This is a genomic window from Bradyrhizobium sp. 23 (assembly GCF_023073295.1).
Classification (GTDB): Bacteria; Pseudomonadota; Alphaproteobacteria; order Rhizobiales; family Xanthobacteraceae; genus Bradyrhizobium; species Bradyrhizobium canariense_D.
Map to the genome: position 1 here is coordinate 76,165 of NZ_JADPJF010000010.1, position 57,008 is coordinate 133,172.

Sequence of the window (57,008 nt, forward strand, 5' to 3'; positions counted from 1 at the left end):
AGGTCGAACGTGGCAATGGCGACCTCGTCGCGGTCTTCCGCGCACTACGTCATGTGCCGCGCGCGCAGGAGGCACTCTATCCGCTGGCCGTGCGGTTTCCGCCGGTCAGCAGTTTCTTCCTCAACGCCGCGAATCGCGAGAATGCCGACCTGTTGTCGCGGCTCGAAGCCGGCGCGGACGCGCACACCGGCATCATCCACGATCACAACGAGCCCGGCAGCCGCGGTGGCTTTTCGGTCTACGTGCCCGAATATTATACGCCCGATCGCGCCATGCCGCTGGTGATGGCGTTGCACGGCGGCAGCGGCAACGGCCGCGGTTTCCTGTGGAGCTGGCTGCGCGATGCCCGCAGTCTTGGTGCGATCCTGGTGGCGCCGACCGCGACCGGCCCAACCTGGGCGCTGATGGGTGACGATTCCGACACGCCCAACCTCATGCGCATTCTCGAAACCGTGCGCAGCCGCTGGACCATCGACGCCTCGCGCATGCTGCTCACCGGCATGAGCGACGGCGGCACCTTCTGCTATGTCACCGGCCTCGACGGCGCCTCGCCCTTCACGCATCTCGCGCCGGTGTCGGCGACCTTCCATCCGCTGAGGGTCGAAATGGCTGACGCTGCGCGTCTGCAGCGCCTGCCGATCTTCATCGCGCACGGCAAGCTCGACTGGATGTTTCCGGTGCAGACCGCGCGGCAGACGCAGGCGGCCCTCGCCGCCGCCGGCGCCGACGTCACCTATCGCGAGATCGACGACCTCAGCCACACCTATCCTCGCGAGATCAACGCGGAGCTGGTGCAGTGGCTGAATGGAGAATGAACAACCTCTCCTTCCCTGCGCCCTACTGCCGCGGAACAATCGATCCGGGCCGACGTTATCGCCCGTCATCGGAGATTTCGCCATGCGGATGTTTCTTGGAATGATTTTGGGCGCGCTGCTGCTTGCCTGCGGCGTGTATGTCTATGACTCCATGCAGACGTCGTCGGTTGCTCATGGCGAGGTCGCGACGACCAATCGCACCATCGTAAACTGGGATGTCGCCAAAGCCGATTGGGACGCGCTGCGCGATCGCGCGCTCAAGGACTGGGTCCGCATCTCCTCCAAGTAACGATGTGGTATCATGAATGAGGCGCCGTCGCGGGTCCGCGGCGGCGCCTTCGTATTGCGCGGTGAATATCGCTCGGCTCAGTTCATCTTGGCCTTGCGGGCGTCGGCGATGACCTGCTCGAACTCGTTCATGCTGAGCACGCCGGGCACGCGGTATTTGCCGACGATGAAGGACGGCGTGCCGCGGAAACCGAAGGCTTCGGCCTGCTCGTTGTTGCGCTTGAGCACGGCGTCGATGTCCTTGGCGTGATCGGCGAGATCGCGCTTCAACCGATCCATGTCGACGCCGGCCGCCGCGAGCAGTTCGTTGATGCGCGGCTCCGTCAGGCGCGAGCTGACGCCCATCATGGCGTCATGGGCCTGGTGGTATTTGTCCTGGAATTTCGCCGCCAGCGCGGTCCGCGCGGCCGTGACCGAAACCGGACCGAGAATCGGCCAGTCCTTCATCACCAGCCGGACCTTGCCGTCGTCCTGGATGACCTGACGCAACTCGGGCTCGAGCTTGCGGCAATAGGGGCAGTTATAGTCGGACCATTCGATGATGCTGATATTCCCGTCGGGATTGCCGGCCACGGGAACGTCGGGATCGCGCAGCACCTTGGCTTCGGTCAGCACCTCGTCTTCGTCGGTTGCCGCCCGCGCCGCGGTGATCCCACCGGCGACAAGGGCGCCCGCTCCAATCAGCGTCAGCGCCGCGCGCCGCGTCGGCACAAGGCTCTTATTCCTGAATCCAGCCATATCTCGTTCCATTTCGGTCCCATTTCCGTGGATACGGTCCGAGACTGGGAATTGTTACAGGTCATATAGAGTGTCGCGGCGCCGATGTCATCGCCACGCTATGCCGGTATCGGGGCCGGCGCTTGGGAAGCGGCAACGCGGGGCAGCATTGCCATCAGCGTGCCGGTCATCGTGGCGATCAACGTGACCTTGCCCTCGTGCTCGGCAAACGCCCTGGCCTCGCAAAAGGTCAGCGTGCGGCCGGGCTTGACCACCTCTGCCTTGAAGACGAAACGCTCGCCCCGTGCCGGCGCGAGCAGCGTAGTCTTGAACTCGACGGTGAGGATATCGGCCTCGCGCGGCATCAGGGTGAAGGCGGCGACACCACAGGCATTGTCGAGGCCTGCGGTAATGATGCCGGCGTGGACAAAGCCGTTCTGCTGTGTGAGGGCCGGCGAATGCAGCATGGCTAATTCAGCCTCGCCCGGCGCAAGGCGGACGATCACGATACCGAGCGTGTGCATCGCCGGCTGGCCGTCGAACATGGCGATGCCAGCCGCGCGATAGCCCGGGTTCTTCGGCTCATATGCAGCCATGGCTCAGGCCTCCGCCTTCTCGGCGAGGTGCCTCAAGGCCACCTCGCGGATGGCATCCGTGAACGGCACCGATTTGCGCTGGCTCCGGTCCATGTGCACGCCCGTGATCTCGCAGAACGCGGCGATCTCGCCGGTCTCGGCATTGGTCATGTCGTGCCGGAAGCGGATCGATTTGTCGCGGATCTCAAGCAGATGGCTGCGGATCTCGACGATGTCGCCGGCGCGCAGCTCGCGCTTATAGGTGATGTTCTGCTGCACGGCGGCCATGCCGCGGCCGGAGCCGCGCAGATAGCTCGGCGTCAGCCCGAGGCGAGCGAACAGATTCCAGTTGGCCTCGTCGAATTTGCCGACATACCACATGATGTTCATATGGCCGACGTGATCGCACTGCCATGGATAGACCGTGCCGCGATAGGTCGCCTCCTGCTCCATCGCAATTCTCCCTGGCCTTTTCTGCCTTTGATTGTCGATACGGTAGCGTATCAACCTCCTCCCGCGTTAGCAATACGGCACCGTATCAAGAATCGGCGAGGCTGCCTGCATGAGTGACGGCAAAGGCGATGTCTGGGTCGAGGCAGGGCTCACCGAGCTCGCCCGATCGGGAGTCGAGGGGGTTCGGGTCGAGGTGCTCGCCAAGAATCTGGGCGTCACCAAGGGCGGCTTCTACCGCCGCTTCGCCGACCGTGCCGCACTGCTCGGTGCCATGCTGGAACGCTGGCGCGAGGGGCGCTCAACGGCGATCGCGCAGCAAACGAGTCTCGATGGCCAAGAGCCCCGTGAACGGCTGCGGGCGGTGATCCAGCTCTATTCGGAGCGGCTCAATCCGGACGGGATGGCAATCGAGCTTGCGATCCGGCAATGGGCTCGCTCGGACGAGGGCGCCGCGGCAGCGGTGGCGAACGTGGACGCCGCGCGGCTGAAGCACGTCGCCGAACTCTATCGCGCGACCGGCCTCGATACCGAGGCAGCCGAAGCGCAGGCCTTCCTGTTCTACTGCTTCATCTTCGGCCAGAGCCTGCTGTTCGTCGAGCGCGGCCCGCGCAAGCGATCGCAGCTCGTGGCAAAATCGGCCGAGAAGCTCCTGGATTAAAGCAAGAGGCCGGAGCTTGGCTCCGGCCTCTGCGTCGTCTTGAAGCGTCAGGCGGCGCCCTTCAGCTTCTTGTTGCATTCGCTGTAATAGCCGCCGCCCTTCTCGATCCACTTCATGCCGCCATTGCCGTTGGTGGCCTTGTTGGCGTTGTACTGGTCGACGCAGGTGTGCAGGCGCCCCTTGCCGGGGGTCTCCTTGGCGTATTTCGGATCGACCGCGTTCGGATAGATCGCGGGGCCGGCCGGCAGGGTCGGGGCAGCAGCCGGGGCGGCCTCCTTCTTCGCCTGCTTCGGCTCGGCGGGAGCGGCGGGCGCAGCAGGAGCGGCCGCGGTCGGCGCAGCCGCTGGCGTCGCGTCCGCGCCGCACTGGGCCTTGCGGAAGTCATTCCACTTCGTGGTGCCGAGCGACCCGTCCTTCTTGGCGGCCTGGTATTTCGCGCTGCACTCCTGCGAGGTCAGCGCCTGCGCCGGCGCACTTGCCACCAGCGCGGCAAAGCCCGACAGCGCAACTGCACATAGCAACTTTGATTGAATGGTCATCCTTGGTCTCCTCCTTGATCTTCCCCCGAGGGAAGTGAACCGAGGATTGCTATCCTAGCGTGCCGCCCGCCCGCGACAAGGAAGCGATGGCTGCTGCCGCCAAAATATAGTGATCCTCCACGTTCCAATTATTCATGTCGCGTTCAGCAACGCCAGCCGACTTTCGCGCCCTTCGCAATTCCCGCAAGAAGAGTGCAGCACCATGACCCTCACATCTCGCCTCGCCGTCGTCGCTCTCGCCTCCCTGCTCGCCACCGGCACCGCCTTCGCGCAGACCGCCGCGCCGGCAGCAAAGACCGACACCAAAACCACAACCGCCGCCCCCATGGACAAGAAGGCACCGAAGGAGCACTCGGCCGAGTCGCTCGAATGCTCCAAGCAGGCCGACGCCAAGGGCCTGCACGGCAAGGAGCGCAAGAAATTCCGCTCCGAATGCATCAAGACCGCCAAGGCCGGCATGGCCGCGCCGGCTGCGGAGAAGAAGTAAATCCTTCCCCCCTGCTCGCGGCTTCGGCGAGAGGCGCGCGCATTGCGGTATGACGTGGCCGCAATTGTGCGCCTCTTGTTGATTTGCGATAAGGTGGTGTGAAGCAAATCACCGCCTCCCTGCCGTTCGAATGGCCGAGCCGTGCCAAGATGTTGAGCACGGTGGAAACGCTCGTCATTGGCACCGCCGGGGGCCTCGTGTTTCTGCTCGCGGGCCTTCCGGGGGGATTGATCTCGGGCTCCATGATCGCGGTAGGGATCGCCGCGATCGCCGGTCGCCAGCTGACGCTGCCGCCGATCCTGACCCAGACGGTGCTGGTGCTGCTCGGCATTTCGTTAGGATCAGTCGTCTCTCGCCACCTGCTTCAACAGGTCAGTGCCTATCCGCTCACCATCGGGCTGCTCGCGCTCGCGACCTTCTGCTCGACCTTCGGCTCCAGTTATTATCTCCAGCGCATTCACGGCTGGGACCGCACCTCGGCCTTCCTCGCCGGCAGCCCCGGCGCGCTGTCGCAGATCACGATTTTGGCGGTCGAGCGCGGCGCCGACCTGCCGGGCATCGCGGTGGTGCAGACCATGCGCGTCATCATCCTCACCGCGGCCCTGCCGATGGTGCTGGCGTTCGCCGGCGTCGCGCCCTCCGTCGCGCCATCGCTGACGACGACGATCGCCTCGCCGCTCGACCTCGTCGAGCTGGTCGCGGCCTCGCTGGCCGCGGCACTCCTCCTGCGGCTGATCAGGTTTCCGGCGAGCTGGATGTTCGGTGCGATGATCGGCTCAAGCGTGCTGCATGGCGCCGGTTGGGTCGAGGGCGGCCTGCCGGACTGGGTACGCGGCGTGGCGCTGGTCGGCATCGGCGCCCTGATCGGCAGCCGCTTCGCGCGGATGAGGATCAAGACGCTCGCCGGCCACATCAACGCGGCACTGGGCTCGTTTGCCATCGCCATCGCCGTTTCCGCGATCTTCGTCGGCATCGTGGCGCTCACCACGCAGGTGAAATTCTCCGACGTCGTGGTCGCCTACGCACCGGGCGCGATGGACGCCATGCTGGCGCTGGCCCTGACGCTGCACATCGATCCGATCTTCGTCGGCGCACATCACCTCTCGCGCTTCGTCTTCGTGACGATCGCGACGCCGGGCATTGTGCACCTGTTCGGCCGGACGCAGGACGATGTGGATGATTGAGCCTCAGCGCTTCACCGTCGCAACGAATCCCCACACGGCGATCGCAGCCATCAAGAGCGAGATCAGCACGTTGTAGCCGGCAAGCGAGAGGCCGAGGAAGCGCCACTGCACCTCGTCGCAGCGGACCACCTTCACGGTGTCGAGCCGCGACAGCAGGTCGGTGGCGCTGCCGAGATTGACGACGGGACCGGAGCAGTCGGTCGGTCCCTTCCAAAAGCCCCATTCGACGCCGGAATGATAGGTGCCGAGCCCGGCATTGGCGATGCTCGCGAGCGCAAGGATCGCCAGGCCCGCGAGCAGCAGCGGTCTCGGCGCACCGCCCCGCGCCGCGAGTGCGATGAGCAGGCCGAGCGGGATCACGAGGTAATAGGCGTAGCGCTGCTCCAGGCAGAGCGGACAGGGCACAATCCCGAGCACCAGCTGGAAGAACCAGGCGCCCGCGATGGTCGCGGCTGCCGTCAGCGCGACCGCGAGCGAAGCGGCCAGCGCAGGGGTCGTGGCCGCCGGTTTGAACGCAGGTATTGCGGCACTCTGGGTTGTCACGGCAGCCTCCTTTCGATGGGTCGCTTTCCAAGGCTGTAACCCCGGCTCATGCGGCTGTCGAGAACGGCCCGGATCACTTTGGCGCGGGTTGACCCCGCTTGGTCCATGGCTATAGTCCGCCGGCTTCGCGACGCCCGCCTAGGGCCGACCGAGGGCCCCTGTGGCGGAACTGGTAGACGCGCTCGACTCAAAATCGAGTTCCGCAAGGAGTGCTGGTTCGATTCCGGCCAGGGGCACCAACTAGGCTGTTCAAGCCCGTTCTAAATCGTCCGCAACCATCCGCAGTACTCCAAACCTGGCGTTGCTCGGTACGCGTCAGGCCCGACTTCCGGCTCGATCTTCAGATGGCCGAGATGTCCAGCTTCGAGCCATCGGTCAGACGCGACAGCCGGAACGGTGCGGGATCGACGCAAGGAGTGTCGTTGACGAGAAGCTGTGCGGCCAGATAGCCAAGGCCCGGGCCCAAACCGAAGCCGTGACCCGAGCAGCCCGCTGCGAGGACGAGGCCTTCCACCCGGTCCACCTTCGACACGACAGGCACTGCATCCGGCGTGCAATCGACGAAGCCGCCCCAAGCGCTACCGAGCTTTATTTCGCCGAGTTGGGGGAAGGTTTTCCGGACACTCGCCACCACTTGGCTCACCAGCCATTTCAAGGGCGGAGGATCCAGCACGCGATTCTGTTCGAAGATCCGATCGTCGTTGGTCAGCAGCGCCGTCATTGAATCCGGCCCCGAAACGAACGATTGGCCGACGCCAATCCTGACGTTCTTCAGGCGACGCAAGAACTGCGGCATGAATTCCCGGCTGTACCGGATAGCCTGGGGCGTGATTTCGAGGTTCGCCTTGCCGCTGATCGCAAGCGTATAGCTGCCGTCCAGTCGACGCGTGATCGTGCAGTAGGGTGTGGAGACCGCCTCGCCTATGTTGATTGTCGGGGTGGAACGCAGCGCGGTCTGACGGATGCTCGCTTGGGGAAAACTGATCCCGAGCGGCCGAAGGAAGCGCGAGGACCAGGCGCCGGCGGCGCAAAGCACCGCGCTGGTTCTGATATAGCCCTTCTCCGTGTGCACGCCTGCAATCTTGCCATTGGCCAAGTCGAGCGCCCGCGCGGCGCATCCCTGGTGGATCGTGGCGCCCAGAATTCTGGCCCCTTCGGCGATAGCCGGCGCGGCGAGCGCAGGTTCGGCCTTGCCGTCCCGAGCCGAATAGGTCCCGCCGACCCATTTGTCGCGCGCTTCGGGGACGCGCTCGGCCACCTCCGCCCGGCTCAGCACGCGGGTGTCGACGTCGTACTCCCTGGCGACCTCGCGCCACCTTTCCCAGCCGGCGAGCACAGCCTCGTCGTGGGTCGCATAGACGAGTCCGCAGCGCCGAAATCCGAGGTCCCGATTGATATCGCGCGTGAGCTCGTCCCACAGCCGCATAGAGATCACCGAGAGTGGCAGTTCGCGGCGATCGCGGTTCTGCTGCCGGCACCAACCCCAGTTTCGGCTCGATTGTTCACAGGCGACGTGACCCTTCTCGAGGAGCGCCACAGAGAGGCCGCGCTTCGCCAGGTAATAGGCGGCCGTAGCGCCGAGGATACCGCCGCCGACTATGACGACATCGGCCTCGGCCGGGAGACGCTCATCGCTGTGAATGCGCTCGACATGGGGCGACATGTTCCAACGAACCTCGGCTGCCAAGAACGCGGAAGCAAAATTCCGATCAACCCTTCATCGCATCAGGCGCCCGATAGAATGTGCTGAAATCATCTAGGACTTCGCAAGATGTTCGGGTTTTTGAGCGCTTGAGCGATACGAGCTGCTCAAGCGCGATCGTCCCAGTTCGGCGCAACGGCGGCGCGACCTGCTTGTCCACGGAGACTGGACCGCTTTTCGATGCCCCAGAAAAATGGACCCAGACCGTCGCGATTGGCTCGGCGACACCGGGACGAGTGATGTCCTGAACCACGAGCGTCGAGAAGGCACCAGCGCGGCGGCAAAGCCCATTTCGGCGCCCGAAGTCATCTTCCGCACTGTCTCGATCGTCTTCCATACGCCGACATAGCCGGGTTTCATCACAAAGCTGTCGCCGGCGCGGAAAATGCGAGGCTCCTTGCCTTCCTCGGTCAGCTCCACCACGCCGGAAAGGATGTGGCAGTACTCAAAGGTCTCGCCCTTGATCGAGCGGTTCTCGCCAGGCGTGGCTTCCCAGACTCCGGTCTTCACCGAGTCGGCGCGGGAGGAGTCCTGCTCCCAGGTCCTGAGGTCATCGAGGCCGGACCGGCGAAGGCCGGTCGACGGCGTCAAGCGTTTGCTCCGATCGCAGGCAGACGGTCTAGCCTTCGAGGTCGTGAGCGGTGCCGGCATCCATGGATGTGCCGGGTTCGAGCAGCACGACCTCGCAGACGTCGTCCAGCGCGACAGGGCAATGCTCTACCCCATGCGGGACCACGATGAACTCGCCTTGCTCGATGATCTCGTCCCGATCACGAAACTTCATCAGCAGGCGGCCTTTGTGCACCAGGAAGAGTTCGTCACCGCTCCTGTGAAAGCGCCAGGCGAACTCGCCCGCGAACTTGGCGAGCTTGATCTGCATGTCGTTAATCTGACCCGCGATCTTCGGAGACCAAGTCTCCTTGAGCTGCCCGAACGAGCTGGCCAGGTTCTTCTTGTGGAGCGGCGAGAGATGCCGGTTCAGAGCGGCCACGTCACGGATGATGGCCCCAAGCTGGCGAGCGACGTCCTTGTCGTCGGCCGGATACTTGCCGTCCAACGCGGCCGTGCCGATAGTGAAGCCGGCGGCTCCTGCGTCCTTCAGGATGGCGATCCGCTCAGGCGTATCAATCGAGCCGGCCACATAGACGGGCTTGGGCACCGCCGCGCACACCGCCTTGATGAGGGCCGGGACGTCTTCCTTGGAGCGATAGGCGAGCAGGTCGAGGCCATACACGCCCTCCCGCACGGCGAGCGCCTGGGCGCTCTCAACGATCTCCTCGATGCTCCCTTCGAGCACGCTCGGATGACCGGTGATGCGACCCGGGAAGGGGCAGTATTGAATGCCGGTGCCAGCAAGGATCGGCAACACGTCGTCAACATGTGTGCCGCCGAGCAAGACGTTGACGCCGATTTCAACCGCCGCTTTCGCCGAAACGATCTCACTTTGCCGGTCGAGTGAGACGACTTCGAGATAGGAGGTGGCGCCGTCTGCCTTGATGACCCGGTTGAGAACTTTGAGTCGATCAATCGGCAGGCCGATGTCCTTGAAACCGATGTGGCGAACGCCAAGCCTCAGGGCGGTCTTGAGTTGTTCAGAGGCGTCCCCGACGGTGCGATCGTTGCGCGTGAGCATGAAGATAAAGCGAAGGCCCATTAGACTACCCCTTCTTTGGTCTTAATTTGCGCGGCGACGAGCCTTCGCGCGTAAGCCAGCGCGGTCTCGAGACTGCCGGTGTCGGCGATGCCTCGACCCGCAATGTCGAATGCCGTGCCGTGATCAGGGCTTGTACGGACGAACGGCAGGCCGAGCGTGATGTTCACACCCTTTTCGAGGCCGAGATATTTCACCGGAATTAGGCCCTGATCGTGATATTGGGCCACGACCACATCGAAGCGGCCCTTGCGGGCCTGCATGTAGACAGTGTCCCCGGGCCAGGGGCCACTGGCGTCGATGCCCTCGGCGCGGGCCGCTTCGATCGCAGGCCGGATGATCTGGATTTCTTCGTCGCCGAAGAGACCACCTTCGCCGGCATGGGGGTTGAGCCCTGCCACTGCAATGCGCGGCGCCGCGATCCCGAGGGCCTTGCCGCCCTCATTTGCGAGCCGGATCGCCGACATCTGGGCATCGAAATCCGCTTGGTCGATGGCTTTGCGCAGCGACATGTGGATGGTGACGAGAACCGTGCGGATATCATCGTTGGCCAGCATCATCGCAACGCGCTCCGCACCACCATAGTCGGCGAGGATTTCGGTGTGCCCGGGATAGCGAATGCCCGCGCTTGCCATCGCTTCCTTGTTGATCGGTGCGGTGACGATGCCGCTGACCTTGCCGGCCTTGGCTGCCGCGACGGCGGCGACGATGGCATCGAAGGAAGCTTGGCCGGACATGGCGCTGACGCTCCCGAGCGGAGGCGGCGCGATGATTTGCGTCGCCTCGACGACTTCGATGGACCGCGGCTCAGAGCGCGCCTCTTCAGGTCGGGCGATACGCCTGACCGTCAGCTCGAGACCCAGACGATGGACGATATTCTCCATCACGACGTAGCTGCCGAATACGACCGTGCCTTCGCCGGCTTTGGCCAATGTCTTCGCCACGATCTCCGGGCCGATGCCGGAGGCATCGCCCATTGTGACGGCGAGGGGAGCGGATTGGGTCATGATACAACCAGTTCTGATACCGAGGTGCCAAGGCGGAGCCGCGTGATCGCACGACGCAGCGTATCGTCGTCGCCAAAGCCGCCTGCCTTCATGGCGATCAGCAGCTCTCGTCCATCTCCGAGGGACGTGCGGCCAAGCGGAAAGCCTGGCTCGAGCTCTTGCAGGATCTCGAACTCATAAATGTCCAGGCCGTCCAGAATCGCCTCCATGGTGTCCCCGCCTGTGGCGATCACCATATCGAAACGCTCGTCGGCCAGCCGTCGAGCCGCATTTTGAGCAATGTCGCGCAGGACGGATCCGGGATCATTCATCCGTTCGATCGGAGCCTGCAGCAGAGCGATTCCAGGCTCCATTGCGATGCAGTCGGCCTGACGATGGCTGCGCGGATTGGCGCTGCCGATCGCAACAAGAATGTCGCCACTAACCGCGGCGGTCACGTCCGACGCAACCGCAAGCGGCGCAAGACGCTTCGCCAGGGCAAGGGCCATGCCCGGAGAGCCCACCCATAGGATCGACTCCGGATCCGGCAGGGCCGCAACTTGTTTGTCGAGATCGGCCTGTGTTGCAGCATCAAGGATGACGACGCTTCCGATGGAGGCCGGAACGAGCTCAGCCAGCCGAGAATGTCGCGCCGGATGGACGGGGTCGCGACCGTATTCGGTCTCCGTTACAGGAATGCCGTCCACAAGCTGAACGCCGTCGACGGTTGTACGCCCAGCGCCAGGGAACGCAGGTGCAAAGACCAGCATCTTGCGGCCGCTTACGGTGAAGGCCGCTTCCATCTCGGCCGTCACGTGCCCGCGAAGAGTCGAGTCGACGGTCTTGTAGAGGACAACCCGCGAAGCGAGCTGCTCGGCAAGTTCTGACTGCCGCCGCGCCGCTTGCGAAACCGGCACTGATCTAGATCCGCTATCAACGGCGACAATCGTGGCCTCCTGGTGCGGCAGCCGGCGTCGGCCGACAACGGCTCGCAAACCGCGCTCGACAAACGGACCGGCCCCATCGGCGGCGCTGGTCAGGTCGTCGGCTAGGATACCGATTGTGTATTCGCCATTGGTTCGCATGGATCAATTATGCTAAGCAAATTCAACATAAAAAGCGATATTTTTTGCGCTACATTGGTGATATGAGATCACCAATGAGGCGATCAGAAATACCTTCATTGGACGACTTGCGTGCGTTCGAGACCGCTGCGCGGCTGGGGTCGGTTCGGCTTGCCGCGAACAGCCTTGCCTTGACCCATGGGGCTGTGAGTCGCCGTATCACCAAACTGTCGGAAGACCTTGGCTTCAAACTCTTCGAAAAAAGCGGACGTGGCTTGAGTCTCACTGCCTCTGGAGAAGTGCTCAACCTCACACTCGGCCGTTTCTTCACCGAGCTGGCGACAACCGTTGAGAGCTTGCGTGCTGCCAACGCACAGCAGAACTCCCTCGTTCTCTCATGCGAGCCTTCAGTCGCTATGCGCTGGCTTATTCCACGGCTTGCAAGCTTTCAGGCCGTCCATCCCGACATCGCTCTACATCTGTCAGTCGCCGGCGGCCCCGTCGAGTTTCGCCGCGATCGGATCGATCTGGCTATACGTCGGCTCGACTTTGCGCTCCCAGAGGCGTGGCACGTCCGGCGCCTTTTTCCTGAAAGGGTAGGACCGGTCATGAGCCCTCAGCTCGCAGCGGTGTTTGCCTCAGGAAACTACATCGCCCTAGGTTCGAAGACTCGGGCGGACGCTTGGTCGCGATGGCTTTCCACCCACCCGTCGGTGCGGCGCCCCGCGGAGATACGCTTCTACGATCACCACTTCCTCATCGTCGAAGCAGCATTGGCGGGATTGGGCGTTGCCCTCAGCCCGCGGGTCCTTGCAACGGACGACGTAGATAGAGGGCGGCTCATCGCACCTGCCGGTTTCGATCCGGACGAAAGCCACTATGGCCTCATCTGGGCGGGAGAAACTGAACTGTCTGGGAAAGCGAACTATCTTGCTTCATGGCTGCAGGAACAGTGCAATCTGATCTAATGATTCAACTTCGCGCTCCTCAAGGGCTCGGCGCTATCAGGCGTTGAACCCGACTTGAGAAGGTGTTCGTCGATTCGACGCGTGTGCGATCACCGCCGGAAACACTTCCGCGTCAGCGGAAGCCGATTCGCTTTCCGAGATGAATTTCATCGATAGAATCCGAGAACGGCCTTGGTCTCGAGATATTCTTCCATGCCCTCGCGGCCGTATTCCCTGCCGTTTCCGGAACGCTTGTATCCGCCAAAAGGTGCGTTCGGGTCCCAGTCGGGATAGTTGAGATGAACTTGACCAGACCGGATCTGCCCGGCGACCGCCTGCATCGTTTCAATATCCGTGCCCTGCACATGCGCGCCGAGGCCGTAGACGGTATCGTTGGCAATCTCGACCGCCTCGTCGACCCTATCGTAGGGAATGATCGACAGCACCGGGCCGAAGATCTCCTCCTGCGCAATTCTCATGTCGCGATTGACGTTCGAGAAGATGGTCGGCCGCGCATAGAGGCCGACCTGAAGGTCGTTGGGCCGCCCCGGCCCGCCAATGACAAGCTTGGCGCCTTCCTCCAGGCCGATGCCGATCATGGCCTGGATACGCTCGAACTGCGGCGGGTTGGCGATCGGACCATGGGTCGTGCTTTCCGCAAGCGGATCGCCGACCACCAATTCAGAAGCGGCCGCCGCCGCCAGGATCTCGACCTTTGCCATCTGTGAGCGGGACACAAGCATACGCGTCGGTGCGCTGCAGGATTGGCCGAGATTGCGGAAGGCGGCGGCGACACCGAGCGGAACAGCCCGGCTCAAATCCGCATCCGGCAAGATGATGTTCGGTGACTTGCCGCCGAGCTCCTGTGCGACGCGCTTGACGGTGGGCGCCGCTGCTTGCGCGACGAGAACGCCTGCCCGCGTCGAGCCGGTGATCGAGATCATGTCGACTTGCGGATGCGACGCCAGACCGGTCCCCACGACTGGACCTGTCCCGTTGACGAGGTTGAAGACGCCGGGCGGACAGCCGGCATCGTCCATCACCTTGGCGAACAACAGGGCACTCAGCGGCGAAAGTTCGCTCGGCTTCAACACCACCGTGCAGCCAGCTGCCAGCGCCGGAGCGACCTTGGCCGTAATCTGGTAGAGGGGCCAATTCCAGGGGGTGATAAGACCACAGACGCCGATTGCCTCGCGCATAATCGCGGTGCTGCCGCGCGTGGCGATGAACGGATAGGTCGCGAGATTGTCACGCGCGACGCGGATATGTTCGGCAGCGAGCGGCACCTGGGCGCGGCGCGCGTAAGTGATGGCGGCCCCCATCTCGCACGTGATGGCCTGCGCAAACAGCTCCAGTCTATCGAGAAGCAAACCGTGAACCCGGTCGAGCAGCGCCGCCCGCTCGGCAGCCGGCTTACGGGACCAGCCGGTAAAGGCTTTTCTCGCGGCTACGACCGCGCAGTCTACATCCTCGTCATCGCCGAGCGCGATTTCTGCGACCGGCTGCTCGATCGCCGGATTGACGACGATCGCCGTCGCCAACCCTGTCGGCTTCCGCCATTCTCCGTCGATGTAAAATTTGCCGAGGAAGCCGGCTTCCGTCAGGTGTCGAACGGCCGAGGTCATTGGAAGCGATCCTTGATCCGGTAATAGACGCCGACCAGCGGAAGCTGGGCATGCGCAAATCGCCGCCCGATTCTGTTTCAGATCTACCAGCCGCGCATCCGCGGCCACTGAGCTTCGATTGCGTCACTTCCCGCCGAGATGACATTGTAAAGTTCGTGCTGTGACGCCGTCGCGCAGGCATGATTGGGCAGAATCCTGACCTTCGCGCCGATCGGGATATGCGGGAGGGCTGCAGCCGATCTGGACCTTATGGCGAGGATGCCGTGCTCCTGGCTCGCCTGCGCGACGATCAGATTCGGATAGAGTTGGCCGGACAGATCGCAGACGAGACCGTAACCTTGGTCGACCCGCTGCGCCGCGGTGCCGCGATCACGTGACAGTGCCATCCAGCCCGCATCGACCAAAATCCATCCCTTCTCCGGCTTCGTGCCGATGACGGTGGCGAGAACCGAGATCGCGATGTCGTCGGTCGTGCAGACACCGACGCCGTGCATCACCAGATCGAAGAACATGTAGACGCCGGCCCGCATCTCCGTGACGCCGGTCAGGCCTTCGGCGAAATGGGCGGTCGGCGTCGAACCGACACTTACGACCGGGCATTCATGCCCCGCCGCCCGCAATGTCTCCGCGGCCGCCACGGCCACGGCCCTTTCGTTCTCTGCGGCCGCGACGAGGGCATCGGACGAGCAAAGGCTGTAGGATTCGCCGGCATGGGTGAGAATGCCGGCGAGCGTGACGCCGGCCTCGGCCAGGGCCGCCGCGACGGCGATGAGCTTGGGATCGGTGGCGGTCAGCCCGCCGCGATGGCCGTCGCAGTCGATCTCGATGAAGGCGGAGGGCGTCACGCCGGCGGCACGCGCTGCCGTGCCCAACATCGCCGCCTGTTCAGGCGAATCGAGCAGCACCTTAAGGTCAACGCCGGCTTTGCGGAGACGCATCGCCCTTTCAGCGGTGTGCGGTGCCACGCCGACGGCATATGTCACGTCACGGAAACCGTACTGCGCGAAGTACTCAGCCTCCGCCAAGGTGGAGACCGTGATCGGCCCCGGCCCGGAGGGATAGGCGCGCTGGGCAACCTCGATGGATTTCGCGGTTTTCATATGGGGGCGCAGCACGACGCCAGCCGCGGCCATACGAGAGGACAGACGGGCGAGATTGCGATCCAGCCGGTCTTTGTCGAGCAGGAGGGCCGGCGTCGCCAGTGCGCCGACCGTCGCGGTTATCTCGCGTGGCGCGGCGTTCTGGCTATCCGTCCGGCGCATATCGGGGCGTTGCATCTCAAGGTCTCCTAGCCGAACGACTGGTTGGCGACCGCGAACGTGCGCGCCGGCCCGGTCCATGGCATCTGCGTCCCCAAGACCATGGTGGTGGCGTCGCTGACCTTCTGCAGGCCGATGTTTCCAAGCCAGTCACCGAGTTGCGAGGAGGCGGAGGTGTCGATCCGGACGAAAACACTCCCGAGGGGCGCGAGCGCGGCCTCGATCAATGCGCGCGCATCGGTCGGGCTTTCGGCGATCACAGGGCCGATGACATGCCCGCGGCCGAAGAGACGGGAAATGGCGTAGCCGCGGGGTATGCCGTCACGCAGCAGGACATAGCCGCAACCGACCTCGATCAGCCGGTTCAGCATCTCGCGTCTCATCCAGCCGGTGGCCTCGTGATCGAGACCGACTATGGCCTCGAAGTCCGACGGAACCATCGCTCTGACGTTTCCGACCGGCGGCATGTCGCGGCCCTGGCCAGGAACGCCATGATGCTGGTGCAGCATGCCGATGCTGGCGAAGCCGCGGCGTGCGTAAAGCGCAAGGCCTTCGGCGGTCGAATTCAGCGTGACGATTCGTGGTCGTGCCGCCGCGAGCAGCGCGTCCATCAGCCGGGCCCCGTACCCCCGTCCCTGAACGGCTTTCGAGACGATGACCATTCCGGCGGAAGCATGGGTGTCGCCGTAAGGCCACCACAGCGCGGTCCCCACCACAGCACCCGCACTCGTCACCACGAAACCGCGGCCAAGCTGCAGCGCAAATTCCCAATCCTTGAGCAGATACGGCCAAGACATCTCCTGCGAGAGCTTCAAGGCACCTTTCAGATGCGCTCTCGCGAAAGGGACTAGGGCCACGTCTTCAATCTCGCGTTCTCCGGCTTGGGTAGCTTCGGTTGCCATGATGCGTCGACGTCTCATGCTTGGGTTAGCGGACTAATCGTCAGTGCCTGACACGGCGAGGTCCATCTGACGATGTTCCCGCGAATTGCAGCGTATCTTGGCTGCGACAGCATTACGCGATCAGGCTGACGCAGAGTTCGGCAGGGAATTGCATTGATGATCCGATAGAAGGGACGATGTACTGTCAGCGTCTCGCCACGCCGCAGCGCGATCCCGTTCCGGCATCCGATGGCCCGGAACGATACCGGGCATCAACCGCGGATCGCTCCGATAGCGCGCTTGAACGAACGCTGCGACCTCGTCGGGTGACAGCACCGTAAATACAGCCACGGCTGAAACACTCTTCGATCCGGAATCGACCCTTCAACAGGTTGCACCCTGCGTGATGTCCGCAATGTAGTTCTTTATAGCTTGTGCATTCGGGGGAAGGACTTTGACTCGCCTCGGCAGCCCTTCTAGTCCATCGAACCGTTGCGGACGATCTGGTTGCCGGCCTAACGCTTCCTTGATCGTCGTAGCGAATTTGATTGGCTGTGCAGTTTCGAGCACAAGCATCGGCGTCTCGGGGCTCGCATGCATGCGCCCGACCGTCACACCATCCGCAGTGTGAGGATCGATCATTGTGTTGTAGCGCTCCCACGTGTCACGGATCGTCGCCAGTCGATCGGCATGAGTGCTCCTGCCGCTGCGGAATCCGAAACGCGCCGCCGCCGTTACGAAGCTGGGATCACCGCTGAGGTCAAACGAACCGCATTCCCAAAGTTGGTTCTCAAACAGCGATTTCGTCCGACGGGCGTCGCGACCGAGCAAGTCGAACACGAAACGCTCGAGATTTGACGCCTTGAAGATGTCCATGGAAGGACTCGATGTTTCAAGCGTGTCAGCTCGGCTTCTGACGCGATAAATGCCGCTGCGGAAAAACTCGTCGAGCACGTCGTTTTCGTTGGTCGCAAGGACGAGACGGGATATTGGAAGTCCCATCATGCGCGCAACATGACCAGCGCAGATGTTTCCGAAGTTTCCTGAAGGCACGGAAAAGTCAACGCCTGCTGACCTCCCTTCGGAGACTTGAAAATAGCCGGAGAAGTAATAGACGACCTGCGCGACCAGTCGGGCCCAGTTGATCGAATTCACCGCACCTATCTTATATCGTCGTTTGAATTCCAGATCGCTGGACACACATTTGACGATGTCTTGGCAGTCGTCGAACACGCCATCTATGGCGATGTTGTGGATGTTGTCGTCCTGCAGGCTGAACATCTGAGCTTGCTGAAAGGAGCTCATCCGTCCGAGGGGCGACATCATGAAGACCCGCACCCCTTTCTTGCCGCGCATTGCGTATTCCGCAGCGCTCCCGGTGTCGCCACTGGTCGCCCCAAGAATGTTCAATTCGTCGTGCCGCCGTGCCAGTTCGTACTCGAGCAGATTGCCGAGCAACTGCATGGCCACGTCCTTGAACGCCAGCGTAGGACCGTTCGACAATTCCTGGAGGTAAAGCCGCGTCTCGAGCTTTCGAAGCGGAACGATGCTCGAGGTTCCAAAGATCTCGGGCGTGTAGGTCTTTTCGCAGATTGCCTTCAGGTCAGCGGGCGGAATATCGCTGACGTAGAGCGACAGGACCTCGAAGGCCAGGCTGGGATAGGACAAGGCACGCCACGCATCCAATGTAGCGGCGTCCACACGCGGGTAGGTCTCAGGTACGTACAGCCCGCCATCCTCGGCGAGGCCTTCAAGCAATGTTTCGCAGAACTGTCTGCGACCTGAATGTCCGCGCGTGGATACGTAGTGCATCGATGCTCTTCTTTCGAGAGGCGGCAGTGCCGCCAGCTCCATGACCTGAGTTGTACCTTTGGGAATGCCCGATGGAGTTTCCAGCCGTCAGCGGCGGTCGCGCCACAGCGCAAAACGATCCTGCATCCGATATCCCCAGATCATGGCGGGCATGAACCAGGGATCGCCACGATAGAGCGGGATGGAGTCCGGCGGACGGAAGTCAAAGGCGGTGCGCGCCCGTTCGTGGTTTCCGATCAGCTTGTGGGCCGCGTGCATCCCGATCCAAGGCGCCCAGACGACGCCTGAACCGCAGAAGCCAGTGGCATAAACCACACCGTCCTCTTCGAAGATGCGCGGGAGCATGTCGCGATTCATCGCCACATTGCCGAACCAGCTGTGCGAAAGGTGAACATTCTCGAGTTCGGGGAAAAGGTTCACCAACCCCTTGCGCAGCAGGAGCTTTGGAGCCACCGGGTTACCGACACGAGAGCTGTCGCGCCCCCCTAACAGGATACGTTTGCCGTCGGGCGATGGGCGGTAATAGAACCCGACCTGGCGGTTCTCGGTCATCATCATGCGTTTGGGCATCAGCCGCGCCATGACGTCAGGTGCGAGCTCCTCGGTTGCAATGATCCGGCTGCGAACCGGGACCAGCCTGCGGCGCAGGAAGGGAACGGCGCTATCAGTATAGCCATTCGTGCAAACCAGCACCTGACGCGCCTGCACCGAACCGGCCGAGGTCACGATACGGAATCCGGAACCATCTCTCTCGATGGAGATGACGGGCGTATCCGCATGAACCGCGACGCCCGAAGCGAGCGCCACGCGAAGCAGTTCAGCGTGAAACTTCGCCGGTTGTAGCCCTCCGATATCCATCCGGACTGTTCCACCCCGGTAGACATCGGTGCCGATGTAGCTGTGCTGCTCGGCATAAGGTACGGCGTGAGACTCGATCCGCAGCCTCTTCGCTAATACTTCCGCGCTACGCGCCATCGTGTCGTACTGCTCATATCCGAACGCGCCCTTGAACTGCCCGACCAGCTGGAAATCGCAGGCAAGCCCCTCGGTCTTGATGAAATCGTAAAGGAACTCGCGGGCGATCTTGCCTTCCGCCTCGATTGCCAGCGCCTTGTCTGCGCCGAAGCGTCGGGAGATCGCGGCGTAATCCGGCCGTATGCTCGCGCTGGTTATTCCACCGTTGCGCGTCGAGGCTCCCTCGCCCGGACTCATCGCGTCAAAGGCCGCAACCGAGCGTCCCTCGCGCGCCAGCACCAGCCCGGCCGAAAGAGAGGCATAGCCAGCGCCCACGATCAGCACGTCAAGTTTCTTGGGAAGAGTCTGTTGAGGCAGCGACCTAAGTGGTGCGGCTTCCCACCAATAGGGCGTGTCCTTCTCTGCGGCTCTGGGCTCGTGCATGTCGCTGACTTCTCGTGTGTTAAAAGTGGCCTTGGATTACTGACAAGACGGATTCTGATCAGCCAACGCGATGCTTGCGACGTCTACGCTATCAAGAGGTTCTGCTGGATAGCCTTCAACGCTGTCCGCTGCCTGCCACCTGGGCTCAAGCCGTCAAATGTGGTCATCTCTAACGTCAAGCGCATCGCGCAGCCCGTCGCCGATGAAGTTGAAGCTGGTCACTGCGATCGTAATCGCAGCGCCTGGAATGATGGCAAGCCAGGGAGCGCTGGCCAGATATTGCTGGGCGCCGTTGAGCAGATTGCCCCAGCTGGGCAGCGGTGGTTGGATGCCGTAACCAAGGAAACTGATATAGGCCTCCAGAAGAATCGCACGGGCGACGGTGAGGCTTGCGGCCACGATGATCGGACCCGTGGCATTGGGCAGAATTTCGCGAAGCATGATGTGCCTGCCGCTCAGACCGACCATGCGCGCGGCCTGGACAAACTCGCGCTCGCGCAGCGAACGGACCTCGGCTTCGACGATCCTGGCAACCTCCATCCAGCTCGTGACAGCAATGATGACAGTGATCATCATCGGGCTGGGCCGGAGCGTCGCGGCCAACGCCAGCACGAGGAAAATCGAGGGGAAGGAAAGAAAGCCATCCACCGTGCGCATCAGCGCGGCTCCGATCCAGCCCCCGCGATAGCCTGCGGTCACGCCGACGAGCGTTCCGATCAGCGTTGACAACAACATCGCGGAGAATCCCACCAGTAGCGAGACACGCCCGGCCATCAAGAGTCGCACGGCCAAGTCTCGCCCCAACGGGTCGGTGCCGAAATAATGATGACCGCTCAAGGGAGGAGCAAAGCGGGCGCGCAGATCTATATAGAGCGAATCGTAAGGCAAGGCGTAGGGGCCCACGACGCACGCCAACACGAGCAGGGCGATCATCGCGAACCCGAGCAGCGCCAGATGGTGTCGCATGAACCGGCGCACCCCGCGGCTGTGCCACCAGCGAATTGGAGGGAGGTGGGCGGAGATGTCAGTCATAACGGGGGACTCCTGTTGACGGCACGAACCGGCGTCTTCAGCTGAGACGAATGCGCGGATCGACGAGTGCGACAAGGATGTCTGCGACGAGATTGCCCAGCACGACAAGGATGGCTGAGAATATCAACAGCCCCATGACCATCGGATAGTCACTGTAGCCGAGGCTGTCGAGAAACAGCCGCCCCATTCCCGGCCAGGTAAAGATGGTCTCAGTGACCAACGCGCCGGTCAGAATGCTCGGCAACTGCACCCCAGCCAGGGTGATCATCGGCAACAGCGCATTGCCGACGACATGCTTCAGCAGGATGCGGCGCTCACTTAGGCCCTTGGCACGAGCCGTCTTGACGAAATCCTGGCTCAGCGCATCAAGGGTCGCGGTGCGCATGTAGCGGCTCCAGACCGCGACATGGACCAGCGACAACACCAAGCTTGGCAAGATCAGGTGATGCAAGTAGTCCAGCACCGATCCGTCGCCGATCGTGTACATGTTCCCTGCAGGCACCCAACCGAGCTTCAACGTGAAGATATAGATGCCGACGAGGCCGAACCAGAAGGTCGGGACCGACAGCGCGACCATGGCGCCAATCGTCGCGCAATAATCGAACAGGGAATAGCGGTGGGTGGCACCGCGGATCCCGATCCAGGAACCAAGGGCGATGGCCAGTGCCGTGGAAGTCCCCATCAGCAGCAGCGTAGCGAAGAGGTGACGCCCAATCACCGCCAGCACCGGCGTTCCGTCGCGGAAAGAGTGACCCCAGTCGCCCTGAACCAACCGCCAGGCCCAATCAAAATACTGAATCCACAACGGCCGGTTCAGCCCGAGCTGCTCTGCCAGTCGCTCAATGTCCTTCTGGGTCATGCCGGGATCCAGCCCGAACTGCGCGAGAGGACCGCCCGGCATGAAGTTGAGCACCGTGAAGCCGATGATCGAGACGATCACCAACAGCACGATGCTTTGCGAAAAGCGATTAAGCAGGAACCCGGGCATTCGAGTCTCCATGTTAGCTTGACAGCGCCTAGGCGCCGCCCTGCGCCTATACGGGCCTCGGGCGGCGATACGTCAACTCGCCCAAGACCAAGCCAGCGCGTTCCAGGATTCGGTGCGCGTGTTGACGTTCGGCACGACGCCGGAAATGCCCTTCTTGTTACCCTGGACCGAATTGGTCTGGTACAGCGGCAGGAAGGGCAGGTCGCGGCGAACGAGCTCTTGTACGCGACGGTAGATCGAGCGCCGCGCGTCCGGATCGAAGCTGCGAGCGCCTTGGTCGAGCAAGGCATCGACCTCTGGATTTGAATACTGCGCATTATTCGAACCACGCCCGCCCTTCGCTGCAATCGCACGCGAGTGCAAGCGATTGGTCACGTCCGGGTCGGCGCCGATCAGATACGTGCTGCCGACGATCACGGAATCGAATTGCGATTGCTGCCAGAACTCGCCCCACATCACCGCGGCGGGCAAGTTCGATATCTTCATCTCGACGCCCAACTGAGCAAATGTCTGCTGCAAGAACTGCTGCACCTGCTCGCGAAGCGGATCGCCTGACGTGGTCGAGCTGGCAAAGGACAGACGGACGCCGCTTTTGGCACGAACGCCATCCCGCCCGGGCGCCCAGCCGGCTTGGTCGAGGATCTGGCGCGCGCGGTCCAGATTGTATGCGTGTGCCGGAAGATTGGGGTTATAGTAGGTGGACTGCCTCGGCATGAAGGTCTCCGTCGGAGTCGGCACGCCGTAATAGAGCCCCTGGATGATCGATTCCTTGTCGATGGCTGCGTAGAGCGCCTCACGGACTGCAAGTTCCTTGAACTGTGGACGCTCCAAATTCAGGTAAAAGGACTCGAATGAAGCCTTTGGGACCAGTGTCACCACTCGGTTCGCCAGCGCCTTGGCTTCCTCGTAATGATCAGCTGTGATGTACGGCTGCCCCATCAGGTCCACATCACCGCTCTTGAACTGAGTGTAGAGGACGGTGAGATCGGGAATGTATTTGAAGATCAGCTTCTCGATGTGTGGGCCTTCTCCGAAATATTCGGGGTTAGCCACGAGTTCGAGATGATCGCCTGCAACCCGCTTACCCCATTTGAATGCGCCGGTGCCGACCGGCGCCTGGTTGAAGGCGGCGTTGTTTGGATTGGCCTCCTTCTCGAGGATGTGCTTGGGCACGATGAAGGTTTCGGTCAGGAACGAAAGATAAGGCGCAAAAACCTGTTCCATTCGCCACGAGATCTCCGTGGGCGAGATCACCGTGATGTCGCGCACGAGGGCATGGCCAGCTGTGCGCCAACTCCGGAAGGCGGGATTGGTGATCAGTTCGAGGGTGAATTTCACATCCTCGGCCGTGAAGGGTTTGCCGTCGTGCCAGCGCACACCGTCACGCAGACGGATGCGCCATTTGAGGCCGTCCTCCGAAATGCCGCCGTTCTTCTGGTTCGGTACTTCGACGGCAAGGTTGGGCTCAATCTCACCCTTTGGGTCGATCCGGAAGAGCGCGTCGAAAACCGAGAAATGCACACCATCATCGACTTCAATGTGCGCCATCAGCGGATTGAAGACGGTCGGCTCTTGTCCAAGTCCGACGACGATGCGACCGCTCGGTTTGGCGGGGGCCTTCTGAGCGAAGGCGGGCGTACCCAACAGGCCTGGTGCAGCGAGGCCGGCAGCCCCGGCCACCATCAATCGAAGTGCATTGCGCCGTGAATAGCTCGAGTCAAAATAGGCTTCCGTCATGACCTCTCCTCGTTCTTGGCTGTGTCCCGCCGGTATTCATTGACTCCCGCGAGCGCGCGAGCGCCCCTTGGCTGCTCGCCGGGGATGGCAGCGACGAGCTCGCGCGTGTAGGCGGATTTCGGGTCCAGGAAGATCTGCGACGGCGGTCCGCGTTCGATGATCTGTCCTCGATGCATGACGGCGATCTCATCGCAAATCTGGCTGGCAACGCGCAAATCATGCGTGATGAAGATCATCGAGACGCCGGTCTCCCGCTGAATCTGATCCAGCAGCTTCAGGATTTGGGCCTGGATCGAGACATCAAGCGCGGAGACGGCTTCGTCGGCGATCAGCAGTTGTGGTTTGAACATCAGCGCACGGGCGATGCCGACGCGCTGGCGCTGACCGCCGGAAAATTCGTGCGGATAGCGGTCGAAGGCGCCTGAATCCAGGCCGACATGGGACAGAAGCTCCCGCGCCCGCTCACCAGCCTCTCTGTGCGGCACGCCATGCGCGACCGGCCCGACTGTGAGAATTTGCCCGACCGTCGAGCGCGGGTTGAGCGACGCAAAAGGATCCTGGAAGATCATCTGGATTTTTGGCCTTAGCGGCCTAAACTCGGCCTCGGTAAGCCGGGCGACGTCGCGGCCTTCGAAGAAAATCGAGCCACCGTCGCTCTCCATGAGCTTGATCAGCAGCCGCCCGAGCGACGATTTGCCCGAACCGCTTTCTCCGACAACGCCTAGCGTGCGGCCCTGCGTGAGATCGAACGAGACACCATTGACCGCAGGCACGATGCGCTGCGTACGGAAAAGCGCACTGCCGCTACGATAGGTCTTGACCAGACACTCGACCTTCAGGATTGACGCCCTGTCGGCGGCTTCCAAGGGATTGCGGTCCTTGCCGGTCAGGTGCGGCACGGCCGCGATCAGGCGGCGCGTATAGAGGTGACTGGGCGACTTGAGCACCTGCTCGGCACTGCCTTGCTCCACGCAATGACCCTTCTCCATCACCACAACGGAATCGGCAATCTCCGCCACGACTCCAAAGTCATGGGTGATGAACATCACGCTCATTCCCTTGCGGCGCTGAATGTCGCGGATCAGTTTGAGGATCTGCGCCTGCGTCGTCACGTCGAGGGCGGTCGTCGGCTCGTCCGCAATCAGGATCGCGGGCTCAAGAGCCAGAGCCATGGCGATCATCACCCGCTGCCGTTGCCCGCCCGAAAGCCGGAATGGATACTGGTGATACATGAGTTGCGGATCGGGAAGGCCGACCTCAACCAACAAGTCTATGGCGCGGCTGCGACGGGATTTCGCGGTCCCAACGTCGTGCGCTGCCATCACTTCCTCGATCTGCGCGCCCACGGTCATCAGCGGATTGAGCGCTGAGAGCGGATCTTGAAAGATCATCGAGACGACGCGGCCGCGAAGGTTGCGGAGCTTATCGGGCGAGATGGCTACGATGTCGGTCCCATTCAGGTCGATCGAACCCGAGGCAACACGTATCGCCTTGGGCAGAAGCCCCATGATCGCATTGGCTGTGACCGACTTGCCCGATCCGGACTCTCCAATGATGCACAGTATCTGACCCCGCTTCAGATCAAAGGAGACGTTCTCGACGGCGTGAGCCCGCTCCATCCCGGCCGGCAGGCTCACGGTCAGTTCGCGCACCGAGAGTGCCACATCTTCCGAAGCTACAGCCTGAGAGGCAGAGGCCATTTGAACAGTCTCCCCTTTCAACGGCGTTGGGTCATTCTGCTGCGGATTGGCTCTTCGGCCATTGTTGCCGCCGCGACGATCGGACAGGTCGAAAATTCGCCGCTCATTTTGCCATTCCCTGTTCGGAGAGTGCGACATGATTCAAAGCTTGGTGCTCGACAGGAAAAAGCTGTCGCTCAAGCCAAAACATCGGACGAGCGGCCAACTCGATCACTGAATCGAAGTTCGTGGAGCTAACAGTCCCATCCAGCTTGATTGCTCTTGTGGAGGTCTGTTCCTGGACAAGGCTCATCCAGCGTCCCTTTAGAACTTCTGCCACTGATCGACATTGACCCGGCATTCGCGAGTTTGACTGCTTCAATCACCCCAGAGTCGCCGAAACGCGCCGTATGGGCAGCAGGAAGTTCTGAAAACGAAGTGCCATCTGGCATTTCAGTCTGCGCCGCGACGAGAGAACTCTCAGGCGGCCTGCCTTGTGCACGGCACGGCTGCACGCGCTCAACGCCTGATGCCCTGGTGCTTTGGCGAATGAGGTGGGCGCGAGCAACGTGTTCTCGCAATAATAGCTTGAACAGTAGTCGGCAAACCGCAGAATATTCCGTCTAATCACAAATTCCCGCAGAGCACCTGCCGCGAATGCTCAGCTACGATAGGTCAAACGCCGGGAGTCCTCGCTTCATGAGTGCGCCGCTCATCCATATTGAATCAAGCCCGTCTCTGCCTCAAGAGGCTGACGTCGTCGTCATTGGCGGCGGCGTGGTGGGCGTGTTCACGGCTTACTATCTCGCCCGCCGCGGCGTTAAGGTCGCCTTGCTAGAGAAGGGGCGTGTCGCCGCCGAGCAGTCCAGTCGCAATTGGGGATGGTGCCGTCAACAGAATCGCGACGCACGCGAGCTACCGATCGCCACCAAGAGTCTCGATCTTTGGGAGAGAGTAGCACAGGAGACCGGGGAAGACACGGGCTTCCGCCGCTGCGGGCTTCTCTATCTGTCGAATGACGAGAATGAGCTGACCTGCTGGGCGAAATGGCGCGATTTTGCAAAGACGGTCGGCGTTACGACACACATGTTGAGCACGAACGAAGCTAGCGAGAGAGGCAAAGCGACGGGCCGCAAATGGAAAGGCGGCGTCTCCTCTCCAACCGACGGAACGGCAGACCCTTCGAAGGCTGTGCCCGTGGTCGCGCGTGCGATGATGACGGCGGGCGGCACGGTGCACCAGCACTGCGCCGCTCGCGGCATAGAGCTCCGTGCCGGCCGGGTGAACGGCGTAGTGACCGAAATGGGCACAATCCGGATCAACACGGTGGTCATGGCAGGAGGGGCCTGGGCCTCTTCGTTCTGCAACCAGCTCGGCATTCGCTTCCCACAGGCGTCCGTGCGCCAGTCCATTCTCGCCGTGGCTCCTGGCGCGGCGGGTCTGCCCGACGCCCTGCACACTGCAGTCGTGTCGCTCACGCGGCGTAGCAGCGGCGGGTACACGCTGGCGATAAGCGGGCGCGCGCGAGTCGATCCAACGCCGCAGCAATTCAGGTTCGCCCGCGAATTCGTGCCGATGTTTGCTCGCCGCTGGCGCAGTCTCGCCCCTGGAGCATTCGAGGGCATGCGCCAAGGTCATGAATCCTTGGCGAAGTGGGCGCTCGATGAGACGACCCCGATGGAGCTGAACCGGACACTTAATCCCCGTCCCGACATGCGGCAGATTCGGCTGACACATAAAAGAGCTTGCGAATTGCTGCCTGAACTCCGTCGCGTCGCAATCTCCAATGTCTGGGCCGGCTATATTGACAGCACACCGGATGGCGTTCCCGCCATCGGTGAGGTGGGGGCGATTCCGGGCTTTATCCTTGCGGCCGGGTTCAGCGGACACGGTTTCGGGATTGGTCCCGGCGCAGGGCACCTGATGGCGGACATCATTACTGGTACTGCACCGATCGTCGACCCGCGTCCATACAGGCCGGAGCGGCTGAAAACGGGTGCCTGGGGCAAGGTCGCCGAGTTCTGAAAAGCAATCTCTCCGCCCGGTGGGAAAGGATGCTGGTTGGTGCTATGACAGTGCGTATGACGCTGAAGCCTCAAAGCCTTGACGCCGCTATGGCTCCCATCTCATGGCATTGCCTATGAAGCTCGATAAGATCGACATCAGGATTTTATGCGAACTGCAGAAGAACGGGCGGACTTCCAACGTCGAGCTCGCAGAGCTGATAAACCTTTCCCCGAGCCCGTGCCTGATGCGCGTCAAGAGGCTCCAGACGGAGGGCTTCATCACCGGCTATTCCGCCCAGATCGACGTCTCCAAGCTCGGACAAACTCTGACTGTGTTCGCCGAGATCACGCTCAAAAATCATCGCCAGATCGATTTCGCGCGCTTTCTCACGACCATCGAAAAGATAGATTCGGTCGTCGAATGTCATCTGGTTTCGGGCGGATATGACTACCTGGTGAAGTTTATCACAGCGGGAATCAGCGAATATCAAGCGCTGATGGAACGTCTCGTCGAGATGGATATCGGAATCGACAAATACTTCAGTTTTGTCGTGCTGAAGTCCCCGATCGTGAAATCCCATCTGCCTCTCGAAAGCATATTCAATAGCTGAAGAACAATCCTCCACCCCGGGGAGCATGGGCAGATCGCCGGGCCGGCGCTACGGCTCAGGCTTTTTCTGGCCTCGGAATGACAGGCGCAGTGATTATCCTTTCATCGCCGCGCGGACGTCCCTGTCTTCGAGGGTTTGGTCGAGCGTCATGCGAGTTCGTTCGATGATGCCGTCGATGTCCGCATCCGTGCAGCAGAGCGGGGGCGCAAGACCCAGCACGCCCTGGGCAAAGGCGCGGATGACGAGACCGTTGTCCCATGCGCGGTCGAATATGCGGCGCGCGGCGTCAGCTTCCGCCGGCAGGGGCGTCTTGCGCTCCTTGTCCGTGACGAGCTCGATTGCGGCCAGCATGCCGCGACCACGGACATCGCCGACAAGTGGATGATCGGCAAGCGCGCGAAGGCCTTCCATCAGGCGGTGCCCCGCCTTTCGGCCGTTTGCCAACAAGCCATTTTCGTAAAGATCCAGGCACGCGAGCCCGACCGCTGCACTGACGGGATGCGCGGAATAGGTGTAGCCGTGGCCGACGGCCGTCTTGCCGGCTCCGTCCGCAATCGTGTTGTAGACGCGGTCGGACATGAAAACGGCTCCCATCGGCACATAGCCCGACGTCAGACCCTTTGCGGTGGTCATGAAATCCGGCACGACGTCGTCTTCTTCGCAGGCGAAAAATGGGCCGACACGACCAAAGCCAGTGATGACCTCATCGACTACGAACAAAATATCGTTCTCCTTGCAAACGGCGTGCATGGCTTTCAACCAAGATGGCGGTGGCACGAGGACACCCCCTGATCCCTGAATTGGCTCGACGTAAAAAGCCGCAATGCGATCTGCGCCAAGTTCGGCGATCTTGGCTCGCAGGGCCGCGACCGACGCAGCAATGATAGCCTGAGGATGGGAACCGACAGGATTACGATAGGTATAGTGCGACGGAATTTTGTGCTGCCAGCTATAAGGTACCCCAAAGCCCGCATGAAAGGCGGGGATCGCGGTCAAGCCGGACCCTGCCGTCGACGATCCGTGGTAGCCATGCTCGACGGAAATGAACTGATCCTTCTGCGGCGTACCCTTGGCATGATAATAGTACCGAATAAATCGGATTGTGCTGTCGACGGCATCGGAGCCACCTAGCGTGAAGTAAACATGGTTCAGATCGCCAGGCGCCAATTCGGCCAACCTGGCGGCCAGCCGGATGGCCGGATCGGAGCCCAACCCGAAATAGCCCGTCGCGTAAGGCAGCTCGCGCAACTGCTTCGTGGCAGCTTCAACGATGCTCTCTTGTCCGTACCCGACGTTGACACACCACAGACCAGCAAACCCGTCGAGCAATTGATGTCCCGATGCATCGGTCAGGGTCGCGCCCTTCGCTGATCTTAACACCCGCACACCCAAGGCCTCGTGACCGCGATAGGATGAGACCGGGTGAACCAGATGTGCGCGGTCCAGCTCGATCAGCGAATTGCTCAACATTTCGGCCTCCATATCAACCCGAAACGCAAAGTAGGATATCGACGACAGCAGTTCCTCCCAAGCTGCGCCTGAGCCAAAGGAGTTTTGACTTTCGTTTTTGATCGACGCCGCATCTTATACCGCGGCGGCGTCCGCCGCGTGGCGGTGCTGTTCAACTCGAAAGGTTGCTTGGCGCAACTCTCTGCCAAGGCTTCGAGCCGATACGACACAATCTGCTTCCGGCTCCAGCGAAAGCGGCGCTTTATCTTACGCGATGCTCATTATGATGCTTGTCGTACTGGCACGCGGTGCCGAGAGGATTGGAGGATACCACGACATGACCGAGTTCCGACCGAAATATATCACTTTCGATTGCTACGGCACGCTGACGAATTTCGACATGGCCGGTGCGGCAAGGCGAGTCTACGGCTCCCAGCTTTCTGCCACGACGATGGCAAGTTTCATCAAGGATTTCGCCGCCTATCGCCTGGACGAAGTTCTTGGCGCGTGGAAGCCATACTTCGAGGTCGTGCATAATTCGGTAGAGCGCGCGTGCAAGCGCAACGGTGTCGTATTTCGGCCGGAGGATGCCCAGCGCATCAATGAAGAGATCCACACATGGGGTCCACACCCCGACGTCCCGGCGGGTCTGGCCAAAGTTGCCAGGGAGATTCCGCTGGTCATCCTGTCGAATTCCATGAAGAACCTCATCATGTCGAACGTCGAGAAGCTCGGCGCGCCCTTCCACACGGTCATCACGGCCGAGGAAACCGGCGCCTACAAGCCGCACATGAAAGGCTTTGAATACATGCTGGACAAGCTTGGCTGCGGTCCGGAAGATATCACCCACGTCTCATCCTCCTTCCGCTACGACCTGATGACAGCCTACGACCTGGGCATCAAGAGCAAGGTGTGGGTGAACCGCGGTCATGAGCCCGCGAATCCCTTCTATGAATACACTGAGGTCGCTGACATCGGCGGGCTCGCCGCCGCAGTCGGCTTGGAGCCCCTTCGAAGAAGTGCGTGAAGGCGTATCCTTTTCGGGCTCTTTCGCGGCACGTAGACCTTCGAAAATTTCAGTAGAGACTGTTGCGTGATGAATAAAGGGGGCGGTTCGACCGCTCCCTTTTTCTGTGTTCGAACTACTCATCCGACAGAATTGTGTTACTTCGCTGTCGAGGCATCATGGTGTTGTCGCGCGGATGCGGTCCGCCGCAAAATCGGAGAACCCTTCGATTCCTCTCCTGAAACCAGGAATCGCCCCCTTATTCCAATCCGCCGACATGAAGCGTTTTGATCTCAAGATATTCATCTATCCCGAGCTGGGATCCTTCGCGCCCCAGCCCGGACTGCTTTACACCGCCGAACGGCGCGACCTCGGTCGAGATCAGGCCGGTGTTCAGGCCCACCATGCCGAATTCCAGCGCCTCGGCAACGCGCCACGAGCGCTTGAGGTTTTCAGTGTAGAAGTAGGCGGCAAGGCCGAAGGGCGTGCCGTTCGCGATCGCGATCGCTTCGTCCTCCGTCTCGAAGCGGAAAAGCGGCGCGACTGGTCCGAACGTCTCTTCTGAGGCCAAGAGCATGTCAGTCGTTGCCTCACCGAGCACGACGGGGCGCGCATACTGCCGACCTTCCGGCATACGTTCGCTCTGCGAGATGATCTTCGCGCCTTTGTCCAGGGCGTCTGTGACGTGCCGCTTGATCTTTTCTATCGCCGCGCCATTGATCATTGGTCCGATTTCGACACCTTCTTCGGTGCCGGCACCGACCTTCATTTTTGCGACCCGGCTGGCGAGCCTTTTCGCAAAGGCATCGTAAACGCCGGATTGCACCAGAATGCGATTGGAGCAAACGCAGGTCTGTCCGCCATTACGAAACTTCGACGCAATCGCGCCCTCGACGGCCCGGTCAACATCGGCATCATCAAAGACGATGAACGGCGCGTTGCCGCCGAGCTCGAGGCTGAGCTTCTTGATGTTGGCGGCGGCGCCTTTCATCAGCAATGCGCCGACGCGAGTCGACCCGGTAAACGAGATCTTGCGGACAGTTTCATTGTCCATCAGTTCCTGGCCGATTTCCGCGGGCATGCCCGTCACGATATTAATCACGCCCGCCGGGATCCCTGCCCGCTGCGCAAGAACGCCGATCGCGAGCGCCGAAAATGGCGTAAATTCAGATGGCTTGATGACCACGGTGCAGCCCGCAGCAAGCGCAGGTGCCACCTTGCGCGTGATCATGGCGTTAGGAAAGTTCCAGGGGGTGATGATCCCGCAGACGCCTACCGGCTCTTTCAGCACCAGAATGCGGCGATCGGCAGTGGGTGAAGGGATGGTCGATCCGTTGATCCGGCGTGTCTCTTCCGCAAACCATTTTACGAAGGATGCCCCATAGCGGATTTCTCCGAGCGATTCAGCAAGCGGCTTACCCTGTTCCAGAGTCAGCAAGAGCGCCAGATCCTGCTCATGCTGCCGCATCAGCTCATACCAACGCTCCAAAAGTGCCGCGCGTTCTGCATGAGTAGTCTTCTTCCAAGCTTTGAACGCATCAGCCGCAGCGTTGATTGCAGCCGCAGTCTCGTTACGCCCCATATCGGGGATGGTACCAAGGACGTTCTGGCTGGCAGGATCAATGACATTGGCAGTGGCTTTCGCGCTCGCATCTCGCCAATTGCCGCCGATCAGCCCTTGCTGGCGAAACAGATCCTTGTCCTTCAATGCAATCATCTACATGTTCCTTTGCCTTCGGGCCCAACTCCGCCATTCCTGCTTGCCAACCGAGCAGGTCTGCACTACGAGAACGCTCTTGGATTTGCGACTGGCGAGCAAAGCCGGCTCATTTGAGCAATAAAGGCCGCACACCGCATTTTTTCATCGAGAATTGCCTGACGGCGCTGAAGCCGGTCAGGCGCGACTTTGAAAGTCGATTGTTCTGCCAAGCCAGATTTCGACCGCTCTGAGCATTGCGCTCAGTCATAAGCGCTGACGTAGATCTTTCGCACGGTCTCGATCGTGCGCCAGACGCCGACAAAGCCCGGTTTCATCACGAAGCTGTCGCCGCCGCGGTAAGTCCTGGTCTCACCACCCTTTTCCTCAATTTCGATGAGACCCGAGATGATGTGGCAGAACTCGTAAGTGGTGCCTTTGATGGAATGGGTCTCGCCGGGCGTTGCTTCCCAGACGCCGGTCAGCACCTTCTCGGCTTTGGAGGCGTCCTGCGCCCAGGTCTTGAAGGATGGATTGCCCGAAATGAGTCGTTCCGGAGCAGGCAAGGTGTTCTTTGGTGCGAAGTCCGGATTGGTATCGATAGTAATCAGAAGTGACATGGCATTATCCCTGGTTAATAGCCGAGTGTTCGATCGACAAGCCCGATCGGATTTTTTCCCGCGCGGTGGCGCCTGATGTTTTCTACGACGGATTGTGCCGCCGTATGCGGTTGCGTCACGGATGCGATGTGCGGCGTTATCATGACCTTCGGATGTGCCCAGAGCGCATGGCCTTCCGGCAGCGGCTCGGGGTCAGTGACATCGAGCATAGCTGCCGCGAGGCGGCCGCTGTCGAGCGCCTCGATGAGTGCGGCCTGATCGAGCTGCGGGCCGCGGCCGAGATGCAGCAGTCGCGCTCCCATCGGCAAAAGCGAGAAGAGTTTTGCGTTCAGGAGGCCGCGGGTTTGCTCCGTCAGGGGCAGAAGACAGACGAGAATATCCGTTCCTCTCAGGAAACTGCCTAGCCGATCGTCGCCATGAAAGCAGGTGACGCCCTCGACTACCTTTTTGCTGCGGCTCCATGCGGCAAGGGAAAATCCAAAGGGCTTGAGGCGATCGATTGCCGCTTGCGCCAGCATCCCAACGCCCAGGAAACCCACGCGGCGTTCGGTCGCCTGTGGAGTGACAATATCTTGCCACTCGCCCCTTCTCTGCTGCTCCCGATATGCGAGCATCTCGCGATGGAGCGCCAGCACGCCAAGCACGACGTATTCCTGCATCATGCGTATGATGCCATCCTCGACCATACGCACCAGCATCACATGATCGGGTATGATCTCGGGCACGAACTGGTCGACTCCGGCACCGATCGAAAAGAGCACCTCCAAATTGCGATAACGCGAGACGTCGTCCGGCACGTTCCAGGTCAGCAGATACCGCACCTTTTCCGGGTCGATGCTTTTCCTACCCTGGTAGAATTCAAGATCGGGGAGCTCGCGCGCAAATATCTGGCGGAAAATTGCGCCCCGAGCGGCATCGGAATTGAAAAGAAACCCCATCTAGGGACCCTTCGTGTCACGCGGCGAGATGCTCGATGACTTGTTGGCGCGCAGCGAGCTCGCCGGGCATCTACAGCCTAGCGGCAAGCAGAAGCTTTCTCTGCCGAATATCGGTGCGCTATATGCCGAACATTTCGAACACTTGCACCAAAACAGGTGAAACCTGCTGGCTTTCCGTGCAATGCTGCGGCAAACACGTCTGCTGTCGCAACTGGGCAGCTAAAGCACGACAAGCCATAGACGTTGGCATTCCGCGAAGGAATGAACTGAGATGGGACGATCCGTACGCCTGAAGTCCTTCGAATTGGTCGCGCGCGACATTCGAGACGTTGATGTGAAGCTGCTCCACGCGCTCTCGATTGCCGTCGGCTGGCCGCATCGGCCAAAGGACTGGGATTTCCTGCGCCGCGCCGGTCAGGGCATCGTCGCTGTTGACGGCATCGGGCGCGTTTTCGGAAGTGCGATGTGGTTCCCCCACGGACACGAATTCGCCACCATCGGCCTGGTACTCACATCGCCGCGCACCCAAGCACAAGGTACCGGCCGATGGCTGATGGAACAGGTGTTCGAACGGTGCGAGGATCGGAGTCTTGCCCTGAACTCGACCGATGCTGCCTATCATCTTTATCTGTCGCTGGGCTTCACCAAGGAAGCGGTCGTGTATCAGTGGCAGGGAGAGATCGTATCACCCCTTCCACCGACATCAGTTCTGGATGGCGAATTGAGGTCGGCGTCAGCCGAAACTCTCAATGAGATTGCGGCGCTGGATGAGCGCGCATTCGGCACGAGCCGCCGGGAGCTGCTTGCTCTGCTTTCGGAAGGTGCGTCAATCTGTGTACTGCGCCGCGACGGCAAGACCGTCGGCTACTCCATGAAGCGCGAATTCGGGCGTGGTCACGTGATCGGTCCCATTGTCGCCAGCAATGATTATGACGCGATCCATCTCACGGCCGTGCATCTTAAGGATCTCACCGGCCGTTTCGCCCGCGTCGATACCCGGGAGCAAACGGGCCTGTTTGCTGACTATCTTCAGCAGAGCCGCCTCGCGATCAGCGAGACGGTCACAACCATGTCCAAGGGGCGGCGATTCCTCAACCGAAAGGAAAACGAGCCGTGGGTCTACGGATTGGCCGCTCACGCGTTGAGCTGAGCTGTGAAGCGAATTGTTAGTGGCGCCTGTCCCACGAATATAAATGATAACGACCACTTATTCGGCAACTTCGATTCCGGAGTGTCAGAAAAATTTTCGCGGCGAATTTCGATATTCCGAGCAACAAAACTAAACCGCTGAATGTTGCGACTATTCCCTACGTGGCCGCTCCCTCCCCATTCAAGCTACGGCCCGAAACGGTTTCCGCCCATGCGTTGTTCCGCGATGCCGGCAGCCGCTCAAGTGGCCGAACTCTGGATGATACCCATGCAGAGGTATTTGATTTCCAGATAGTCCTCGATGCCGTATTTCGAACCCTCACGGCCGTTGCCGCTCTCCTTGACGCCGCCGAACGGTGCAACCTCGGTCGAGATCAGGCCTTCGTTGATACCGACGATGCCGTACTCGAGCGCTTCGGCAACGCGCCAGACCCGTCCGATATCGCGGCCGTAGAAATAGGCCGCAAGTCCGAACTCGGTATCGTTCGCAAGGCGGATCGCTTCCTCTTCAGTCTTGAAGCGGAATACGGGCGCGACCGGGCCAAAAGTTTCCTCCCGGAAGATCAACATGTCCGGCGTGGCGTCCGCCAATACCGTCGGTTCAAAGAACGTGCGGCCAAGCGCATGGCGCTTCCCACCGATGGCGACGCGCGCTCCCTTGGAAACCGCATCGGAAACATGCTCTTCGACTTTCTCCACGGCGGCGATGTCGATCAGCGGACCAATCGCGACGCCGGGCTCGAACCCGTCACCGATCTTGAACGCACTAACCGCCTCAGCCAGACGCGAGACAAACAAATCGTAGATCTTGTCCTGCGCAAGGAAGCGATTGACGCAAACACAGGTCTGGCCGGCATTGCGGTATTTCGAAGCCATCGCGCCCTTGACCGCGGCATCGATGTCCGCATCGTCGAAGACGATGAACGGCGCGTTGCCGCCGAGCTCCATCGATGTCCGCTTCACCGTCGACGCGCTCTGCGCCATCAGCTTCTTGCCGATTTCGGTCGAACCCGTGAATGTCACCTTGCGTACGATCGGATTGGAGGTCATTTCGCCGCCGATCGCCGACGCCGAACCTGTGATGACGGACAGCACACCTTGAGGGACGCCTGCCCGCTCCGCCAGCAGCGCAAGCGCCAGCGCGGACAGTGGTGTCTGGCTTGCCGGCTTGACGACCATGGTGCAACCCGCCGCCAGGGCCGGGCCCGCCTTGCGCGTGATCATCGCGGCCGGAAAATTCCACGGGGTGATTGCGGCACAAACGCCGATCGGCTGCTTTAGCACGATGATGCGTCGGTCGGCCGTGAACCCCGGGATCGTATCGCCATAGACGCGTTTTGCTTCCTCGCCGAACCACTCGACGAAGCTTGCGGCATAGGCGATCTCGCCCTTGGCTTCAGCAAGCGGCTTGCCCTGCTCCGCCGTCATGATCGCACCGAGATCGTCCTGGTTCGCCATCATCAGATCGAACCAGCGTCGCAGGATCACGGCGCGCTCTTTCGCGGTACGGGCTCGCCACGCCGGTAGCGCAGCGTTGGCGAATTCGATCGCCCGCCGGGTCTCGGCCATCCCCATGTTGGGGACATGTCCGACCACGGCGCCGGTCGAGGGATTATCGACCGTGATGGTGGCGCCGTTATCGGCGGCTACCCACGCACCTGCCACCGGACAGGCATCGCGCAACAGGGTCGGATCTTTGAGCGTGAGTTTCGAAGCCATGATGAAGACAGCCAGGTTGGAATTAACACGTTATAATGCAGTTCGGCATGAAGCATTCAGCGCTAAGTGGAGTCGTGGCCGCTCAGAAACTGCGTCACGACCTCGATCTGTTCGTCAGCGATCAGGGCCGGCGCATGCCCGCAGTCCGCGACGGTGTGAACGCGGACATTGCGATTGCGCCGCATCATGTCCTTGAGGACGCCTTCGGAAAGCAAATCCGATTGCTGCCCGCGTATGACCAGAATGGGGACATCGATCGCATCCCAGTATTTCCAGAGATCGACGCTGTAGTGCCAAGGGTTTCGAAAGGCCTGAGCGATGTTCGCATCGCACAGCGGCTTGAAGCAGCGCCCCTCCACGCTCCAGGCCACGCTATGCGTTGTCAGATGCCGCCAGTGCACATCCTCCAATCGCCCGAAAGGCGCCAGAACCCGCCGGTAGTAGCCTTCGGCCTGTTCGATCGTCTCAAACGATTTGGGCGCCTCGTTGAGATTGGCACCGAGACGAAGCAATCCGGTCCAGGGCAGATAGGGTCCGATGTCGTTGATGACGATGCGACGGATCGGACTGCCCGGAAGGGCAGCCAGCACCATCCCGATCAAGCCGCCCAGCGACGTTCCAACCCAATCGATCTCCGTTGCACCAAGAGCTGCCATCAACACGGTCATGTCGCTGCAATATTGCGGCAAGGCATAGTCGCTGCTGTCGTGCAGCCGTTCGCTTTGTCCGCGGCCCGGCAAGTCCGGGCAGACGACCTGCCGCCCTGCCATTGCGAGAACTGCGGCGAGGTGATCGAAGTCCCGGCCGTTTCTGGTCAAGCCATGGACGCAGAGCACCGGCCGCACCGCGGGCGCGGGCCCCCAATCCGTGAATGCGATACGATGGAAGCTGCGCCGGGTCAGCCCGCGCACCGATCCGGTGCGGTCGGGCGCCCTCTGCCGTCCTTCAGGCCAGTCCGTGGGGCGCAACTCGGTGGATTTCAGCCCCATCGGTCTATTCGACAAACCGGTGGGCGTCGGCCGAGGTTTCGAAGATATGCGGCGCGACGTCGCGGCGGGCCAGCGCGTCGCCGAGCTTCAGGCGCATGAATGCGCTGGTGGTGTAGCGCGAGGCATGATCGTAGCAGGTCCGCTCGACCTCGGCGGCCATTGAAAACCATTTCTCCGTCATGTCGGGAGCGATGTAAGACGAATCGTAGTTGACGACTGCGGAAAACCGGCGTCCGACACGATGGAAGAGTTCGAGGATCGACGCCCGGATTACCTCGACGTCGGCATCTCTATGGACCCGATAGCCGTCAAGTCCGAGAAAAAGCGTGTTGCGATCGGCATCGTACGACAGCCGCTCCGCCAGCGGCCGATTGAGCAGCCGGTCGTCGAGCTGCATCAGGGCCTCGCTGAACAGCGAAACATCCATGGATTTCGGCGCGCGGATGATGGGCCGAAAGCCCATGAGCGCGAGAATGTCGCGCTCCATATCGATACCCGGCGCGATCTCGATCAGTTCGAGACCCTCGGGAGTGAGGCGGAACACGCATCGCTCCGTCACATAGAGAACGGGCTGCCTGTTGGTTGCGGCAAGCTGGCCCGAAAACGTGATCTGATCCACCTTGTCGATGAATTTCGAGGACTTGCCTTCGCTGAGGATCTTGAGCTGACCATCCACGACCGACGTCTTGAGCCCACCGGTGGTGAAGGTGCCTGCGAAGATCAGCCGGCGCGCATTCTGGGATATGTTGATGAAGCCGCCGGCGCCGGCCAGACGGCCATTGAACAGGCTGACGTTGACGTCGCCGCGGCCATTGACCTGAGCCATGCCGAGACAGGCCAGATCGAGCCCGCCGCCGTCGTAGAAATCGAACATCTGGTTCTGGTCGATGATCGATTCTGCATTGATCGAAGCACCGAAATCGAGACCGCCTTGCGGAATACCGCCGATGATGCCGGGCTCGGCAGTCAGCGTCACAAAGTCGAACAGCTTTTCTTCGGCGGCAACCGAGGCGACTCCCTCCGGCATGCCGATGCCGAGATTGACCACGCCGCCCATCGGCAATTCCAGGGCGCAGCGGCGCGCAATGATCTTGCGGTTATCCAGCGCCATCGGAACATTGCGATCGGCCGGCGCGCGCAATTCGCCCGAAAATGCTCCGTTGTAACCCGTGGCATAGGTCTGGACATGGTTTTCGGGCTGCGCAACGACGACGCAGTCGATCAAGACGCTCGGAATTTTGACGTGACGCGGATTGAGCGAGCCGGAGGCGGCGATGCGCTCCACCTGCGCGATGACGAATCCCTTGCAGTTCTTGGCGGCCGTTGCCAGCGCCAGATTGTCGAGGGTCAACGCCTCTTTTTCCATCGAGATGTTGCCGTTGTGGTCGGCGGTGGTACCTCTGATGATCGCAACGTTGATGGGAAATGCCTTGTAGAACAGCCATTGTTCGCCGTCGATTTCGATCATCCGCACCAGCTCTTCGGTGGTGCGCGCATTCAGCTTTCCGCCACCATTGGCCGGATCGACGAAGGTGCCGAGCCCGACCTTGGAGAGAAGCCCGGCCTTGCGCCCCGCAATTTCACGAAACAGATGCGATACGCATCCGAGCGGCAAGTTATAGGCCTCGACGTGATTGTCGACCGCCATCCGGGCGAGCTTCGGAACCAGGCCGAAATGTCCGCCGACCAGGCGTTTGATCAGGCCGGGATGCGCCAGGCGGTTGAGGCCGCGATCGGCGCCGTCTCCCGGCGCCGCCGCGAACACCAGCGAAAGGTCCCGCGGCTCTCCGGTCTGCACGAAACGCCGCTCCAGCGCCTTGATGATTTCATCGGGCGTTCCCACGCCGACGAAGCCGGACGAGGCGACGGTGTCACCGGAACGGATGATGGCAACCGCCTCGGCGGCGTCGACGATCTTGTTGCGCATCAGGCTTCACTTCCGGGATTGGCGTCGCGGGCGACCAGCCAGTCGGCAATGCTCTGGCTCAGCTTGCCCTGCGATTTGCTGGAGACGAACAGGCCGACATGGCCGCCGGGCAGCGGAATTTCGGTGTAATCCGTGCTGCCTATCTTCGCTCCGAGCGCGCGCGAGCAGTCCGGCGGAATGATATGGTCATCCAACGCAAAAACATTCAGCACGGGAGCCGTGATAGACTTCAGATCGACCCGACGGCCGGACAGTTCAAAGCTGCCATCGACCAGGCGGTTCTCCTGGTAGAGATCCTTCAGCCACTGCTTCGCCGCTCCGCCAGGATGATGCGGACGGTCCGCGAGCCACTTTTCCATGCGGAGGAAATTCATGAACTTGGCCTCGTCATCGACGACGTCGATGAGATCGACATTGTATTTCGTCAGTGAGCGCATCGGCGTCATCATCGAGAACACCGAGCTCATGAACTCGCCCGGCAGCACGCCGTAAGTATCGACCAGCTTGTCGATGTCATCAGGATCGAGGCTGCGGGTCCAAAGGTTGAGGAAGCCGTGGTGCGCGGCCTTGTCCTTGACATCGGCATGGAAGTCGATTGGGGTAATGGTGATGACGAGATTTTTGACCTTTTCCGGATGCAGAGCGGTGTAGCACGTCGTAAAGACGCCGCCTTCGCAGATGCCGAGCAGCGTGATCTTGTCATGGCCGGTTTCCTGCGCGATGCGGTCGACTGCGGCATCGATGTAGTCATCGACGTAATCATCAATTTTCAGCCATCGCTCGGTTCGGCCCGGCTGGCCCCAGTCGATCAGCCAGAGATCGAGCCCTTTTGAGAGAAGGCTGCGCACCAGCGAGCGGTCAGGCTGTAAATCAGCCATGGTATACCGCCCGATCAGGCCGTAGGCCAAAAGGACGGGCGTCTTCGCCGTCGCTTCCGCCATCGGCTCATAATGGAACAGCTCGACCTTGTCGCGGCGCATCATGAGATGCTTCGGTGTCGTGCCGATGGCGACGTCTTCATCCCGCGTATTGGCGATCAACTGTGTCGCCTTGAACATCTTCTCGGCGTTGGCCGCCATGTCCCGGGCGAAGCGCGAGGTTTGGTTCTCCTGATCGCTCATCGTGCGGCTTCGCTCTTCTGGTCGCGGATCTGGCGGGCGAGCGTACGGACTTCTCGGCGGAGTTCGGTCAATTGCTGCGTCACGTCGTCGAAATCCTTGCGGGTCGGCAGCCCCAACATGGCTGACGCGGCCTCAGCGACATCATCCTGCCGGCTCCGTAACTTCAATCCCGCCTGCAGCAGTTCCTTCTGAGCTTGCAAGAAGCCGTCGGTGCGCTGATTCCGGATCAGTTCCTCGTTGGAGATTTCGCTCCATTTGGCGAACGCCTCGCGCCACTCCGGATGCGGGGAGCCATCGCTACCGGTGGCGGACATCGTCTCGTAAAACCGCTTCGACGCTTCAGGCCATGGAGCGGCAGCAACCGCATTGTAGCTCGCAAGCCGCTGGCGCATCTCGATCCAGGCCCCAAAGGCCAACGCCATTTTCCGGTCGATGTCCCAGACGTCGGCCAGCCGCGGCCCCTGCGCCATCCGCTCGATCGCTGCCGACAGTTCGTTGCCGTCGCCAAAACCACCCGGCTTTTCCGACAGACGCGCCAGCATGAACGGTGCCATCGACCCCGACCACGCCTCGACCATGCGGTTCGAGGATTCGGCCATCGTCTGCCACAGCTTCGCCCATTCGAGGCCGGGATCGGAATCAGCGGAAGCCGATTTGTCGTTCTCGCTCATGCTGCTCACTCTTTGTGCCGCTCAGGCCGCCGCGCGGTTGCCGAACGCCTCGGTGTAGATCGCCAGCGCATCGTCGAAGCTCAATTCCCGCGGATTGTTCACGAGAAGCCGCGTCTGCTTCATCGCATCCTCGGCGAGCTTCTTCAGGTCGCCCCTCGCAATGCCGACATCGGCCAGCGAGGCCGGCACGTTGCAATCCCGGCAGATCGCCGCGATCGCATCGACGAACAGCCGTGCCCGCTGGCTGACGCTCATTCCTTCCGATTTGGGATCGACGATCGGCGCCAGTTCGGCGTAGAGGCCTTCCGCCTCCGGCAAATTGAACCGCAGCACCTGGGTCAGCACCAAGGCATTCGACAGGCCATGCGGCACGTGGAACAGCGCGCCGATCGGATAGGCCAGCGCGTGCACGGCGGCGACCGGGGAATTGGCGAACGCCATGCCGGCCAGCATCGAACCCAGCAGCATTTGCGACCGCGCTTCGAGATTAGATCCGTCCGCACAGACCGTCCGGACATTCGCCGACAGCAGGGCGAGAGCCTGCCGTGCCAACTGGTCCGACATCGGATTCTTCCGGTGCTTGCTGGTATAGGCTTCGATCGCATGGACCATGGCGTCGATGCCGGTCGCCGCGGTGACATGCGGCGGCAGGCCGAGCGTCAGCTCCGGATCGAGGATCGCCCAGTCCGGGAGCAGGCGGGGCGCAACGACGCCCTTTTTCTCGGTCGTCGGCGTGGTGACGATCGCAATCGGGGTCACCTCCGAGCCCGTTCCGGCCGTTGTCGGCACCAGCAGCAGCGGAAGGCGTTCGCCCTTGGCAAGGCCGACGCCGTAGATATCTTCGAGGCGATCAGGCGTTTTGGCCAGATAGGCCACCAACTTCGCGGTATCGAGCGCGCTGCCGCCGCCGATTGAGGCAACCAGCTCGATGTCCTTGTCACGACACAGTGCGACCGCCCGCTCGATGATATGCGACGGCGGATCCGCCTCCACATCTTCGAATATCGTCAGTTCGCAGCCGCCGGCAACCAGGCCAGCCTCGGCGTTTCTGGTCAGGCCTGCATTGCGTACGCCCTTATCCGTGACCAGCAGAACACGTTTTGCCCCGTATCCAGCGACCAACTCCGCCAGCTTTTTCGATGCGCCTGCCTCGAACAGGATGTTGGGGGGTGCCTGGAAGGTAAACGCTTTCATCTGACATCACTCCTGATCTGATCGGACGTTACTGCCGCAAGCGCCGCGGCGAGCTGTTCGGTCACGGCGTCAATCGGCTGCAAACCGTCGACGACGTTGAGCAGTCCCTGCGACCGGTAGTATTCCGTGACCGGCGCGGTTTGCTCGCGATAAACGCCGAGCCGGGTCTTGAAGACCTCGGGATTATCGTCGCGGCGCACCGGCTCGCCTCGGCTTGCCGCATCGTCGGCGCGCCCTTTGATGCGGTCGAGCAGCGCATCTTCGTCGACCTCGAGCTCAAGCACCGCATCGAGCTTGATGCCCCGGGTGGCGAGTTCCTGATCGAGCGCTTCGGCCTGCGCGACCGTGCGCGGGAAGCCGTCAAGGATAAAGCCGCTTACCGCATCGGAATGGTCGATACGATTAGCGATCACCGATACCACGACGTCGTCGGGCACAAGTTCACCCCGATCCATGATGTGCTTGACGCGCAATCCCGCAGCCGTGCCTTCCGCAACCGCCTGGCGCAGCATGTCGCCGGTCGACAATTGCGGGATCGCAAATCGAGTGACGATCCTCGTCGCCTGCGTGCCCTTACCTGCGCCTGGCGGCCCCAACAGAACCAGTCTCATATCATTGCCCATATCTCGGTTTCAGCTCTTTGCCCGCGCGATGGCCTCGACGATCAGCCGGCGCGCTTCGGCACTGTCGCCCCATCCGATCACCTTCACCCACTTCCCCGGCTCCAGATCCTTGTAGTGTTCAAAGAAGTGCTGGATCTGCTCGATCGCGATCTGCGGCATGTCGGCGATCCCGTTGACGTGTGCGTAGCGCATCGTCAGTTTCGGCATCGGCACGGCGATGATCTTCTCGTCGCCGCCGCCCTCGTCATCCATCTTGAGCACGCCGATCGGCCGCACATTGATTATGGCGCCAGGAGCGATCGGCCGCGAATTGGCCACGAGCACGTCGATCGGATCCCCATCGTCCGAAAGCGTGTGCGGAACGAAGCCGTAATTTCCGGGATAGCGCATCGGCGTATACAGGAAGCGGTCGACGAACAGCGCGCCCGCCGCCTTGTTCATTTCGTATTTGATCGGTTCACCGCCGATCGGAACCTCGATGATGACATTGACGTCCTCCGGGGGATTGTCGCCGATCGAAATCGCGTCGATATTCATTTCCGCGCCGCCTTTTGGCTATGGCGGTTTTTGATGAGATCATCGACCACCGCCGGATCCGCCAGGGTTGAGGTGTCCCCGAGCGCGCCGACTTCGTCCTCGGCGATTTTGCGCAGAATACGACGCATGATCTTTCCAGAGCGGGTCTTGGGCAGGCCCGGCGCAAACTGAATGACATCGGGTGCGGCGATCGGTCCGATCTCCTTGCGGACCCAGGCCACTAGTTCCTTGCGCAACTCTCCGGAGGGCTCCGCATCCGACATCAAGGTGACGTAGGCGTAGATGCCCTGCCCCTTGATGTCGTGCGGAAAACCGACAACAGCGGCTTCGGAAACCTTCTGATGTGCGACGAGCGCGCTTTCGACTTCGGCTGTCCCCATGCGATGACCGGATACGTTGATGACGTCGTCGACGCGGCCGGTGATCCAGTAGTAGCCGTCGGCGTCGCGCCGGAAGCCATCGCCGGTGAAATACTTGCCCGGATAGGTCGCGAAGTAGGTCTGCATGAAGCGCTCGTGGTCGCCGTAGACCGTGCGCATCTGGCCTGGCCAGGAATCGGCAATGACGAGATTGCCTTCGCATGCGCCGGTCAGCACGGCACCACTTGCGTCCACCACTTCCGGCATCACTCCGAAAAACGGCAGGGTTGCCGAACCGGGCTTCAAAGCCGTCGCGCCGGGAAGCGGCGAGATCAAGATGCCGCCTGTCTCGGTCTGCCACCAGGTATCGACGATCGGACAACGTCCATCGCCGACCACGCGGTGATACCAATCCCACGCTTCCGGATTGATCGGCTCGCCCACCGAGCCGAGCAAGCGCAGCGACGCACGGCTGGTCTGTTTGACCGGCTCTTCCCCCGCACCCATCAACGAACGGATCGCGGTCGGCGCGGTGTAGAAGATGTTGACCTTGTGTTTGTCGACGACCTGCCAAAAGCGCGATGTTGAGGGATAGTTCGGGATCCCCTCGAACATCAGCGTGGTCGCGCCGTTGGCCAGCGGCCCATAGACGATGTAGCTGTGGCCGGTGACCCAGCCGACATCGGCGGTGCACCAGTAGATGTCGCCGTCGTGATAGTCGAACACATACTGGTGCGTCATCGACGCAAAAACGAGATAGCCACCCGTGCTGTGAACGACGCCCTTTGGAGCACCGGTTGAACCCGACGTGTAAAGAAGGAATAGCGGATCCTCCGCGTTCATTTCGACCGGCGCGCAGTCGGCCGAGGCCTTTGCCACCTCGTCCGCGTACCAGACGTCGCGGCCGTCGACCCAGTCGATGCCACCGCCGGTGCGCTTGACCACGATCATCGTCTTCACGATGCCGGCCACCTTCTTCAGCGCATCGTCGGCATTGACCTTCAGCGGTACCTTGCGCCCGCCGCGCAGCCCCTCATCGGCGGTGACCAGGACTTTGGACTGGCAGCCCTCGATACGTCCGGCCAGGGCATCCGGCGAGAACCCGCCGAACACGATGGAATGGACCGCCCCGATTCGCGCGCAGGCGAGCATGGCATAGGCGGCTTCCGGAATCATGGGCAGGTAGATCGTGACGGTGTCGCCTTTCTTCACACCGTGACTTTTCAGGACATTCGCGAAACGACAGACCTGATCGTGCAACTCCGCGTAGGTGATGTGCCTGGATTCGGCGGGATCGTCGCCCTCCCAGATGATCGCGACCTGACCGGCACGCCGGGCAAGATGCCGGTCGATGCAGTTCATCGCCACATTCGTGGTGCCGTCCTCGAACCACTTGATCGAGACCTTGCCGGGCGCAAAGGAGGTATTCTTCACCTTCGTGAACGGCTTGATCCAGTCGATCCGCTTGCCATGCTCCGCCCAGAAAGCATCCGGCGTCGACACCGACGAAGCATACATGCTGCTGTATTTCGCAGCGTCAGCATGAGCCCGCCGTGCCCAGCCGGCCGGCACGTCATGGATCAGCGTATCTGACTTTTCCGTGCCCACCTTGGAGCCTCCCCGACGCACTGCGATGCGATTGTCTTGATCGGATGATGCATCGTCCGCGCTCGGAACGCGTGCAGGCAACATCCTGTGATCAGCGATTTGATTTCGCTCTGAGGCGACCGGCGCTACTTATTCAGGTCAACAGTCGACGGCTGGTTCATTGCACTTGCAAGCTCGCGAAACTGCGCGTTCATTTTTTCCATCTGCTCCTTGAGATGGCTCTGATAAACTGCACCCATTTCCTGCGGGTCCTTGGCATGCAACAGCCGTTGCGCAAGCTCGAAGCCCGAAGCCACATTTTCCTCGGCGAACGCGACGGCTCTTTCGTTCATCTCCTTCGCCGCCGAATAGGTTGAGCGAACGCTGGAATCGGCCTTCTCTCTCAACTTCTGGGATTCGGTTATGTATTTCGACACAGCCTCTTTCGCCTTGTCCAGCGTGGTCTGCGCCATTTCCCGCATCTTCTCAGCCTGCTCGTTGATCTGCTCACTCATTGCACTCTCCATTGCCGGCGCTTGCGACCACGCCAATTTCAGCTCAGCTCATCAATCGGCCCTCGCCGACGGCTCACACGGTCGGCTCAATAACCTGCTTCAGCTTCTCGCGAAGTTCATCCACGAGCACGCGGGTATTTTCGCTGTAGTCGATCGGCACGACGACGAGGTGCACACCGCCACCTTTGAAAGCGTTTTCGAGCGTCGGAATCAACGAATCCGTGCTTTCGACCCGCGAGCCTTTCGCGCCGTAGCTCTCGGCGTATTTGACGAAATCCGGATTCCCGAACGTGAGGCCAAAGTCCGGGAAACTATCGACCGCCTGTTTCCAGCGGATCATGCCATAGGCCGAATCTTCCAGGATCAGCACGACGAGATTCAATTTAAGGCGAACCGCGGTTTCCATCTCCTGCGAATTCATCATGAAGCCGCCGTCGCCGCAGACCGCGAGCACGCGGCGTTCCGGATGCAGCATCGCCGCCATCATGGCGGATGGCAGCCCGGCGCCCATTGTCGCGAGGGCATTGTCCAGCAGCAGCGTGTTCGCCACATAGGTGCGGTAGTTGCGGGCGAACCAGATCTTGTACATCCCGTTATCCAGCGCGACGACGCCGTCTTCAGGGATGACCTTTCGCACATCGTGCACGATGCGTTGCGGCGTCGGGGGCCAACGGTCCTCGGTCGCGCGATCGCCGATCCGGGCCAGGATACTTTCGCGAAGGCTTAACAGCGCGCCGGCATGATGCAGCCGCCCCTCGAGACGATCGGCCAGCAACTCCAGGCTCGGTCCAACATCGCCGACCACTTCGCACTGCGGAAAGTAGACCCGCTCCACGTTGGCCGGCGTGTAGCTGACGTGGATGACTTGAGGACCTTTGGGGCCCATGATGAAGGGCGGCTTTTCGATGGTGTCGTGACCTATGGCAATAATCAGATCGGCTCGGTCGACCGCTTCATGAACGTAATCGCGCTCGCTGAGTGCAGCCGTCCCCATGTAGAGGTTGCTGCCGCCGGGTACCGTTCCCTTGCCCATTTGTGTGGTGAAGAACGGAATTTTCGTGCGGCGGACGAAGCCGCCGATGCCGGCCGTGCTGCGCGGCCGGGACGCGGCGGCGCCGAGCATGATCAAGGGCCGCTTGGCCTTGAGGATCATGTCGGCAGCGCGATCCAGCGAGGCACGATGGGCGACCGGGATCTCGATCGGATGCGGCGCCACCATCGCGACGTCTTCGGATTCCTCGCCCGCGATGTCCTCGGGCAGTTCCAGAAGAACCGGACCCGGACGCTCTTCCATGGCGATCCGGAAGGCATCGCGAACGATTGTCGGAATGCCGCTTGTGCTGACGATCTGGAGCGACAGCTTGGTCAACGGTTTGAAAGCGCTAACCACATCGACGATCTGGAATTTGGCCTGTCGGCTGCTCATGATGCCCTTCTGGCCCGTGAGCATGATCATGGGCATGGCGCCGAGCAGCGCGTAGGCGGCGCCAGTCGTCAGGTTCAATGCGCCAGGGCCAAGCGTGGTGATGCACACGCCGGGCTTGCCGGTCAGCCGTCCATAAGTCGCGGCCATGAAGGCCGCGCCCTGCTCGTGGCGTGTCAGGATCAGCTTGATCGACGAGTTGCGCAAGCTTTCCACGACATCGAGGTTCTCCTCGCCGGGAACGCCGAAAATTCGGTCGACGCCCTCGTTCTCGAGTGCGGCAACCAACAAATCTGATCCCTTGGCCATCAGCGCGTCTCTCCCATTCGAATTCAATGCTCTCCGGACGCCGTCGCAGGCATGACGGGGCCGTCGTGTTTCAGTTCAGATCCGGCCATCGCCGTCGAGATAGCCTCGCGTCCGCGTATCCGGCATCCAGAGCGACGCGACCAGGGCGACCAGCGCCATCGCCGCGACGTACCAGAAGAACAGGGTTTCGTATCCGGACGATTTCAGCGACAATGCAACATATTCCGCCGTTCCGCCGAACATCGCATTGGCAATCGCGTAGGGAAGTCCGACGCCTAGGGCGCGCACCTCGGGCGGAAACAGTTCGGCCTTCACGACGCCACTGATCGAGGTATAGAAGCACGCAATCACAAGACCGATCATGATCAGGCCAAAAACGGCGTAGACGTTGGTGGTGCTGGACAATGCCATCAATAGCGGCACCGCAGCGAGGGTAGCGCATGCGCTGAACAGGATCATGTTGTTGCGCCGGCCGATCCTGTCCGATAGCGCCCCGAACACCGGTTGCAGCAGCATGAAGGCGATCAGGGCAGCGGTCATGATCGAGCTGACCGTCTTGGCATCCAGCTTCACGCTGTTGACCAGGAATTTCTGCATGTAGGTCGTAAACGTATAGAAAAATAGCGATCCGCCGATCGTGAATGCGAGAACGATCAGCAGCGCGCGCTTATGATGCCAGAGGCCGGAGAGAGAACCTGCCTCCTTGCGGTGCATGGTCTCCGCCGAGGCCGTCTCCTGCAACGAGCGGCGGAGATACAACGCCACAACGGCCGCGACGGCGCCGAACAGGAAAGGCACCCGCCATCCCCATTCCTTCAGCTCGTCGAGCGACAAGGTTTGCTGCAGAACCACGACAACGAGGAGTGCGAGAAGTTGCCCGCCGATGAGCGTGACATACTGGAATGACGAATAGAACCCGCGGTTGCCCTTGCCGGCAATCTCGCTCATATAAGTTGCCGCCGTTCCATATTCCCCGCCGACCGACAGGCCTTGTGCCATGCGCGCAAACAGTAGGAGCGCCGGCGCCGCGGCGCCGATTGTTTGGTACGTGGGGAGCATTCCGATCATCAGCGATCCCGCGCACATCAGCAGCACCGACAGCACCATCGAATTCTTGCGGCCATGCGCATCGGCGATCCAGCCGAACAGCCAGCCACCGAGCGGCCGCATGAAGAACCCTACGGCGAAAATGCCGGCCGTCGCCAGCAACTGGCTGGTCTGGTCGCCAGACGGGAAGAACGCCGCCGCGAAATAGATCGAGGTAAATGCGTAAGCATAGAAGTCGTACCACTCGACCAGATTTCCGGACGACGCAGCCACAATCGCCTTGATACGCGACAGCTTTTGCGCCGTGCTGTCAGCGGGGATTGCCGGGTGCGATGCAGCAACAGCGGTCATTTGCTTACCCTCCCAATCGACGGATGATGCTTTGAGTGAAGTCGCCAGTGGACGCTTTGCCGCCCAGATCGGGCGTGCGAACGCCGTCCTCGCGCAAGACCTGATCAATTGCCGTTCTAAGACGGTTTGCGAGATCAGGCTGATCAATGTGCTCCAGCATCAGCCCGACCGCCAGCAATAAAGCGAGCGGATTGGCGATTCCCTTGCCGGCAATATCCGGTGCCGAGCCGTGCACGGCCTCGAAGATCGCCGCATCCGGACCGATGTTGGCGCCGGGCGCCATGCCGAGGCCGCCGACCAGACCGGCGAGCTGATCCGACAGGATGTCACCGAACAAATTGGTAGTGACGATGACGTCGAACTGCCAGGGATTCATGACGAGCTGCATCGCCGTGGCATCGACGATGCGATCGTCCATCTTGACCCTGCCCTCGTACTTCTTTGCAACCTCGTGACCGACCTCGAGAAAGATGCCGGTCAGCGCCTTCAGCACGTTGGCCTTGTGCACGACGGTCACCTTCTTGCGACCGTTCTTGAGCGCGTAGTCGAATGCGAATTCGATGATCTTGCGCGATCCTTCACGCGTATTGACCCCGGTCGAAATGGCGACCGCGTGCGGATCTTCCCCAATTGGAATATAGTGTTCGAAAGCGACATAGAGCCCGCCGAGGTTCTCGCGCACCAGCACGATATCGATTTCGTCGAATCGTCCTCCGGGAACCATGCTTCGAACCGGCCGCAAATTGGCGTAAAGGCCGAATTCTTCGCGCAGACGAACATTGATCGAGCGGAATCCTCCCCCCACCGGCGTCGTTAGCGGGCCCTTCAGGGCGAGCCGCGTACGTCGGATGCTGTCCAGCGTCGCCTGCGGCAGCGGATCACGGCTTTCCTCGATCGCGGCCAGGCCACCCTGCTGGATGTCCCATTCGAATGGAGAGCCGAGCGCTTCGAGAATGTCGACGGCCGATTTCACGATCTCGGGGCCGATACCATCGCCTGGAATGAGCGTAGCGGGCCGCTTCGTTTTGGATTGAGCAGGCATTACTATGTCCTCGAAGATGAGAGCCGCGGGGTTTTGTGAATGTCAGACATGCTGCCTTGCACTCAATGTACGGGGCTTGCGGCGGAGGTGGCGGGTAGCGTTTCCTGCTTGCTGATCCAAAGCACCGCGATGATCCCGGCGATTTGAAGCAAAGCCAGCGGTATCAAGGCCATGGGGAAGCTACCCGTCGCCTCCTTAATGACGCCGAGCAGCCACACCGCGCCAGAAGTGCCGATGTGCGACAGGGTATTGATGCCGGCAATTCCGGCCGCAGCAGTTGCCGGAGAGAGTGTCCCAGTCGCCAGGGCCCAGAATGGTCCCTTGATCGAATAATTACCGATCAAGACCACGCTCAGAATAGCAAGCGTCACGGGTAATGAGCTCGTGAGCATGGTCGCAAGCAGCGCCGTTGCGCATAACGCAAGTGGTATTGCGGTGTTTTGGGCATGGGCGTTCGACCTGTCCGAATATCTTCCCCAAAAGATCATCGCAACGGAGGCGATGCCAAATGGGATGGCATTCAGGAAGCCGGTCTCCATGTTGGACATCCCGAACGATTTCACGATCTGAGGCTGCCACAGCGACAACGCGTTGCTCGTGGCCGAGCTTCCCGCATAGATCAAACCGAGGATGAGCACATATTTGTTGGTCAGAATTTGCCACAGCGACATGTGGCCGACCTGCTTCGCCATCGATCGTTCCGACTGCAGGCGCGCGTCGAGCCAATTGCGCGCCTCCGGCTCGAGCCATTTTGCATCAGCGGGTTTGTTCGGAAGCCCGAAGAACGAGACCAGGCCGAGCAGGACGGCCGGAATGGCTTCAACGATGAAAAGCCATTGCCAACCACGAAGGCCGAGCACGCCATCCATCGCCAGCAAAGCGCCGGATATTGGCGATCCCAAAAAGCTCGATAGCGGTATCGCCACCATGAAAACCGCAACGATCCGTGCGCGATAGGCCGCCGGAAACCAGAAGGTCAGATACAGGATCACACCAGGAAAGAACCCGGCCTCCGCTGCACCCAACAAGAAGCGGCTCAGATAAAAAGTAATCGGCCCTACCGCAAAAGCGGAGAGAATACCGACTATCCCCCATGTGATCATAATGCGCGCGATCCAGATCCGCGCGCCAACTTTCTGCATCGCCAGATTACTGGGGACCTCGAAAAGAATGTAGGCGATATAGAACAGCGCCCCGCCCGCCCCGAAGGCAGCCTGCGTCAGGCCCAGATCCTTGTTCATTTGCAGGGCCGCAAACCCGGCATTGACGCGGTCAACGTATGAAATGAAATAGCACACCATGAAAAACGGAAGCAGGCGCCATGTAATGCGGCGCATGGTTTCCGCTTCGATCCTCGGTAGCGGCGCGGAATTCGTTGGCATGGCGTCCTCGTTTCGGGTTGACGGTCAGGCAGCGAGTTGGCGCAGGACGTATTGAAAAATTCCGCCGTTGCGGAAATATTCGAGCTCGTCGAGCGTATCGATGCGGCAGGTCAAGGGTATGATGGCCTTATTCGCACCATCGGACTCGCGGATCTCGATCGCGAGCTTCTGGAGATGCTGGGAAGGCCATTCTTTTCCGCTGCGGCAAGCGAATAGTAGGCGTAGCTCTTTGCACCGACGACAAGTGTCTGGCGTGCGCCGAAGCTGTTGAGATACTGCTTCATTATCAAGTCCCCCTTCGCTGGAATCGTCCGCCTCGCGCAGATCTGAAGCGGTCTATTTCTCCGATGCTGCAAAGGGATCGAGACCCGCTTTTTTCAGGGCCGGAGCAGCAGCAGCGGAAGCGAGGAAGGCAATCAGAGCCCGTCCGGCTTCCGGCTGACTGGCACCGGAGGTTATGCCTGCAGAAAAGATCGTGATTTTCTGGACGTCTGGCGGGAGCGGCCCGACAAGGTCGGCTCCAGCGATCGGCAGAAGTTCACTGATCTGTTGAAAGCCGAGTTCGGCGTCACCGCGTGCAACAACACTCGCGACCGGCTCCGCCGGAATCATTTTGGCCTTGTCCTTCATCTCGGCGGCGATCCCGAGACGCTTGAACAGCTCGGTGCCCACATAGACGCCGCTGGCGCTGTCGGAGTATGCAACTGACTTCGCGTTCAACAGTGCCTGCTTCAATGCGTCAGGAGTACCGATATCAGGCTTTGGCGTTCCGGCGCGTACCGCGATCCCGATCGGCGAGCGTACCAGGTCGACGCGGCTGGTTCTGACCGCCCTGCCCTGCTCGATCATCTCGCCAAGCGCGTCGCCGACCATGATGAGCACGTCCGCCGCCTCGCCGCGTGCCAGTCGCACGGGGATGGCGTTCTCCGTCGTTCCCATCGAGGGGCCATAGGCCGTGACGACCGTATTTCCCGTCGCGCGTTCAAATTGCGGTACGAGCTCCTTATAAGGCGTCGCCAAGCCTCCCGAGATCATGACCCTGACTTCGGACGCCTTGGCGATTCCAGCCGCGGCCGCCAAGACAATCAGCAAGCTTAGCGCAACTCGCCTGCGCACGACGATCGTCACGCTCATCGGCAATTTCCTTCGATGCAATTATTCGAGGACTGTGCTTGCTCGATGACGGTCGACGTCATCGAGCACTTTGGTGGTCACGTCCCTATCACCGTCTCGACCGAATTGGCGCCGGATAGCGCGCGTCGTTGTTGCGGCCTGTAAACGAGGTACGTCCCGGCCAGACCACAGAGCGCTGCCGCGCTCATCCAATATCCCGGCGACGCATTGTCACCAGTGGCAGCGATCAGCCAGGTGCAGATCGCTGCCGTAAACCCGCCGAACGTCGTTGCCAGACTATATGCGAGGGAGAATCCCGACGTTCGCACACCCACCGGCATGACTTCGGTCAATGCGACGATCATCGCGCCGTTGTAGCTGGCGTAGATGAAAGACAACCAAAGTAGGACCGTCAGCATCTTCGGGAACGTCGGGCCTGCGGCCAACCAGGAAAGCGCGGGATATGCAGTCAGAAATGCCAAAGTCGAAAAGGCGATGAGGATCGGCCGACGACCAATCCGATCGGACAACGAGCCCATGATGGGAAGCCAGATGAAGTTCGATATTCCCACGCAAATCGTCACGATCAGGCCATCGGCCGCGGTCAGCTTGAGGACCGATTTGCCGAATGTCGGCGTGTAGACGGTAATGAGGTAGAACGACACCGTGGTCATGATCACCATCATCATCCCGGCAAGCACAATGCTCCAGTTTGCGAGGATGGAGCGATAGATCTCGCGGGGTGTCGGATGATGCTTCCGCGCCAGGAATTCATCGGTTTCCTGCAGCGAGCGTCGAATGAAGAATACGAAAGGAACGATCAGGCAGCCGATGAAGAACGGAATACGCCAGCCCCAATCGTCAAGCTGCGCCGGTGCAAGCCATGCATTGAGAGCGAAACCCAGCGAGGCCGAGACGATGATCGCGACCTGTTGACTTGCCGATTGCCAGCTGGCGTAAAAACCCTTCTTTCCCGGTGTGGCCATTTCCGAGAGATAGACGGAAACCCCACCAAGCTCGACGCCAGCCGAGAAGCCTTGCAGCAGGCGTCCGATCAAGACGAGGATCGGGGCCAATATGCCAATGGTTGCGTAACTTGGCACGAACGCGATGAGCACCGTGCCGGCAGCCATGATCGACAGTGTAACGATCAGGCCTTGGCGCCGGCCGATCCGATCCACGTAGGCGCCGAGGATGATGGCGCCGAGCGGGCGCATCAGAAAGCCTGCGCCAAACGCAACGAAGGTCAGCAGCAGTGACGCGTATTCATTTTCGAGTGGGAAGAATGCCTTGGCGATGTACGACGCGTAGACGCCCGACAGAAAGAAGTCGAACATCTCAAGAAAGTTGCCACTGGTGACGCGGAGCACCATGCCAAGCTTCGACTGTCCGGTGGTAACCGTCATGCCGTCCTCCCTTTTATCGTTTATGTTTTTTTGTCTTGTTCACCCGTCTTGCAGGTGTTGCAAACTTGATCGCGGCCGGATTGACCGATACGCGAGGAGCGATCGTTCAAGCTACGATTGCTGCCTCATCGTATATCAGCTGCCTGTCACCAACCTGTCGCTGCCGCACTCCGCAAGAAAATCGGTTTGAAGACGACGCGCTTGATGAGCCGGCAGATATGGGGGGCTTCTCTCGGATGTTATTCCGTCTGAAATCCAGATCCCTGGATTTCTATCGATCCTGCAACGCGCGGCGCCACTCTTTGAGGAAGCTCGCTCGTTTCGATTGATCGAGATAGGTGAGCAATTCTGCACCAATATGGATCGGCTTGACTGCGCCGCTGCGATCCGCAGGTATCACGCCTTCCGCGCCGAGACCGAGGCGCACAGGACCGACTGACCGGGCCAGGAGAAATTTCTGGCCGCGTTCTGAAAGCAGGTAATCAAGAAACAATTTCGCGGATTCCGGGTGGGGCGCGGTGACGGGTATAAAGGCTATTCGCGACATCAAGGTGATGTAGTCGGCAGGAAACACGATTCCGATAGAGGCATCTTCCTTGGCCCGTTCGATCGCGTAAGACCCTATCATATTGTAGGCGAGCAGATGTTCGCCGGATGAAATCCGATCAAGCACCGTTCCGGTGGTCGAATAGAGCTTGATACCGGCGCTGCCAAACGCACGGACCAAATCCCACGTTGTCCTGGTGATTCCGGCATCGCGCGTGATGAACAGGAAACCGGTCCCGCTCTGCTCCGGGTCATAGGTTGCGATCTTACCTCGATAGATGTCAGGCTTTCGGCTTAGAAGGCTCTTCAGGTCAGTGCGGGTTCGGGGTACATCGGACTCCGCAACGAGGTTCTTGTTATAAACAATGACAATCGGCTCCGCCGTGATGGCATAGGCTTCGTCTTTCCAGATGGCCCAATCCGGGATATGCGCAATTTCCTTCGAGACATAGGGTTGAGCATAGCCGTCATTGACGAGCTTGATCTGCAGATCCATCGCGGAGCTCCAGACAATGTCTCCGGGTGCTGCGCTGGAGGTCGAGGGATCCACGACTTGATTGTAGATATCGTTCGAGTTGATCTTTGTATGGACGATCTCGATGTCCGGATGACTTGCCCGGAAATCGGCAAGCAAGTCGGCGACGTCCGCGTCCTGGGTCGTCGATACGATGTTGAGCTGCTCTCGAGCTCCGGCGATAGCGGATGCTTGCCCTTTGAGAGGGCCGAGCTGCGCCTGCTCCGACATGGCAGGCCACGTCAGCAAGATCCCAACGCACAAGGCCAAGGCTTTGGCAGCCGCCATCGTGACGTTTCCTCGTCCATGAGCCGCTTTGCGGACTTCAGTTTGTTCAGGACCGCAGCCATTCGTACGGCAGCGCACAATCCGGCCTCAACTTGAGCTTTCACCATCACGCTTGGCAAGAGGAAAGCTCACGGAAACCCGCAGACCCCGGCCTTCCGGGCCAGGTGCAAGCACGATTTGGGCCCCGAGACGGTCCGACAAGGCTTTCACGATGGCTAGTCCAAGACCACTGCCTGCAGGGCCGTTCGCCATCGGAATCCGATAAAAACGCTCGAAAACGCGGGCCCGATGGGCCTCCGGAATTCCCGGACCGGTATCCTCGACTTCAATTCGCGCGGTCGTGGCGTCAACAACCGCGCGAACCAGGACCATCCCCCCGGGGCGGTTGTAGCGGATCGCATTGTCGATCAGGTTTGCCAGCAATTCGCCAATCAGGACCGTATTGCCGGCGATGACCGCGGGACAGTCGGATCGATCGAACTGGACGTCGATGTCGTTCGCGAAAGCCTGTGGGGCACGCTCCGACAGGACATTGAAGGCGACCTCATTCAGGTCAACGTTCTCCGCGGCCGGTTGCGCAATGTTCTGCTCGTCGGCCCGTGCCAGTGTCACGAGCTGCCCGAGCAGCCGTTCAAGGCGGTTGATGGCGTTATCGACCTCGTCGAGGGCAGATTGGCCCGCCGGCGTTTCCGACCCCAGGCGTCGCACCAGATCGAGATGCGTCCGCAGTATCGCCAATGGGGTTCGCATCTGATGCGAGGCATCGGCTGTGAATCGGCGCACCAGTCCGATGGCCAGATCCAGCCGCTGTAGCAGGGAATTTACCGCGAGCGCCGGTGCTAAAGCTTCCTGCGGCACCCGGGAAAGGTCGAGCGGACTGAGATTTGGACCGCCCTGAATACCGCGCGCGTCGATTTCTTGCTTGAGTTCGCCAAGCGGCCTCAGGCCTCGATCGACGGCGTACCAGCCGAGGCAAGCGATGAGGCTAATCAACCCGGCCTCGAGCATCGCCAGTCCGATCAGCATTTCACGTTCGACGACGCGGCGCGCCTGCACCGTTTCGGCCACTGCGACGAGGACCAGCTCCGGCCTGCCGTAGACCTGCCGCGCCTGCGCGCCGATACGAACCGTTTTGCCGCGATACGCGCCATCGCGATGGCCGGTTTCGCCAGCCTTCAATCGATCGAAGCCGGATAGTGGAAGATCCTTGTAACCGGTGATCAATTCGCCGAGGTAAGTCACGCTGTAATAGATGCTGTCGTGCGACTGGCTTTCCAGCATGCCGAGCGCAACCTGCGGCAAGTCGACCGTCAGTTCGCCATCTTCCACGCCGACGCGTTCGGCGATGGCGAGAACCGACCCATCGAGCAACCGGTCATGAACTGTCTGCACAACGCGCTGGATCAGCAACATACCGCCGATTCCAAGCACCATCGCCAATACAATGGCGGGCGCCACCAGATTGGTGAGGAGCGTTCGCCTCAACGACGGCCGCCAGGTGGCGATCACTGTACCTCCAGCAGATAGCCTAGCCCGCGGACGGTTCGGATCCGCGGCCCGTCAGGACCGAGTTTCTGGCGAACGCGACCAACATAGAGTTCCGCCGCGTTCGGCGCTACCGCCTCGTCGAAGCCAAATACCTCCGCGATCAGGCGCTCCTTGGAGACGACTTTGCCGGCGCGGGTCATCAGCACTTCCAGCACGGCAAACTCGCGCCGTCGCAATTCAAGCGGCCGGCCGCTCAGTGTAATCGTGCCCGCGGCGCGGTCGAACGCGAGCGGGCCACAGATCAAGGTTGGATTTGGAAGCCCCTGTCCCCTTCTCACGAGCGCGCGAACGCGGGCATCAAA

General features: G+C 61.1%; 53 protein-coding genes, 1 tRNA gene and 1 pseudogene (1 of these 55 running past the window's edge). 12 read left to right on the forward strand and 43 right to left on the reverse strand.

Features of this window, described 5'->3' with window-relative positions; all coding sequences use genetic code 11:
• Both IVB32_RS01675 and IVB32_RS01680 read left to right on the forward strand, forming a co-directional pair.
• Window positions 1-815 (forward strand): phospholipase (locus IVB32_RS01675; RefSeq protein WP_247409636.1); only part of this gene is annotated, 815 nt, incomplete at its 5' end.
• 82 nt (window positions 816-897) lie between these two features.
• Complete coding sequence (locus IVB32_RS01680; RefSeq protein WP_247372335.1) at window positions 898-1,104, forward strand: hypothetical protein; 207 nt, start codon at window positions 898-900, stop codon at window positions 1,102-1,104.
• Between the two features lie 77 nt (window positions 1,105-1,181).
• Here the strand turns inward: IVB32_RS01680 and IVB32_RS01685 are convergent, their stop codons facing one another.
• From IVB32_RS01685 to IVB32_RS01695, 3 genes are all read right to left on the reverse strand, one after another.
• Window positions 1,182-1,841 (reverse strand): DsbA family protein, encoded by a 660-nt coding sequence (locus tag IVB32_RS01685; RefSeq protein WP_026232486.1) that lies wholly within the window; start codon window positions 1,839-1,841, stop codon window positions 1,182-1,184.
• Window positions 1,842-1,939: 98 nt separating this feature from the next.
• Window positions 1,940-2,416, reverse strand: coding sequence for a PaaI family thioesterase (locus IVB32_RS01690; RefSeq protein WP_018453214.1), 477 nt, complete (start codon window positions 2,414-2,416; stop codon window positions 1,940-1,942).
• A 3-nt stretch (window positions 2,417-2,419) separates the two neighbouring features.
• A complete protein-coding gene (locus tag IVB32_RS01695) occupies window positions 2,420-2,848 on the reverse strand; it encodes an acyl-CoA thioesterase (RefSeq protein ID WP_018453213.1) in 429 nt (142 codons plus the stop codon).
• Between the two features lie 109 nt (window positions 2,849-2,957).
• Between IVB32_RS01695 and IVB32_RS01700 the strand changes: the two genes are divergently transcribed.
• Window positions 2,958-3,506 carry a TetR/AcrR family transcriptional regulator gene (locus IVB32_RS01700; protein ID WP_018453212.1) on the forward strand — a complete coding sequence of 183 codons (549 nt, stop codon included), beginning with the start codon at window positions 2,958-2,960 and terminating at the stop codon, window positions 3,504-3,506.
• Between the two features lie 47 nt (window positions 3,507-3,553).
• Here the strand turns inward: IVB32_RS01700 and IVB32_RS01705 are convergent, their stop codons facing one another.
• Window positions 3,554-4,045 (reverse strand): hypothetical protein, encoded by a 492-nt coding sequence (locus IVB32_RS01705; protein ID WP_085361101.1) that lies wholly within the window; start codon window positions 4,043-4,045, stop codon window positions 3,554-3,556.
• A gap of 202 nt (window positions 4,046-4,247) precedes the next feature.
• On the opposite strand from IVB32_RS01705, the gene IVB32_RS01710 reads away from it, so the two are divergent.
• The gene (locus tag IVB32_RS01710; protein ID WP_018453210.1) at window positions 4,248-4,532 is read left to right on the forward strand and encodes a PsiF family protein; all 285 of its coding nucleotides are present in this window, start codon (window positions 4,248-4,250) and stop codon (window positions 4,530-4,532) included.
• A gap of 98 nt (window positions 4,533-4,630) precedes the next feature.
• Window positions 4,631-5,716, forward strand: coding sequence for an AbrB family transcriptional regulator (locus IVB32_RS01715; protein ID WP_085350767.1), 1,086 nt, complete (start codon window positions 4,631-4,633; stop codon window positions 5,714-5,716).
• Window positions 5,717-5,719: 3 nt separating this feature from the next.
• Here the strand turns inward: IVB32_RS01715 and IVB32_RS01720 are convergent, their stop codons facing one another.
• Window positions 5,720-6,259 (reverse strand): disulfide bond formation protein B, encoded by a 540-nt coding sequence (locus IVB32_RS01720; RefSeq protein WP_247372338.1) that lies wholly within the window; start codon window positions 6,257-6,259, stop codon window positions 5,720-5,722.
• A 154-nt stretch (window positions 6,260-6,413) separates the two neighbouring features.
• Here IVB32_RS01720 and IVB32_RS01725 point away from each other — a divergent pair.
• Window positions 6,414-6,498: transfer RNA gene (locus IVB32_RS01725), tRNA-Leu, on the forward strand.
• 101 nt (window positions 6,499-6,599) lie between these two features.
• Here the strand turns inward: IVB32_RS01725 and IVB32_RS01730 are convergent.
• The 5 genes and pseudogenes from IVB32_RS01730 to IVB32_RS01755 all read right to left on the reverse strand — a co-directional run bounded on the left by IVB32_RS01730 (window position 6,600) and on the right by IVB32_RS01755 (window position 11,683).
• Window positions 6,600-7,922, reverse strand: a complete 1,323-nt coding sequence (locus IVB32_RS01730) for an FAD-binding oxidoreductase (RefSeq protein WP_018453207.1) — start codon at window positions 7,920-7,922, stop codon at window positions 6,600-6,602.
• A 345-nt stretch (window positions 7,923-8,267) separates the two neighbouring features.
• Window positions 8,268-8,507, reverse strand: a pseudogene (locus IVB32_RS01735) (cupin domain-containing protein); the annotation flags it as partial.
• Window positions 8,508-8,580: 73 nt separating this feature from the next.
• Window positions 8,581-9,594 carry a cupin domain-containing protein gene (locus IVB32_RS42945; protein WP_346731085.1) on the reverse strand — a complete coding sequence of 338 codons (1,014 nt, stop codon included), beginning with the start codon at window positions 9,592-9,594 and terminating at the stop codon, window positions 8,581-8,583.
• 20 nt (window positions 9,595-9,614) lie between these two features.
• Window positions 9,615-10,619 carry a 4-hydroxythreonine-4-phosphate dehydrogenase PdxA gene (gene pdxA, locus IVB32_RS01750; protein ID WP_026232485.1) on the reverse strand — a complete coding sequence of 335 codons (1,005 nt, stop codon included), beginning with the start codon at window positions 10,617-10,619 and terminating at the stop codon, window positions 9,615-9,617.
• Complete coding sequence (locus tag IVB32_RS01755) at window positions 10,616-11,683, reverse strand: four-carbon acid sugar kinase family protein (protein ID WP_026232484.1); 1,068 nt, start codon at window positions 11,681-11,683, stop codon at window positions 10,616-10,618. Before IVB32_RS01755 ends, pdxA begins: the two co-directional genes overlap by 4 nt.
• Before the next feature lie 98 nt (window positions 11,684-11,781).
• On the opposite strand from IVB32_RS01755, the gene IVB32_RS01760 reads away from it, so the two are divergent.
• Window positions 11,782-12,630: a LysR family transcriptional regulator gene (locus IVB32_RS01760; RefSeq protein ID WP_018453201.1), complete on the forward strand. Its 849-nt coding sequence runs from the start codon at window positions 11,782-11,784 to the stop codon at window positions 12,628-12,630.
• Window positions 12,631-12,776: 146 nt separating this feature from the next.
• Here IVB32_RS01760 and IVB32_RS01765 read toward each other — a convergent pair whose 3' ends face one another.
• The 10 genes from IVB32_RS01765 to IVB32_RS01810 form a co-directional block, all read right to left on the reverse strand.
• Window positions 12,777-14,234, reverse strand: a complete 1,458-nt coding sequence (locus tag IVB32_RS01765) for an aldehyde dehydrogenase family protein (RefSeq protein WP_018453200.1) — start codon at window positions 14,232-14,234, stop codon at window positions 12,777-12,779.
• An 83-nt stretch (window positions 14,235-14,317) separates the two neighbouring features.
• Entirely contained in the window at window positions 14,318-15,511 is a 1,194-nt protein-coding gene (locus IVB32_RS01770; protein WP_198293338.1) for an alanine racemase, read from the reverse strand.
• An 11-nt stretch (window positions 15,512-15,522) separates the two neighbouring features.
• Entirely contained in the window at window positions 15,523-16,308 is a 786-nt protein-coding gene (locus IVB32_RS01775; protein ID WP_018453197.1) for a GNAT family N-acetyltransferase, read from the reverse strand.
• A gap of 450 nt (window positions 16,309-16,758) precedes the next feature.
• On the reverse strand, window positions 16,759-18,186 hold the full coding sequence (gene thrC / locus IVB32_RS01780; protein WP_247372340.1) for a threonine synthase: 1,428 nt from the start codon (window positions 18,184-18,186) through the stop codon (window positions 16,759-16,761).
• An 87-nt stretch (window positions 18,187-18,273) separates the two neighbouring features.
• A complete protein-coding gene (locus tag IVB32_RS01785) occupies window positions 18,274-19,584 on the reverse strand; it encodes an FAD-binding oxidoreductase (protein ID WP_026232480.1) in 1,311 nt (436 codons plus the stop codon).
• 153 nt (window positions 19,585-19,737) lie between these two features.
• On the reverse strand, window positions 19,738-20,616 hold the full coding sequence (locus tag IVB32_RS01790; RefSeq protein ID WP_026232479.1) for an ABC transporter permease: 879 nt from the start codon (window positions 20,614-20,616) through the stop codon (window positions 19,738-19,740).
• A gap of 37 nt (window positions 20,617-20,653) precedes the next feature.
• Window positions 20,654-21,604, reverse strand: coding sequence for an ABC transporter permease (locus IVB32_RS01795; protein ID WP_018453192.1), 951 nt, complete (start codon window positions 21,602-21,604; stop codon window positions 20,654-20,656).
• A gap of 72 nt (window positions 21,605-21,676) precedes the next feature.
• Window positions 21,677-23,341 (reverse strand): peptide ABC transporter substrate-binding protein, encoded by a 1,665-nt coding sequence (locus IVB32_RS01800; RefSeq protein WP_085361104.1) that lies wholly within the window; start codon window positions 23,339-23,341, stop codon window positions 21,677-21,679.
• Window positions 23,338-25,041: an ABC transporter ATP-binding protein gene (locus IVB32_RS01805; protein WP_039798616.1), complete on the reverse strand. Its 1,704-nt coding sequence runs from the start codon at window positions 25,039-25,041 to the stop codon at window positions 23,338-23,340. The genes IVB32_RS01800 and IVB32_RS01805 overlap by 4 nt, the downstream gene beginning before the upstream one ends.
• 103 nt (window positions 25,042-25,144) lie before the next feature.
• Window positions 25,145-25,333, reverse strand: coding sequence for a hypothetical protein (locus IVB32_RS01810; protein ID WP_018453189.1), 189 nt, complete (start codon window positions 25,331-25,333; stop codon window positions 25,145-25,147).
• Between the two features lie 386 nt (window positions 25,334-25,719).
• Here IVB32_RS01810 and IVB32_RS01815 point away from each other — a divergent pair, with 386 nt between their 5' ends.
• Window positions 25,720-27,045, forward strand: a complete 1,326-nt coding sequence (locus IVB32_RS01815; RefSeq protein WP_247409639.1) for an FAD-binding oxidoreductase — start codon at window positions 25,720-25,722, stop codon at window positions 27,043-27,045.
• A gap of 115 nt (window positions 27,046-27,160) precedes the next feature.
• Window positions 27,161-27,637: an Lrp/AsnC family transcriptional regulator gene (locus tag IVB32_RS01820; protein WP_018453188.1), complete on the forward strand. Its 477-nt coding sequence runs from the start codon at window positions 27,161-27,163 to the stop codon at window positions 27,635-27,637.
• Between the two features lie 93 nt (window positions 27,638-27,730).
• On the opposite strand, the gene IVB32_RS01825 is transcribed toward IVB32_RS01820, so the two are convergent.
• Window positions 27,731-29,107, reverse strand: coding sequence for an aspartate aminotransferase family protein (locus IVB32_RS01825; RefSeq protein WP_026232478.1), 1,377 nt, complete (start codon window positions 29,105-29,107; stop codon window positions 27,731-27,733).
• A 316-nt stretch (window positions 29,108-29,423) separates the two neighbouring features.
• Here IVB32_RS01825 and IVB32_RS01830 point away from each other — a divergent pair, with 316 nt between their 5' ends.
• Window positions 29,424-30,113 carry a haloacid dehalogenase type II gene (locus IVB32_RS01830; protein WP_018453186.1) on the forward strand — a complete coding sequence of 230 codons (690 nt, stop codon included), beginning with the start codon at window positions 29,424-29,426 and terminating at the stop codon, window positions 30,111-30,113.
• A gap of 238 nt (window positions 30,114-30,351) precedes the next feature.
• On the opposite strand, the gene IVB32_RS01835 is transcribed toward IVB32_RS01830, so the two are convergent.
• The 3 genes from IVB32_RS01835 to IVB32_RS01845 form a co-directional block, all read right to left on the reverse strand.
• A complete protein-coding gene (locus tag IVB32_RS01835; protein ID WP_018453185.1) occupies window positions 30,352-31,809 on the reverse strand; it encodes an NAD-dependent succinate-semialdehyde dehydrogenase in 1,458 nt (485 codons plus the stop codon).
• Window positions 31,810-32,051: 242 nt separating this feature from the next.
• Window positions 32,052-32,408 (reverse strand): cupin domain-containing protein, encoded by a 357-nt coding sequence (locus tag IVB32_RS01840; RefSeq protein WP_018453184.1) that lies wholly within the window; start codon window positions 32,406-32,408, stop codon window positions 32,052-32,054.
• A gap of 14 nt (window positions 32,409-32,422) precedes the next feature.
• Window positions 32,423-33,346, reverse strand: coding sequence for a glyoxylate/hydroxypyruvate reductase A (locus IVB32_RS01845; protein ID WP_018453183.1), 924 nt, complete (start codon window positions 33,344-33,346; stop codon window positions 32,423-32,425).
• Window positions 33,347-33,617: 271 nt separating this feature from the next.
• Between IVB32_RS01845 and IVB32_RS01850 the strand changes: the two genes are divergently transcribed.
• A complete protein-coding gene (locus IVB32_RS01850) occupies window positions 33,618-34,496 on the forward strand; it encodes a GNAT family N-acetyltransferase (RefSeq protein ID WP_018453181.1) in 879 nt (292 codons plus the stop codon).
• A gap of 239 nt (window positions 34,497-34,735) precedes the next feature.
• Here the strand turns inward: IVB32_RS01850 and gabD are convergent, their stop codons facing one another.
• The 14 genes from gabD to IVB32_RS01920 all read right to left on the reverse strand — a co-directional run bounded on the left by gabD (window position 34,736) and on the right by IVB32_RS01920 (window position 51,291).
• Window positions 34,736-36,214 carry an NADP-dependent succinate-semialdehyde dehydrogenase gene (gene gabD / locus IVB32_RS01855; protein WP_018453180.1) on the reverse strand — a complete coding sequence of 493 codons (1,479 nt, stop codon included), beginning with the start codon at window positions 36,212-36,214 and terminating at the stop codon, window positions 34,736-34,738.
• Window positions 36,215-36,276: 62 nt separating this feature from the next.
• Window positions 36,277-37,203, reverse strand: a complete 927-nt coding sequence (locus IVB32_RS01860) for an alpha/beta hydrolase (protein WP_085361111.1) — start codon at window positions 37,201-37,203, stop codon at window positions 36,277-36,279.
• A 4-nt stretch (window positions 37,204-37,207) separates the two neighbouring features.
• Window positions 37,208-39,130, reverse strand: coding sequence for a CoA-transferase (locus tag IVB32_RS01865; protein WP_085361112.1), 1,923 nt, complete (start codon window positions 39,128-39,130; stop codon window positions 37,208-37,210).
• Window positions 39,130-40,251 carry a class III poly(R)-hydroxyalkanoic acid synthase subunit PhaC gene (gene phaC, locus IVB32_RS01870; protein WP_018453177.1) on the reverse strand — a complete coding sequence of 374 codons (1,122 nt, stop codon included), beginning with the start codon at window positions 40,249-40,251 and terminating at the stop codon, window positions 39,130-39,132. Before phaC ends, IVB32_RS01865 begins: the two co-directional genes overlap by 1 nt.
• Window positions 40,248-40,922, reverse strand: a complete 675-nt coding sequence (locus tag IVB32_RS01875; protein ID WP_039798611.1) for a poly(R)-hydroxyalkanoic acid synthase subunit PhaE — start codon at window positions 40,920-40,922, stop codon at window positions 40,248-40,250. The genes phaC and IVB32_RS01875 overlap by 4 nt, the downstream gene beginning before the upstream one ends.
• A 21-nt stretch (window positions 40,923-40,943) precedes the next feature.
• A complete protein-coding gene (locus IVB32_RS01880) occupies window positions 40,944-42,116 on the reverse strand; it encodes an iron-containing alcohol dehydrogenase (RefSeq protein ID WP_018453175.1) in 1,173 nt (390 codons plus the stop codon).
• A complete protein-coding gene (locus IVB32_RS01885; RefSeq protein ID WP_026232477.1) occupies window positions 42,113-42,727 on the reverse strand; it encodes an adenylate kinase in 615 nt (204 codons plus the stop codon). The genes IVB32_RS01880 and IVB32_RS01885 overlap by 4 nt, the downstream gene beginning before the upstream one ends.
• Window positions 42,728-42,748: 21 nt before the next feature.
• Complete coding sequence (gene ppa / locus IVB32_RS01890) at window positions 42,749-43,276, reverse strand: inorganic diphosphatase (RefSeq protein WP_018453173.1); 528 nt, start codon at window positions 43,274-43,276, stop codon at window positions 42,749-42,751.
• Window positions 43,273-45,327 carry an acetate--CoA ligase gene (acs, locus tag IVB32_RS01895; RefSeq protein ID WP_247409642.1) on the reverse strand — a complete coding sequence of 685 codons (2,055 nt, stop codon included), beginning with the start codon at window positions 45,325-45,327 and terminating at the stop codon, window positions 43,273-43,275. Before acs ends, ppa begins: the two co-directional genes overlap by 4 nt.
• A gap of 41 nt (window positions 45,328-45,368) precedes the next feature.
• Window positions 45,369-45,737, reverse strand: a complete 369-nt coding sequence (locus tag IVB32_RS01900; protein WP_143273907.1) for a phasin family protein — start codon at window positions 45,735-45,737, stop codon at window positions 45,369-45,371.
• A 73-nt stretch (window positions 45,738-45,810) separates the two neighbouring features.
• The gene (locus IVB32_RS01905) at window positions 45,811-47,469 is read right to left on the reverse strand and encodes an acetolactate synthase large subunit (protein WP_018453170.1); all 1,659 of its coding nucleotides are present in this window, start codon (window positions 47,467-47,469) and stop codon (window positions 45,811-45,813) included.
• A 75-nt stretch (window positions 47,470-47,544) separates the two neighbouring features.
• A complete protein-coding gene (locus tag IVB32_RS01910; RefSeq protein ID WP_018453169.1) occupies window positions 47,545-48,867 on the reverse strand; it encodes an MFS family transporter in 1,323 nt (440 codons plus the stop codon).
• Window positions 48,868-48,871: 4 nt separating this feature from the next.
• Window positions 48,872-49,909, reverse strand: coding sequence for an isocitrate/isopropylmalate family dehydrogenase (locus IVB32_RS01915; RefSeq protein ID WP_018453168.1), 1,038 nt, complete (start codon window positions 49,907-49,909; stop codon window positions 48,872-48,874).
• Window positions 49,910-49,971: 62 nt separating this feature from the next.
• Window positions 49,972-51,291 carry an MFS transporter gene (locus tag IVB32_RS01920; RefSeq protein ID WP_026232474.1) on the reverse strand — a complete coding sequence of 440 codons (1,320 nt, stop codon included), beginning with the start codon at window positions 51,289-51,291 and terminating at the stop codon, window positions 49,972-49,974.
• Window positions 51,292-51,327: 36 nt separating this feature from the next.
• On the opposite strand from IVB32_RS01920, the gene IVB32_RS01925 reads away from it, so the two are divergent.
• Window positions 51,328-51,507 (forward strand): hypothetical protein, encoded by a 180-nt coding sequence (locus IVB32_RS01925; RefSeq protein ID WP_143273402.1) that lies wholly within the window; start codon window positions 51,328-51,330, stop codon window positions 51,505-51,507.
• A 120-nt stretch (window positions 51,508-51,627) separates the two neighbouring features.
• On the opposite strand, the gene IVB32_RS01930 is transcribed toward IVB32_RS01925, so the two are convergent.
• The 5 genes from IVB32_RS01930 to IVB32_RS01950 all read right to left on the reverse strand — a co-directional run.
• On the reverse strand, window positions 51,628-52,425 hold the full coding sequence (locus tag IVB32_RS01930; RefSeq protein ID WP_018453165.1) for a substrate-binding domain-containing protein: 798 nt from the start codon (window positions 52,423-52,425) through the stop codon (window positions 51,628-51,630).
• A 77-nt stretch (window positions 52,426-52,502) separates the two neighbouring features.
• Window positions 52,503-53,810 carry an MFS transporter gene (locus IVB32_RS01935; RefSeq protein ID WP_018453164.1) on the reverse strand — a complete coding sequence of 436 codons (1,308 nt, stop codon included), beginning with the start codon at window positions 53,808-53,810 and terminating at the stop codon, window positions 52,503-52,505.
• A gap of 271 nt (window positions 53,811-54,081) precedes the next feature.
• Window positions 54,082-55,158: an ABC transporter substrate-binding protein gene (locus IVB32_RS01940; protein ID WP_085350789.1), complete on the reverse strand. Its 1,077-nt coding sequence runs from the start codon at window positions 55,156-55,158 to the stop codon at window positions 54,082-54,084.
• A gap of 87 nt (window positions 55,159-55,245) precedes the next feature.
• Window positions 55,246-56,667 (reverse strand): sensor histidine kinase, encoded by a 1,422-nt coding sequence (locus IVB32_RS01945; protein WP_018453162.1) that lies wholly within the window; start codon window positions 56,665-56,667, stop codon window positions 55,246-55,248.
• Window positions 56,664-57,008, reverse strand: partial view of a response regulator transcription factor gene (locus IVB32_RS01950; RefSeq protein ID WP_018453161.1) — the 3' portion only. 321 nt of this gene lie beyond the right edge of the window; the window shows 345 of its 666 coding nt (coding positions 322-666); its start codon lies off the right edge, out of view; its stop codon occupies window positions 56,664-56,666. Before IVB32_RS01950 ends, IVB32_RS01945 begins: the two co-directional genes overlap by 4 nt.

Bases quoted from the DNA above. Each gene is read 5' to 3' on its own strand.
- IVB32_RS01900 (WP_143273907.1), bottom strand. From the start codon at position 45,737: ATGAGTGAGCAGATCAACGAGCAGGCTGAGAAGATGCGGGAAATGGCG.
- IVB32_RS01825 (WP_026232478.1), bottom strand. From the start codon at position 29,107: ATGTTGAGCAATTCGCTGATCGAGCTGGACCGCGCACATCTGGTTCAC.
- thrC (WP_247372340.1), bottom strand. From the start codon at position 18,186: ATGCACTACGTATCCACGCGCGGACATTCAGGTCGCAGACAGTTCTGC.
- gabD (WP_018453180.1), bottom strand. From the start codon at position 36,214: ATGGCTTCGAAACTCACGCTCAAAGATCCGACCCTGTTGCGCGATGCC.
- IVB32_RS01695 (WP_018453213.1), bottom strand. From the start codon at position 2,848: ATGGAGCAGGAGGCGACCTATCGCGGCACGGTCTATCCATGGCAGTGC.
- IVB32_RS01935 (WP_018453164.1), bottom strand. From the start codon at position 53,810: ATGACGGTTACCACCGGACAGTCGAAGCTTGGCATGGTGCTCCGCGTC.
- IVB32_RS01690 (WP_018453214.1), bottom strand. From the start codon at position 2,416: ATGGCTGCATATGAGCCGAAGAACCCGGGCTATCGCGCGGCTGGCATC.
- ppa (WP_018453173.1), bottom strand. From the start codon at position 43,276: ATGAATATCGACGCGATTTCGATCGGCGACAATCCCCCGGAGGACGTC.
- pdxA (WP_026232485.1), bottom strand. From the start codon at position 10,619: ATGACCCAATCCGCTCCCCTCGCCGTCACAATGGGCGATGCCTCCGGC.
- IVB32_RS01680 (WP_247372335.1), top strand. From the start codon at position 898: ATGCGGATGTTTCTTGGAATGATTTTGGGCGCGCTGCTGCTTGCCTGC.
- IVB32_RS01835 (WP_018453185.1), bottom strand. From the start codon at position 31,809: ATGATTGCATTGAAGGACAAGGATCTGTTTCGCCAGCAAGGGCTGATC.
- IVB32_RS01910 (WP_018453169.1), bottom strand. From the start codon at position 48,867: ATGACCGCTGTTGCTGCATCGCACCCGGCAATCCCCGCTGACAGCACG.
- IVB32_RS01755 (WP_026232484.1), bottom strand. From the start codon at position 11,683: ATGCGAACCAATGGCGAATACACAATCGGTATCCTAGCCGACGACCTG.
- IVB32_RS01840 (WP_018453184.1), bottom strand. From the start codon at position 32,408: ATGTCACTTCTGATTACTATCGATACCAATCCGGACTTCGCACCAAAG.
- IVB32_RS01940 (WP_085350789.1), bottom strand. From the start codon at position 55,158: ATGGCGGCTGCCAAAGCCTTGGCCTTGTGCGTTGGGATCTTGCTGACG.
- IVB32_RS01795 (WP_018453192.1), bottom strand. From the start codon at position 21,604: ATGCCCGGGTTCCTGCTTAATCGCTTTTCGCAAAGCATCGTGCTGTTG.
- IVB32_RS01885 (WP_026232477.1), bottom strand. From the start codon at position 42,727: ATGAGACTGGTTCTGTTGGGGCCGCCAGGCGCAGGTAAGGGCACGCAG.
- IVB32_RS01830 (WP_018453186.1), top strand. From the start codon at position 29,424: ATGACCGAGTTCCGACCGAAATATATCACTTTCGATTGCTACGGCACG.
- IVB32_RS01785 (WP_026232480.1), bottom strand. From the start codon at position 19,584: ATGCACGAGCCCAGAGCCGCAGAGAAGGACACGCCCTATTGGTGGGAA.
- IVB32_RS01800 (WP_085361104.1), bottom strand. From the start codon at position 23,341: ATGACGGAAGCCTATTTTGACTCGAGCTATTCACGGCGCAATGCACTT.
- IVB32_RS01860 (WP_085361111.1), bottom strand. From the start codon at position 37,203: ATGGGGCTGAAATCCACCGAGTTGCGCCCCACGGACTGGCCTGAAGGA.
- IVB32_RS01865 (WP_085361112.1), bottom strand. From the start codon at position 39,130: ATGCGCAACAAGATCGTCGACGCCGCCGAGGCGGTTGCCATCATCCGT.
- IVB32_RS01730 (WP_018453207.1), bottom strand. From the start codon at position 7,922: ATGTCGCCCCATGTCGAGCGCATTCACAGCGATGAGCGTCTCCCGGCC.
- IVB32_RS01880 (WP_018453175.1), bottom strand. From the start codon at position 42,116: ATGAAAGCGTTTACCTTCCAGGCACCCCCCAACATCCTGTTCGAGGCA.
- IVB32_RS01815 (WP_247409639.1), top strand. From the start codon at position 25,720: ATGAGTGCGCCGCTCATCCATATTGAATCAAGCCCGTCTCTGCCTCAA.
- IVB32_RS01810 (WP_018453189.1), bottom strand. From the start codon at position 25,333: ATGAGCCTTGTCCAGGAACAGACCTCCACAAGAGCAATCAAGCTGGAT.
- IVB32_RS01915 (WP_018453168.1), bottom strand. From the start codon at position 49,909: ATGCCTGCTCAATCCAAAACGAAGCGGCCCGCTACGCTCATTCCAGGC.
- IVB32_RS01705 (WP_085361101.1), bottom strand. From the start codon at position 4,045: ATGACCATTCAATCAAAGTTGCTATGTGCAGTTGCGCTGTCGGGCTTT.
- IVB32_RS01805 (WP_039798616.1), bottom strand. From the start codon at position 25,041: ATGGCCTCTGCCTCTCAGGCTGTAGCTTCGGAAGATGTGGCACTCTCG.
- IVB32_RS01905 (WP_018453170.1), bottom strand. From the start codon at position 47,469: ATGGCCAAGGGATCAGATTTGTTGGTTGCCGCACTCGAGAACGAGGGC.
- IVB32_RS01770 (WP_198293338.1), bottom strand. From the start codon at position 15,511: ATGCAACGCCCCGATATGCGCCGGACGGATAGCCAGAACGCCGCGCCA.
- IVB32_RS01875 (WP_039798611.1), bottom strand. From the start codon at position 40,922: ATGAGCGAGAACGACAAATCGGCTTCCGCTGATTCCGATCCCGGCCTC.
- IVB32_RS01765 (WP_018453200.1), bottom strand. From the start codon at position 14,234: ATGACCTCGGCCGTTCGACACCTGACGGAAGCCGGCTTCCTCGGCAAA.
- IVB32_RS01930 (WP_018453165.1), bottom strand. From the start codon at position 52,425: ATGAGCGTGACGATCGTCGTGCGCAGGCGAGTTGCGCTAAGCTTGCTG.
- phaC (WP_018453177.1), bottom strand. From the start codon at position 40,251: ATGAGCGATCAGGAGAACCAAACCTCGCGCTTCGCCCGGGACATGGCG.
- acs (WP_247409642.1), bottom strand. From the start codon at position 45,327: ATGTTGCCTGCACGCGTTCCGAGCGCGGACGATGCATCATCCGATCAA.
- IVB32_RS42945 (WP_346731085.1), bottom strand. From the start codon at position 9,594: ATGCTCACGCGCAACGATCGCACCGTCGGGGACGCCTCTGAACAACTC.
- IVB32_RS01790 (WP_026232479.1), bottom strand. From the start codon at position 20,616: ATGACTGACATCTCCGCCCACCTCCCTCCAATTCGCTGGTGGCACAGC.
- IVB32_RS01710 (WP_018453210.1), top strand. From the start codon at position 4,248: ATGACCCTCACATCTCGCCTCGCCGTCGTCGCTCTCGCCTCCCTGCTC.
- IVB32_RS01920 (WP_026232474.1), bottom strand. From the start codon at position 51,291: ATGCCAACGAATTCCGCGCCGCTACCGAGGATCGAAGCGGAAACCATG.
- IVB32_RS01685 (WP_026232486.1), bottom strand. From the start codon at position 1,841: ATGGCTGGATTCAGGAATAAGAGCCTTGTGCCGACGCGGCGCGCGGCG.
- IVB32_RS01700 (WP_018453212.1), top strand. From the start codon at position 2,958: ATGAGTGACGGCAAAGGCGATGTCTGGGTCGAGGCAGGGCTCACCGAG.
- IVB32_RS01845 (WP_018453183.1), bottom strand. From the start codon at position 33,346: ATGGGGTTTCTTTTCAATTCCGATGCCGCTCGGGGCGCAATTTTCCGC.
- IVB32_RS01850 (WP_018453181.1), top strand. From the start codon at position 33,618: ATGGGACGATCCGTACGCCTGAAGTCCTTCGAATTGGTCGCGCGCGAC.
- IVB32_RS01820 (WP_018453188.1), top strand. From the start codon at position 27,161: ATGAAGCTCGATAAGATCGACATCAGGATTTTATGCGAACTGCAGAAG.